Below are 57045 nucleotides of genomic sequence, written 5' to 3'. Positions count from 1 at the left end.
CATTACCAGACGGAATTTTTGATAAATTTACGATTTTACCAGTCCAGATTTATTATTGGACAACGGACTCAGCTCTCGTCGCTGAATATGCTAATTTGGCAGCCGCAACCATCGTGATTCTCTTAGTTGTCTTGTTCGCGATGAATTCAATTGCCATTGTGATTCGGAACAAATTCCAGAAAAGATATTAGGTTGAGGAGGTTATCTAGCTATGGTGTCGGTTTTAGCTGATAATGAGAAAAAAAATATTAAAATTTCTTCCAAAAGGGAGGATTCAGATACTATCGAAACAAATAAAAAAGTTGTCTATGATACGAGAGATCTTAATCTTTGGTACGGTGAAGGTCATGCCTTAAAAAACATTAATCTGCCGATTTATGAAAATGAAGTTACAGCGATTATTGGACCTTCAGGTTGCGGAAAGTCAACCTATATCAAAACTCTAAATAGAATGGTCGAATTAGTTCCCTCCGTTCGGGTTTCAGGAGAAATTTTATATAGAGAGCGGAACATTTTCGATAAAAACTTTAAAGTTGAAGATTTAAGAACTCGTGTAGGGATGGTATTTCAAAAACCTAATCCTTTTCCTAAATCGATATATGAAAATATTGCATATGGTCCGAAAATCCATGGAATCAAGAACAAAAAAGTGTTAGACGAAATTGTCGAGCAAAGTCTTCGTGGTGCGGCTATTTGGGATGAAGTTAAAGACCGGCTTCACCAAAATGCATATGGTTTATCTGGTGGACAACAACAACGTATTTGTATTGCACGTTGTCTCGCGATTGAACCGGATGTCATCTTAATGGATGAGCCAACATCAGCGCTTGATCCTATTTCTACTTTAAAAGTTGAGGAACTGGTGCAGGAATTGAAGAAGAATTTTAGTATTATTATCGTGACTCATAATATGCAGCAAGCGGCAAGGATTTCCGATAAGACTGCATTTTTCTTAAATGGAGAGGTAATTGAATACGCAAATACAAATAAGATCTTCTCAACTCCTTCAGATAAGCGAACAGAAGATTACATTACTGGACGATTCGGGTAATTACCCGTTATAATTAGCAATCAAAGACTTGACAGCTCTGTTTCTTATCAAAAAAAGGAGGAAGCAACCATGGTAGTACGGGAAAAATTTAATGAGGACTTAAAAGAATTACAAAATAAATTGCTCGAGATTGGAAATTTTGCAATAGATGCTCTTGGGAAGTCTGTAGAAGCACTTGATACCGGCAACGTAGAATTGGCTTTGAAGATTATGGAAGATGATTCAGATGCTGATTTGATGGAAGAAGAAATTAATGATTTTGCCATTCTTTTGATTGCCAAGCAGCAGCCGGTTGCAATTGATTTAAGAAGAATCATTGTCGCTATCAAAATTGCTAATGATATTGAGCGGATTGCTGATTTTGCGACGAACATTGCTAAGTCTGCGATTCGTATTGGTAATGAGCCTCTTATTAAGCCACTTGAACATATTAAACAAATGCATCAAATTACATCAGAAATGTTAAGACTTTCATTAGAGGCATTTAATGAAGAGGATGTTAATAAAGCAAAAATGGTTGCTGAAATGGACGATCAGGTGGATGATTTATACGGGCAAACAATAAAGGATCTTTTGGAAATCAATCAAAAAAATCCTGAGCATATGTCACAGGTTAACAATCTTTCATTCGTGTGCCGGTTTTTGGAAAGAGCAGCAGACCATGTCACGAACATTGGTGAGCACGTATTTTACCTTGTAAAAGGTCGCCGTTATGATTTGAATAAATAAACGAAAAGAAAGGGCCTCAAGCCTTTTCTTTTTTTTGTAAATATTCCCCGCTGTTCTTAAATAAAATGTCGGAAATCGACTATCTTTACTGGAAAGCTGTGTCGAATCAGCGTGCTTCCTCTTGTAAAAATCCTCTTGTAAACTTTTTTTATTCATACATCCCTTTCCTTATCAGAGTATGCACAATCCGACAAAAAGCGTTTATTGAGAAGGTTTAACAACAATGTTAACATTAAAATAACAGAAAATATTGATAATTAAGAGAAGCAGATCATATAGTAATAGTTTAGGAAAAGAGGAACGCTAAATGATTGAGGAAATGCTAATGGTTTCATTAGTTTCTAAAGATAAAGTAACTGTAAAATGGTCGATACCAACCAGTTCATCTGACTTTGTCCATCTTTACTTTGGACATCCCTATTCCCATTTTCGAAAAGCTCTGAGATTATATGATGTCACATATATTCAGTTTGACGGAAGTAACGCTCTTGAAATGCATGAGTTTATCCTTAAGGATAAACAAGAGCATTGGAGCATTAAAGGTCTAAAACCGAATCGCAGCTATTGTCTTGAATATGGAATAAAGCTATCAGAAACTGAATTTTTCCCATTGATCCGGTCAAAAAGTATACAAACCACCGAAGAAAGTAATGGTCACATTGAACAACAACGAATAGATAGTAAACCATCAGCACACCTCTCTTCACCAAAAGACTCCCTGCCAATATGGTCCGAGCACGTTAGTACGTACAGTTATTACGAAACGACAGTGCCAAAGGGGGCTAAAAAGTGACCCAAAAAGCCGCTAGCCAACAAAAACCCCCTGTATTTGATGAGTTGTCACTAGTTCACAGCGATGAGGTTCAAGATATTCAAAAAATGAAGTCGAAGCAGTCCATTTTAATATTAACATGGGAATTCCCTCCAAATATTATCGGTGGCCTTGCTAGACATTGTTATGGGCTTGCCAAAAGTCTTGTAAAAGAAGACTGTGAAATTCATGTTGTGACAACAAAGCTTCACAATACACCAAGCACAGAAAATGTTGAAGGAATAAATGTTTATCGGATTACTCCCTTACATGAGCAGGAGCCCAATTTCCTTACCTGGATTGGCGGCTTAAATTTAGCGATGATTGAAAAGGTGAAGCAGTTATCAATAAATAATCAGTTTTCAATCATTCATGCTCATGATTGGCTTGTCGGTACCAGTGCCCTAATGTTAAAGGAAGAATTAAAGGTTCCGCTGATCGCAACGATTCATTCTTTAGAGCATGGCCGTAATAACGGGATTTATACGGACACGCAACGATTTATTAATGAAAAAGAACGTCAGCTTATTAATGGGGCTGATCAGTTAATTGTCTGCAGTGAATACATGCGGGAAGAGCTTCATCAAGTCTTTGCTGTAAAAAAAGAGGATATTGCTGTAATAGCCAATGGGATAGATCAAGATGTCAGTGTAACAAATGAAGTAGAATCTCTTGATTATTTACCAATAAACCCGAATAAAAGATTAGTATTTTCAATCGGAAGGTTAGTAAAAGAAAAGGGATTTGAAACGATCATTGAAGCTGTTCCAGATTTACTAAAGAAAAATCCTGACCTTTACTTTATAATTGCTGGAAAAGGACCCATGCTCTCTGAATACGAGCGAATGATTGCAGATAATGGGCTTGAGAACGATGTGTTTTTAGTTGGATACGTCGGAGACGCGGAACGGAATAAGCTATTTGATCAATGTGAGTTAGCTATATTTCCGAGTCTTTATGAACCCTTTGGAATTGTATCGTTAGAATCAATGATTTTTGGTAAACCTACGATTGTTTCGAAAACCGGTGGGTTAAAAGGGATTATTAAACATATGAAGACTGGCTTATTTATGAATCCAGGTGATAAGGATAGTTTAGTAGAACAGGTCCAATTTTTATTAGATAATAAACAATTTGCCGACAAACTTGGGGGAAATGGCCGGCAGATCGTTCAGCGTTTATTTAGCTGGCAAAGAATTGGTTCCGAAACTAAAAGGGTATATGAAGAGTCGCGGTATAAGTATAAATATTTCCAGAAATAACGAAGGGCAGGGAGTAATGATGAGAACAAATATAAGAACCAATACATCGTTTCGGATAAAAAAGAAAATGATTAATCTCTCAGCAATCCAAAACCCTTTAAAAAGCAAAATTGGTTTGTGGATTGATGGGAAAATTTTTTGGGTAAAAAATGGGACTGAAAAACTCATTCAAGCTGAAGCCATTTCCATTAAAATTAACCAACGAAATATTCATTCGAAAATTAGATTTTTTGATATATTTGTTACCAACCACAGTGAAAAAATGAAGCAACTAAAGTTGATCGTCCTAAATAGCTGTGAAAAATTTGCAAAAGATGATCTTACCTTTATTTCACCAATAGAAAAGGTTATTTATCATCTCGCGAGGCGGACAATTCATTTAGTAAATGGTCAAATGAATGGGACATTACTAAATGAGTACACGGTTCAACCAGTCTGGAATATTTATACCGATAAATTCTGGGACTGCCAGAAAAAGGGAACCTTAAAATACCAGCCTTTGTCACATGGTCCGTCAAACAGTTTATTTACGATTAATATGAATATACCAGCCTCAAAAACGTGTAAGGCAAATACATGGATTATATCTGGGGAAACAAAGGAGGAATTACTTCGACTTAATCAGGTTGTTTTAAAAACACACTAGCTTTTCAGATTGAAAAGTGATATTATAGAAAAGTCGTATGAACGAACAAGCAAGTAAATGTTTGGAGGGAAATTCTAATGCGCGTGAATATTACGTTAGCTTGCACAGAGTGTGGAGATCGTAACTATATTTCAACAAAAAATAAACGCAACAATCCAGATCGTCTTGAGCTTAAAAAATATTGCCCAAGAGAAAAGCGTACAACAGCACATCGTGAAACAAAATAAGCAGTAGGGGGATTCCTGCTGCTTTTTTTGTTGTCTAATTTTTTAGCTGTGTTAAAGAACCATATAGATTTTGGGCACTCTGGTGATTGGAGTGGAAGGTGCGAGACTCCTGCGGGAGAAGGTGTCACGAGAGACCCCACAGGCGTTTTAGCGCTGAGGAGGCTCGCGGACTCCCCCGCGGAAAGCGAGCACCTGGAACGGAAATCAACAGACAAATTAACAAAGCCATTTTTTTAAGAGGGTATCTTGTAATTGATTTGAACAAGACGGAGGGGAGTATATGGATAAAAAGCAGCTTCGTCAGGAAATGAAACAGAAATTAGCATTATTGAATAAACCAAACTATGAAGAAAAGTCCTATTTAATTGCGCAAAGGCTCTACCAGGATTCCGATTGGATTACTGCAAAGACAGTAGGGATCACAGTTTCAAATCCTCCTGAAGTCGATACATATCAAATTATCCGGAAAGCATGGGAACAAGGAAAAACAGTAGTGGTACCAAAATGCGAACCAAAAACAAAACTGCTTCAGTTTAGAAAGCTTGACCGCTTTTCACAGCTAGAGTCAGTTTTTTTTGGTCTTTATGAGCCGATTGAATCTGTAACAGATGAGGTCACGGTCGACGAGATTGACCTTCTGATTGTGCCAGGGCTTGCTTTTTTGGAAAAAGGTTATCGTCTTGGTTTTGGAGGAGGATATTATGACCGCTTCTTAAAGGACTACCAAGGAAATAAACTTTCACTCGCCTTTGATTTACAATTGGTCGAACACCTCCCGATTGAAACACATGACCAGCCTGTCCCAAAAATAATTACCGATCGTCAGGTTATTGTGACTTATGATTAATATAATGATCTATGCAACGGTAATTTTCATTACGGCTATTAGCGGGTATTCTTTCCGGTTTTTAACTAAATCTGGGGCTTTAGCGGCTGCCATTATAGGTGGAGCCGTCGCGCTTGGCTTTGGATGGAAAGGATTATTTGTGTTAGGGACATTCTTTTTTACCTCAAGTATTTGGTCCAAATTCAAGCGGGATTTGAAGAAAAGGATTGAAGAAAAACATGTAAAGGGATCCCGTCGCGATTGGCAGCAAGTAATCGCCAACGGGGGCATCGCGGCGATTTTCAGCATATTCAACTTTTCTTTTGAACATGATATTTGGCTATTGGGTTTTTCAATTGCAATAGCAAGTGCGAATTCAGATACGTGGGCTTCTGAACTAGGCACGTTAAGTAAAAAACCCCCCTTACTAATTCGTACATTTAAAAGATCCGAAAAGGGGACGTCTGGCGCAATCAGCATGCTCGGGTCGACTGCCGGTTTTTTGGGTGCATTTTTGATCGCGATTATAACGAGCCTTCTATTCCGTTTAGGAAATATTTACCTTATTATCATTCTTCTGTTCGGATTTCTAGGAAATATCTTTGATACCATTTTAGGAGCTTTCCTGCAAGCATCATATAAATGTCCTATATGTTTAGCTGATACCGAAAAAAAAGTTCACTGTAACCAACCTGCTAGTTTGAATAGAGGTTTTTCGTTTATGAACAATGATGTTGTTAATTTTCTTTCCGGTTTATTGGCTGCAATTTCTGGTATCGTATATAATTTTTACCTTTTGTAACGAAATATCCATATAGAGGGCGCTTTCATCGATCAAAATAGCCTAGAAAAAGTTTGTGAAATGTTGCACAATATAAATTAGAAAGACTAAATGTTTTTTTAAAAAGATGGTTATAATGATAATGAATTCCTAACTAGGAGGTACTTCTTATGAGAGATCACGTTAACAGAGTTGTATTAATTGGAACTGGGTTTGTAGGGTCAAGTTATGCTTTTGCCATGCTGAATCAAGGTGTTAGTGAAGAATTTGTTATGATTGACTTAAATAAGGAAAAGTCTGAAGGAGACGCAATGGATTTGAATCATGGACTTCCATTTGCTCCTGCAGCAACTAAAATTTGGTTTGGAGATTATTCCGATTGTAAAGATGCAGACATTGTTGTTATTTCTGCAGGTGCCAATCAAAAACCTGGTGAAACAAGACTTGATTTGGTTGAAAAAAATACTGCCATCTTCAAAGGAATTGTCGAGCAAGTAATGGCTAGCGGATTTGACGGAATTTTTGTCGTTGCAACAAATCCTGTTGATATTTTAACGTATGTAACATGGAAATTTTCTGGGCTTCCAAAGGAAAGAGTCATCGGTTCTGGTACGATCTTGGATACAGCACGTTTCCGTTATTTACTAGGAGATTATTTTGCAGTCGACCCTCGGAACGTTCATGCTTATATAATCGGTGAACATGGGGATACAGAGCTTCCAGTTTGGAGTCATGCAGATATCGGAGGATTACCTATCTCTGCTTGGGCGAAGACGAAAAAGGATTTCCGCCAGGAGGACCTTGACGAATTATTTATTAATGTAAGGGATGCTGCGTATCAAATTATCCAGCGCAAAGGTGCTACATATTATGGAATTGCCATGGGTCTAGTAAGGCTAACAAAAGCCATTTTACAAAATGAAAATTCCGTGTTGACAGTTTCCGCTTATCTAGAAAATAAATACGGTCAGGAAGATTTATTTATTGGTGTTCCTGCTGTTGTGAATCGAAGCGGTATTCGTGAAGTCGTAGAACTAAGCTTAAGTCCAGAAGAACAAGAAAAATTCAAGCATTCTGCTGAAGTCCTAAAAAATATTATAAAATCTTCATTTCATAAATAAAAATTGACGAAGGCTGCCTTTAATGGCAGCCTTTATTAATGTTGAGGAAAATGTTCTTTGTTTCTTATTCCATGGATAATATTGAAAAATATAACTCACAATAATAAAAGGAGGGATAACCATGCGAACTTTTACATCAATTTTTATGATTGGTTTGGCTGGATTTTTGGCATTTAAGAATCGGTACCGATTAATAAATATCATTCTAGGAAAGGGTTTTATTCGTAAACTGCTTGTCGGTTCTGTGTTAAGCATTCCTGGAGTTCGGGATAAAATGATGCAAACTTTTTTCTCAAGACCAGCTCAATGGTAAAAAGGCCTATTTTCGGGCCTTTTTATTTTTTCAAGGTTGTTATTTAGGTTACAGATTGAATTTGGTTTATAATATTGTTAAATAACAAAAATTAGAGACTTTACTAAAAATCATCATAAAGCATGTTTACATAGAAAGTAGGGGAAGAGTTGAATTTCCAAGAGGATTATTTATTTTGGAGGTTGGCCGAATTATTCATATCTAAACATGATTATCGGTTAATTCAAATGAAAGGGAATGATCACGAACTCTGGCTTGAAAATACATCGAATAAACAGGGACAAATCATCAGAATACTGCGCCACAATGTTGATTGGAGCAATTGGATGCAAAGAGATATCGAAATGACCGCTGCCATTGGTGAGAATTTTAGAAGGCGGTTTATAAGAGGCGAATTAACGATACAGAATATCTACATAACTCCCTATCCCCCTGTGGATGATTATCAATTTCGGATTGAAAAACCCTTTGTTTTGCCCAATAGCAAAAAGACTCGAGTTTGCACGACAATGTTGATGCCTAATGAACTTGAGAAATCATTACAAGAGCTTAGCGCGATTTTAGGGTTCCCGATCGAAGTTACGCTTGATGGGGAGTATAATGAGCAAGATATACAAACTATTAAACAATTAACACTTGCTCACACTGTGATGATGGCAAAGAAAGAAAAAGCGATTTTTGAGAACGGGAAACCGCTGTTTACATATGTATTTTTAGTTATTCAAATCGGAATTTTGATGATAATGGAATTTATGGGCGGGAGCACCAATTCATCTACCCTTATACAGTTCGGAGCCAAGTTTAATCCTTTGATCCTTGAAGGGGAATGGTGGCGCTTTTTTACGCCTATGTTTCTTCATATCGGCTTTTTACATTTATTAATGAATTCGATAGCATTATTTTATATGGGACCCTTAGTTGAACGGATTTTTGGAAGTTTTCGTTTTGTATTGATCTATCTTTTTGCTGGATTTGCAGGGTCTGTGGCAAGCTTTGCCTTCAGCCCCAATCTGTCGGCTGGCGCCAGCGGGGCGATTTTTGGATGTTTTGGTGCTTTATTATATTTTGGGGTAATATATCCAAAATTATTTTTTCGAACAATGGGTATGAACATCCTATTTGTAATTGGCTTAAATTTAGTGTTTGGATTTTCGATGAATAACATCGACAATGCCGGTCATATTGGTGGTCTAATTGGCGGTTTTCTTGCTGCAGGAGTTTTACATTTTCCTAAGGCTAAAAAGCCGGTTTCTCAACTTATGTTTACTGTTATGAGTTCTATTCTCGTATTTATCCTTCTTCAATATGGATTTGGTGAATCAACGCGTGCCATCGATACTCATTCAAGCTTTGTATTAGCACAACTCTATGTTGAAAAAGAGGATTATGATGGTGCCTACGAGGTTCTAAAGGAGGTACAAAATCGAGGTGAGAACTCGGCTGATTTATTATTTTTAATGTCCTATGTTGAGATCCAAAAGGGACTGACTACTCAAGCTAAACAGCACCTTTTTGAAGTAATTAAAATGGATGCCAACTTTGAGGAAGCCTATTATAATTTAGCGCTCCTTTACTTAAACGAAAATAATTTAGAAAAAGCAAAAGAACATGCATCGAAAGCTTTAAAATTAGATCCGACACGGTCAGATTACAAGGATCTGGTTAAGGAAATTAATCAATATTTACTTCAAAAATCTATTCATGAAAATTCTAATTAAAAATATTGAGATGGGGTTGATTGGAGAGAGGTTTAGACCTTTTTTCCTTTCACCTCATCTTTTTTCTTTCCCCGGAAATATATTAGCCGTAAGTACCTGACTACCAAGTATGATTTCATTCGTTCTTGTCCATGCTGATTTTAGTGCGTATGGAAATATATTGTAAAATATCGGCAAGGGGTTTCGTAGAAGATGAAAAAAAATCCTGTTAAAAAAAAGATTGAGGAAAATATTGCCTTTTTACGACCGGAGCTAGGCATCGGAAAAAGCTTTGATGTGATTCAGTTAGACTTAGAATATGTGGACCGCAGGATGGCTTTATTTTTAATAGACGGGCTTGTAAAGGACGATATTCTCCATCTGTTGATGAAATTCTTGGCTAATCTTGATAAAGAAAAGCTTGAACCAAATGTACTTGAGAATTTAATGAAGACATATCTCCCGTATGTTGAAATTGAAATGGTCGATGATTTGGATAAAGTGGTGGATACGGTTTTAGCCGGCCCAACAGCATTAGCAATCGATGGTGTTGAAAAAATCATCTTGATCGATGCCCGTACCTATCCGGTAAGAGGTCCACAAGAACCGGATATCGAAAGAGTAGTTCGGGGGTCTCGGGATGGATTTGTTGAGACCATTGTATTTAATACAGCTTTAACGAGAAGAAGGGTTAGAGACAGAACATTAAGGATGGAATACCTTCAGGTAGGGCGACGCTCTAAAACGGATATTGTAGTTTGCTATATTGAAGATATCGCGGACCCGGATATAGTTAAACAAGTAAAGGATTCAATTTCAAAAATTGATACCGATGGATTGCCGATGGCTGAAAAAACGATCGAGGAATTTATCTCGGGAAGACATTATAATCCTTACCCTGTCGTCCGATATACTGAACGCCCAGATACGGCAGCAACGCATTTGTACGAAGGGCATGTTTGTATCATTGTCGATGGATCACCGAGTGTTATGATTACTCCGACTACCTTTTGGCACCATTTACAGCACGCCGAGGAATATCGAAATAAACCGATAGTGGGTGCTTATTTGCGAATTGTACGGCACTTTGCTGTTTGGGCATCCATCTTCCTATTACCCCTTTGGTATTTATTTGCCATTGATCCGGAGTTGGTTCCAAAGCAAATATCGTTTATCGGACCAAATGATCCCGGAAAGGTTCCGCTCCTGCTGCAATTCTTGTTAGCGGAAGTGGGATTGGATATTCTAAGGATGGCAGCCATACATACCCCATCATCATTAGCAACTGCTTTAGGTCTCGTGGCGGCATTAATGATTGGTCAAGTTGCTGTTGAGGTGGGTCTGTTTACAAATGAAGTCATCCTCTATTTGGCGATTGCTGCAATTGGTACATTTGCCACTCCAAGCTATGAAATGAGCCTGGCTAATAGGATTATTCGCATTGGACTGCTGATTGTTACAGCAATGTTCCATGCATATGGCTTAGTTATTGGGTTTGTCCTATTCATTATCCTATTAGCGAGAATGAATTCGTTTGGGGTCCCATATTTATGGCCATTTATTCCGTTTAATTTCCGTGCCTTTCGAGATGTATTAGTTCGATCGCCAATTCCACTCAAGAACCGTCGTCCTCGAATTTTACATCCTAAAGACCCGGATCGATAACAGTAAACAGACGTGGTGGCAGTCTTACCCGTTTTTGCTTGAGCCAATTTTCTGTTTCGATTATAATTTGAGATGAAACAGGAATGCGGGGTTGAACGATGAAAACAATTTATGATATACAACAATTTTTAAAGCAATACGGAACGATTATTTACGTAGGTGACCGCTTAGCTGATCTTGAGTTAATGGAAGATGAAATAAAGGAACTTTTCTATTCTAAACTGATTGAAAAGCAAGATCTCCAGGTGGCCTTGCAAGTGTTAAGACATGAAATTCAACTAGAAAGAGACAAGCTGGCTCGAGGTTAAAGTACCTAGCCTCGGCCTGGCTGTTCAATACACAATAAAGTTCATTTCGCCTAAGGGCGCTTTTTTTTTGCTGTGATTAAGTTGTAAAGCAGCGAGTGTTTTATCCAAAAATTGGACAAACCTTGAAACTTTTTTAGTTATAATTCGTCTTATTTAAAGGACAGCCGTATATGATAAAAGATAATACTCCGTTTGTCTCGGGAGGTATTCCTATGTATATCAAAAAATGGCCAAAAGGAGCAATGATCATCACCGCTACAATATTGCTTTGGCTGAAAACCTATATTGTTTATAAAACTAGCTTTGATATAAAAATAGAAAACTGGACACAGGAAATTATTTTATTTATTAATCCCCTTAGCTTCTTGTTAATTGTTTTCGGGATAAGCCTTTTTTTGAATGTGAAAAAGCAAAAACGCTACCTTTTAACATCAAGCTTTCTCCTCTCCGTCACATTGTTTGCAAATGTGTTATTTTATCGATTCTTCAATGATTATTTAACGATACCTGTATTGTTTCAAACGAGCAATTTAAATGATCTTGGCAGCAGTTTTCATGAATTAGTTAAGTTTAGCGATGCTTTTTATTTCACCGACTTTTTTGTGCTGCTTTTTTTATTTAAAGGAAAGGCAAATGTGTTTACTAATTTTCAGGCTAGTAAACAAGAGAGAAAGATATATTTTCTGTTAGCCTGTGCGATTGGCTTTTTTAATCTTGGGTTAGCAGAAATGGAACGTCCTCAATTACTTACAAGGACATTTGATCGGGAAATGCTTGTGAAAAATATTGGCGCTTTTAACTATCAACTTTATGATGTGTTTCTACAGTCAAAATCATCTGCACAGCGGGCAATGGCTGATGGTAGTGAACTAGTGGAAATTAATAACTATATCAATGCAAATTATCAACAACCAAATCAAGACTTGTTTGGGATTGCGAAGGGGAAAAATATTATCCTCATTTCGATGGAATCCATGCAGAACTTTGTCATCAATGAGACTGTTAATGGACAAGAAATCACACCATTTCTAAACCAATTTATTAAAGAAAGTTATTATTTTGATAACTTTTATCATCAAACAGGGCAAGGCAAAACTTCTGATTCTGAATTTATTATTGAAAATTCGCTTTATCCGTTAAGCAGAGGCGCCGTTTTTTTCACTCACTCGGGAAATAAGTATAGTGCAACACCTGAAATTCTACATAATCGTGGCTATTATACTGCGTCCATGCATGCTAATAATAAAACGTTTTGGAACAGAGATATTATGTATGATTCCTTGGGGTACGAACGATTTTATAGTTTAGAAGATTATCAAGTAAATGATACGAATTCTGTTGGGTGGGGGCTTAAGGATGTAGATTTTTTCGATCAATCGATGAGGCATTTAACCGAAATGCCCCAACCTTTTTATGTGAAAATGATTACCTTAACGAATCATTTTCCGTTTGAATTAGATGAACAATCACAGTCTATAGCTCCATATAATTCTGAAGATAAAACCGTGAATAATTATTTTTTAACCGTTCGATATACTGACGAAGCAATAAAACGGTTTGTCCAACAGCTAAAGGTGAATGGATTATACGAAAACTCGATCATCATCCTTTATGGGGATCATTATGGAATTTCTGAAAACCATAATAAGGCAATGGGAGAGTTTTTGGGAGTGGAAATAACTCCTTTTGAAAGTGCTCAATTACAAAGGGTGCCTTTGATCATCCATATCCCAGGACAAACAGGCAAAACCATTTCAACTGTTTCAGGTCAGATTGATGTTAAACCGACATTACTTCACCTGCTGGGGATTGAGACGAAAGGAAATATCGAATTTGGTACAGATTTATTTTCAAAAGAAGACAAGGACTTTACCGTATTAAGGGACGGAAGCATTATTACAAAGGATTATCTATATACAAAAGACACGTGCTATCGAAAAGATACGGGAGAACCTGCCGAAAGAATCAATTGCGAGCCTTATCTGGAAAAAGCAAAAACAGGGCTGAATTACTCTGATAAAATTATTAATGGCGATTTACTCAGATTTAACCAAGGTGCATCTCAATCCAATCTAAATCCGAAATAAATTTTTTAAAGAGTTCATAAAGTTATTATGTGACGGGAAAGGAGGATAGTCATGAAGATACAGGTTAGAACAAATGATTCTTTCGAATACTATAGTCAGCTATTTACTTTACCGTTAAATCTTATTATTGATTCTAATCCTGATTCTAATCCAAAAAAACTTGGTGCTGGAGATGAAATTAATATTCCTGGTTTTGTTTCATTACCGTATTGTGTTAAAGAAGGAGACACGATTTGGAGCGTAGCCAATTCATGCAAGATAGCACCTGATGCGATTGTAATCCTTAATCAGTCTGCTAATCCGAATGCTTTGATAAAGGGAGAAAACTTAATAATACCTAAGCGTGTTATCACCCCGCTAATAAATCGGAAAATGCACTATGATTATTCAACTATGTGCACAGACATCCTATCATTACAAAACATTTACCCTTTCATTAAAGTGAATTCGATTGGAGAATCAGTACTTGGAAATGCTATTCCGGAAATTCGGCTTGGCAGCGGTGATAAGAAAATCAATATAAATGCATCCTTCCATGCTAATGAATGGATTACCACATCTATAATAATGAGATTTTTAAATGATTACTTATTGGCTTTAACTAATTGGCATTCGATTAATGGTGTTTTCATGGCGCCATTTTATCAAAGGATCAGCTTATCTGTTGTCCCGATGGTAAATCCTGATGGGGTTGATCTCATTTTAAACGGACCTCCTGAATCAATTCGGAACGATGTTGTAAAAATAAACGGAGGAAGCACGGATTTTACCGCGTGGAAAGCAAATATCCGAGGCGTGGATTTAAATAATCAATTTTCCGCAAATTGGGAGATTGAAAAGGTGCGAAAGGAACCCAAAGCACCTGCTCCTCGCGATTATCCTGGTGAAGCTCCGCTAACAGAGCCTGAAGCCATTGCGATGGCTGCTTTAGCTCAGAACTCACAATTTGATCGTCTGGTTGCTCTTCATACCCAAGGGGAGGAGTTTTATTGGGGGTATGAAGGCTTGGAACCACCAGAGTCAGCAGCTATTGCCAACGAGTTTGAGCGGGTGAGCGGATATAAAGCGGTTCAATATGTTGATTCCCATGCTGGCTATAAAGACTGGTTTATTCAGGAATTTCGCAAACCGGGTTTTACACTCGAACTGGGAAAGGGGATTAATCCATTACCTTTTTCACAATTTAATTCTATTTATCATAAAACTTTACCGATATTAATTGCGTCTTTTTATATGTAAAATTTATTTTTACTCATTGTGAATCTTGTTTTTTGAAGGGAAAGTCTATAAAATAAAACTCATTGTAAAAACATTTAAAAAAATTAGTAAAGCCGGTGTCTCGGCTTTTTTTCCTGTTAAAATAGAAATTAGAAGAATTTGGTGAAACATTTTTAAATTTTTTACGTATTGTTATTTGAGGAATAAAAAGGGGGTGTGGGGATGGTATGGTAAGAACAAGATTTGCCTTTGCTTTATGTTTGCTTTTTATTTCAATTTTGCTCCTTACCGGTTGCACAGAGGGAAAATCGGCAAATGGACGTGAAGTAAAACAGGAGCCTGGAAATGAATCCAAACAAAATGGGCAGTCAACTACCAAAAGGAAGATTCAGAATCCAATCCCCATTTCCAATGGTGAACTTGGCAAAATTGCGGGATGGATTGATGATGAAACCATTGTTTATTATACGAACTTCGATCAAGGTTCATCTCTGTATACATATAATATCTTTTCAGGAAAATCGGAAAAAGTGTTGGAAAGTCCAGAACCAATTTTAGAAGTAATAATTAGCCCTTCACGAGAAAAACTACTAATCCATTCTTCTTCCTCAAGTGAGCAGGGGATTATGACAGTTATAAATGATGAAGGAAAAATTCTTACTCGTAAAACCATTCTTTCATCGGAATTGGCATTTGTGTGGAATTCCTTCAATGAAGATCGTATTTTAGTGACATCATTTGATGAACAATGGGATTTTACGGTCTCGATTTTACACATCCAATCTCAAGAATTTAAAGAAAGCTTGTTAACGAAACAACCATTTGCAGTTTGGTTAACCAGTGATGAATGGCTTTATTTAGATTGGGATTTAGATGATTTGGCTTTTTTCGCCCCTGTAATCAAACAAAATACGGCAGAAACCAAGGTGGAGCAAGTCCATTTAACAAATGTTTTCCAATTGTTTGCTTTTCAAGATGTATTGTTAACCTTATCTATTGACGGCGAAGACAAAAACGAAGCGGTATACAGTTTTTATTCAAATCAACTTAAACTTCTTCAAACTTTTAAGCTTCCTCAGTTAACTAGATATGCTGACTGGCTCATTCCCTTTCACGATTTTAATGATCAACATCATCAGTTTATTACCTTTCGTCCACTATCAAGTGGTTCAGCAGACACATATAAGGAAGGGTTTCAATTGGTACGTTATCACCTAGATGTCAAAAAAGAAGAGGTTATATTGGAGGACATGGAAAATAAACCGATTCAATGTTCTCCTAATGGGGACTTATGTTTATATGGATATCAATTTGAAAACATAATTGATCTTCGTTCGAAGAAAACCGTCTCAATGGTAAAAGAATAAAAATAAAACGGGCTGCCTGAAAGCAGCCCGTTTTATTCGATGTAAACCCATCCATTTGATAAAAACAATAAATTAGTGCGCAGTTGGAAACCCATGGTTTAAAAGAGTCATGACAGTAAACCAGCCGAAAACAGCAAAAGATGCTGCACCAAAAAATAGACCAAGGAAATTCTTGTTCTTTAATGCACTAAATGCCCCATAACCAGCAAAAATTGTTACTACAGCAAAAATAATGACTAAGCCCATAACATATCCCCCTTTTACAAAAGTGTTTTAAGTAACTCAAAACGAAGCTTTGAGCAACTTCCTTTGTCCCTCTTTGTATGTAATATCCAAAATATTCACATTCGTTTCTATTTTATAGTTTTTTTATTCATTTGTCGAGGTCCAAAAAACAGTTCTGATTAGATTAGAATAGAGTCATTACCCGATGTAGTAGCTCTTGTATACTATGATATCTAAGCTATGCTACTTTTACTCCTCTTAACAAATATTGTAGAATAAACTTATAGATTTTCCCATAAAAGGGGTGTAAAAACTCAGGCAAGTGGAAAATCACATATATATTGGAGGTTTTTTTATGGAATGGAAGCAAATACCTTTGGGGCCATTGCAAACGAATTGTTACTTAATAATAAAAGATGAGGAATGTTTAGTTATAGATCCAGGTGAAGAAGGGGACAAATTAATTCATATCATCACTTCGCAAAAACTTAAGCCCAAAGCGATCCTGTTAACCCATGCTCATTTCGATCATATCGGTGCAGTTGATTTGATTAGAGATCACTTTCAAATCCCTGTTTATGTTCATGAGAAGGAAGCAAAATGGCTGCTGAACCCATCCCTTAATGGATCTCAATTTTTCGGAAAATTGGTTCGGGTAAAGCCCGCAGATTATATCCTATCTGAAGAGAAGGAATTTCGGATTGGTTCATTCGATTTTCAAATTTTTGAGACACCCGGTCATTCACCAGGCAGTGTTTCATTTTATTTCAAAAGCAAAGGAATCGTGCTTGCAGGCGACGCGTTATTTAATGGAAGCATAGGTCGGACCGATTTAACAGGTGGAAATCATCAACAGCTGATCAATAGCATCCATGAAAAATTGCTGACTTTACCTGAAAAAACGATTGTCCTTTCCGGTCATGGATCGATTACGACCATTGCCCAAGAAATGGATTCCAATCCATATTTAAATGGCTTTTAATTAGGAAAAATTTTTAGATGTTACGACTCCAGTTCATTCGTGTAGTCCTTTTGAAAAAATGAAAAACCCTTCTCAAGAGAGAAGGGTTTTTCTGGGGGATGTTCTATACATTATGGGAGGGGATAAAGTTAAGCTACTTTAACCTTATTATAAAGTTAACACTATGTCAATAGTGGAAAATAAAAAAGGAGAGATTATGGAACATTTATTAAAAAATCATATCCTCAATGCACCGAACCAATATATTACCTATGCTGATTTTATTGATATGGTATTATATCACGATGAACTTGGCTACTACATGAAGGAACGCGAGAAAATTGGCAGAGAAGGTGATTTTTTTACTACAAGTAATGTATCAGATATTTATGGAAAGTTGATGGCTAAATGGTTTAGTCAAATTGTTGTCAACTATGGATTGCCTGCAAATGTTTGTGAAATTGGTGCGGGTACGGGCCGATTTGCCCAATCGTTTATAAATGAATGGAATCAAATCATGACTATTCCCTTAAATTATACAATGGTTGAGGCTAGCCCTTTTCATCGTAAGCTGCAGCAAGGAAAGCTTCAAATGGGTAATCATCTAAAACAAGTAAAAAGCCTTGATGACGTTACACCTTTTGAAGGGTTCCTTTTTTCAAATGAATTATTTGATGCACTTCCTGTACATGTAATTCAGAAACAAGGCAATGAACTTTTTGAAGTAATGGTTACTATGGAAAACAATCGACTTATTGAAAAGCCGGTTCCGCTCAACAATGAAAGAATAGTAGATTTTATGTTTATGCAAAAGCTTGAGATAAATGAGGGGCAAAGAATAGAAATACCGCTGGCAATGCTGGATTTAATCCCTTCTCTTTCAAAGGTACTTTTGAGGGGGATAGCCGTAACTGTAGATTATGGCTATACAAATGTGGAATGGATGGAGCCACAAAGAAAAGAGGGAAGTTTAAGAGGTTATTTTAAGCACCAGATGGTTAACGATATCCTGTTACATCCAGGAGATATGGATATTACAAGTCACGTTCACTTTGATGCACTGATTGAATTTGGAGAAAAGTCGGGTCTTACTTATATTGATAAATTAAGACAGGACCAATTTTTTCTTTCCATTGGGATATTAGAGGAGCTGCAAAACCATTTTGATCCAAACCCGTTTTCAGAAACAAGCAAGCGAAACAGAGCAATCAGAAGCTTAATCATGCCTTCAGGGATTAGCTCATCTTTTCACGCTATTCTTCAGCACAAAGGATTACCGACATTCGCCACCGATTGGAATGGAAGAAAATAAAAAAAGCGATGGAAAAACCCATCGCTTTTTTTATGGCTAAAACTTTAGTGCGTCGCCCCCGGTACCATCATAAAGGTTGTCCAGTATGTAAAACCTACAAAGAAAACCGTTAAATAAGCACCGAAGATATAAATATACATGCGTTCGGACAATTTCAAGTAGCTTAACAAGACGAAAAATCCAGTTTGACCGAAGAAAATTAAGGACGTGGTAAACATATCACCTAAATAAAACATGACTGCGAAAATACCTGTCCAGAATCCTAAAACTCTGTACATGCGATCCATCGGTATCCCTCCTTTAACCCCTATTGTCCATCACATCAATATTATAAATGAAATGTCGAAAAAATCAAACAAAATTTCACTATTTTGGACAAGGGGCCACTTTCAAACAAGAAAGTGAGCAGGAATTATTGAATATGGACTAAAGCTTGATAGCTGCAGGAATTACAGCCAGTTATCATATTCTCTTTTTCAACGAGTTCAATAGAGGAAAATAAAGATTCAAACATACCCTTTAAGAATTGATAATGCATGCTACATACAGCTTCTGTATGATCAGCTGCTACTTCCTTGAAAGGACAATTAAAGATTTCGAAATAGATTTTTGTCTGATCTTCATTTGCTTCAAAATCAGGATAGAAACCAGCAAGTGTAGCCGCGCTTTTAATAATGTTTAGCTTTTGGTCAAAGGATAATTCTTCACTGTTTTGATGCTGCGAAGCCATTTCTTGCTCGATTAGTTCAGCGCCAAAGCGTTTTCCTGTAGTGTAAAGGGCTTTTTTGCCTTCTTCACCTAATGAAAACATTGTTTGCATAGCAATGTTAGCCAATAATTGATAGTCACGATATGGGAAGTTAAGCTGGATGACATCATCGCTTAAACGATAGAGTCGGCTTGGTCTTCCGCCTTTACCTGTTTTCTTTGTTTCAGAGACAAGCATGTTAACATCTTCAAGTTTCGACAAATGAAGTCGAGCAACGTTTGGATGAATATTAAAGCCGTCCGCTATTTCTTGAACTGTGACCTCTTGGTGGCGTTTGGTAATGTATTGATAGATATAATAACGCGTTGGATCAGATAATACATTCGTTATTTTTAAGGTTTGCTCCATTCATGTTCACCTCAGAACTACATTAGTTTAGTAACATTATAATACAGGTATTGGAAGTTGGGAATGAGGTTTCCAAGGTTAACACTATATGTTTATAAAAAGTTCACAAGAAAATGTCGAAATGTTGAACAGATCAAAGCTGTTATATAAAAGAACGAAGCTAGTAATGATAAGGTTTTTTCCAAGATCTAGTTGAACTGTTATAATTGAGAACTGTTACCATTTCGAATGTCGAAATATGGAAAATTAATTAGAATATTTGCGTTTTTTGTCACTTTAGAAGGGGTGCTATCGTTGTGCTTTTCGGACTGGGCTAGCTGGATTCGAACCAACGCATGACGGAGTCAAAGTCCGTTGCCTTACCGCTTGGCTATAGCCCAAAACATATTTTAAAAGATGAATCGATAATATTATGAGATAAAGTTTTGATTTTATACAAAAATATTTTAAAAAACATGAAGGAATTAATCGAATAATCTCGAATCTAACATTCATCATAAAAAAAGGTGGTGAAAATTCATTTTGAGCTCGATCGAGCAATTAGCCGAAAGAGTCATTACTGACGCAGTCCGCAACAGTGCAACCGACATCCATTTCCTCCCCCGTAAAGCAGACACCCTTGTACAACTTAGAATTGGAAACAAATTGATCCCTAAATACTCCCTTCCGAAACAAGATTGTGATCGACTTATTTCCCACTTTAAATTTACTGCATCCATGGACATTGGGGAGCGAAGGCGGCCTCAAAGTGGTGCTTTTTCCTATGAGGTAGATCAACGCATAATTGGCCTCCGTTTATCAACTTTGCCCGCTAGCAACAGTGAAAGTTTAGTGATCCGCTTATTGCCACAACAGCAGCATATCCCATTCTATCAACTCTGTTTGTTCCCAGTTATGACAAGAAAATTATTTGCCCTCTTAAAGCATTCTCACGGTTTAATTATTTTCACAGGACCAACCGGTTCAGGAAAGACCACTACGCTCTATTCTCTGTTAAATGAAACCTCACATTTATTCCAAAGAAATGTCATCACATTGGAAGATCCCATCGAAAAAGAATATGACAAGGTGCTTCAGGTGCAAGTAAATGAGAAAGCTGGTGTGTCCTACACTACGGGTCTTAAAGCTATTTTAAGGCATGACCCCGACATTATTATGGTCGGTGAGATAAGAGATGCTGAAACGGCTCAAATTGCTGTCAGAGCCGCTTTAACGGGCCATTTAGTGTTGAGTACTCTCCATACTCGTAATGCGAAGGGAGCGCTATTCCGATTAAAAGAATTTGGGGTGAACTGGTTAGAAATTGAACAAACACTTGTCGCTGTAACAGCACAGAGATTAGTAGAACTAACTTGCCCATTCTGCAGCCATGAATGCTCACCATATTGCTTTTCCTCTGGAAGATGGAAACGGGCAAATGTTATGGAATTATTAAGCGGGAAAGCTTTATCGAATGTATTGAAAGAAGTGCAGGGAGAACGGCCCCAGGATTATTACCCTTATCGAACTTTGAAGGACTATATTAAAAAGGGAATTGCCTTAGGCTTTATTAAAGAAGATGAATACGAGCGTTGGGTGTTTCAAGATGAGTAAAAAATGGAGCCAAGAGCAGCAAGCACTATTTTTACAAAGGACCGGGGAATTACTTTCACGGGGCTATTCTCTAGCTGAGGCGATTGAGAGCTTGGCCTTTTATTTCCCTGACAACAAAAAAACAGCGATACAAAGCTGCATTTTACAACTAAGTGAAGGATATCCTTTGCATCAAATATTAACAAAACTTCACTTTAATAAAAGCTTGGTTGGCTATGTTTATTTCGCCGAACAGCACGGCGGTTTAGCAGAAGCGATTCAAGAGGGAAGTACGTTTATTTTAAAACGAAATCAAGATGTTAAACGAATGATCAAAATGTTTAATTATCCGGCAGTGTTAATGGTTATTACTGCGATTTTGTTTTACTTTGTACAACAAGTTTTACTTCCAAGGTTTCATTCTATTTTTGCATCGATGAATCTTAAACCGAATGTTTTTACTAGCTTTATTACCTTGTTTAGTGAGTTTGTTCCACTTTTGTTATTTAGCTTCCTAGTCATATTCCTCATTCTGTTAATGTACTACCTGATTCGATTCCGACACCTATCACCTCTAGAAAAAAGATGCCAAGTGGTTAAAATCCCGATTATTGGATCCTTAACTAAAAGCTGGTTTACTCATTATTTTTCGATCCAAATGAGCTACTTGTTATCAGGCGGTTTATCGGTTTTAGAAGCGTTAACGATGTTTGAGAATAATCTTGAGCAGCCTTTTTATGGACAGGTTTGTAATGAAGTACGGCGAAAACTATCGACAGGCGACCGCTTAGATACGATTGTTTCGACCTTTACTGTTTTTGAAAAAGAGCTTGCTCATATTATTAAGCACGGACAGGATAGTGGGAAGCTTGCTCAAGAGCTTTCCTTTTACAGTAAGCATTGTGTGGTGATGTTAGAGGGACAGATTGAGAAGAAGTTAAAAATTATTCAACCCCTTTTGTACTTACTGATCGGCTTTACCATTGTGTCAATGTATTTAGCGATACTGCTGCCAATGTTCCATATGTTAGATGGATTATAAATCGACTATTTTAAGGAGAGATAAAATATGAAAAATGAAAAGGGCTTCACATTAATAGAAATGATGATTGTTTTGTTAGTTATTTCGGTTTTGCTAATTATTACGATTCCAAATATTTCAAAACACAACGCCACCATTAATGACAAAGGCTGTAAGGCTTATGTAAAAATGGTTGAAGCTCAAGTTCAGGCTTATAAAATGGACCATAACCAATACCCTGCCGATCTCCAAGCTTTAATTGATGATGGCTATTTAAAAAGTGGACAAACCGCTTGTCCGTCATCTTCTAATATTGTGATCGGATCGAATGGTGAGGTGTCTGTTGCTCAAAGTGGCTCCTGATGGATTGGAATGAAAAGGGTTTTACTCTGACTGAAACGCTTTTGGTATTTTCAATCTTCTTAGTTATTTCTTTTGCCTCCCTCTTTTTACTAAAACCCCAATACTATTACCTGGAGAAGAGCGTGTTTTTTTCTCAGTTAAAATCCGATTTGTTTTTAGCACAGCAGTATGCCATCTCACACCAGACTACGATAACAGTAAACATCATGTCAGAGCGGAATTATTATTATTTTCGAGAAAATATAAATGGTCCAATCCTTTTGGAACGAGAGTACTCTAATGAAATTAAAATTACCGAGGGTACTTTACCACTTTATTTTCAATTTTTAGCGGATGGTAATATATCACGTTTCGGCTCCTTTTTTATCAGAATCGGAGCTGAAACGTATCGAATGACGTTTCAAATTGGAAAAGGGAGGTTCTATGTTACGAAGGAATGAGGGGTATTTTTTAGCTGAGATGCTCTTATCATTAACAGCCTGGCTTTTAGTAACTGGATTCTTATTACCAATGGTTATGGTGGTTTCTAAGCAAGCTGAACTACTTAGGTTACAAAACACGGCCCTCCATCTTTTGTATGATGAATTAGAACTGTTGGTGGATGAAGGAGACTCAATAAAGGATAAAAGTCTCTTGTTAAATGGCACAACGTACGAAATCCGCTGGAGTGAGGAGATGTCACAAAAAAAGGTGTGTGTTGAGTATAAAGATGTTGATGCAAACGTCCATAAAACATGTCAAAGTCCTGAACAGTAGAGGGTTTACACTTGCGGAAGTGCTTCTATCCTTTTCAATTTTTTGTCTAATTGTTTCTTTCTTACCTGTGATCGTCCCAATCCTTATCCATCAGCATCCTATTGAAATGAGGATTCAACGCTTAGAGTGGGAGATTTTTATAAGCCAAATCAAAAAGGAAATAAGAATGAGTCAAAATATTTCTGTTTCCAGTCAAAGATTGCAATTAGAAAGAGATGGACAATTAATCATTTATGAGAAATATGGGGCAAATTTAAGGCGAAGAGTGGATAATAAAGGACATGAAATCCTGTTACAACAAGTTCATTCTTTTCAATTTGAAAGGCTCCTTAACGGGGTATCTGTAAGTGTTACGGATCTATACGGCAATCAATATCGAGAAGCCGTGCCTGTCCTGATTAGGGATGTGGTTTATTGAATGCTTCATAATCAAAAAGGGTTTATCTATCCTCTTTCTTTTACCATTCTTTTATTAGCTTCGACCTTTTTTGCCATCTATACTCAGCAATATGTCATTGAAAAAAAACTAGCCCATGAAACAGAATCAATCTTAAAGCAGGAATACTTATTTTTATATTCTGTAAGAAAACTTGAAATTCAATTGCAGAATGGGGACCCAATTATGAACACGGGAGTATTGAATTTAACAAGGGGGAGAGTGAACTTTAGTAAAGAGGATCTCGGGACTACACTGAAAATTACTTTTACAATAACCCTTACAACTGGTGAAAAGGCAATTGGGTTTGCTTATTATAACAAATCTCTCAAAAAAATGATAAAATGGGTGGAAAAGAATTGAACAGGGGATAGAAAAGTGCGGGCAATTTATTTGATCGGTTTAATGGGCGCCGGGAAAACGACGGTTGGTAAAAAACTAGCTACGGCTCTTGGAGTGCCGGTATTGGATACGGACGAAGAAATAGTGAAACAAGAGGGGAAAAGCATCAATGAAATATTCGCTGAAGAAGGGGAGGCTTACTTCAGAGAGCTTGAAGCGAATATGGTAAAAGAGCTTCCGGCAAAGGATGCCGTAATTACGACTGGGGGCGGAATTATTTTAAAAGAAGAAAATAGGCAGTGGATGAAGGAACATGGAGTAGTAGTCTTTTTAGATGCTGACCCTGAGGCTATTTTGGAGCGGCTCCAGAACGACCAAACTAGACCATTACTGAAACAAGATAAGCAAAATACCCTCCTGGATTTATACAAACAGCGGCACCCTATTTATGAGGATTGCTGTCATGTTAAGGTGGATACGAATGGGAAAGATGTAGCTTCAATCGTAAAAGAAATCATTTCAAGTTTTTAAAGGATTAGATTTGGACATACTGTTATCGGAAGTACGAACGGAGGTATGTTCAATGAAAACCAATGATTACGTCAAATATATAACCCAAACATTTGTAAAATATATTGATCAGCCAAAGGATATTAGAAAGAAACAAAAGCACGAAAAAAAAGAGACAAAAGAACCGTTTTTATATCACTGGTTTGGGGTTATCCCCTACGCAGTAATCACGATGTTGAAACGGAGGAAATAGCAGAGGAGACTAACCGTATTGCGGCTAGTCTCCTTCGTTTGTTTATTGGTATATTCGCGCTTACGTACCTAAGAGCTGGGTTTATCCGATTACTAAATAGGAAGTTTTTCAATCGCGTTGTCAGTTAAATAAAACAAGCCGCCGTTAATAATCTCGATCTTGATTTTTGGTTCATACTGTTCTTGTAAGGCTTTTCTTTCTACTTCAAAGTTCTCATTATTTTCATCCTCTTCATAAAAGTGATGCAGGAGATCTAAGTCTTGCTTCCATCTCATTCTTGCTTCATCTGCCCACGTGTGATTTTCTTGCTCGATGCCAGTTCTTAAGTATTGTTCTATTCTTTTTATACCGCTTTTCGGCATAACAAGCGGGGATAAGGTAAAAGAATAGTCAGGGATTTTGGGAGTTAAGGAAATTTGCAGGAGCCGATCATGAAAATTTTCAATCATTCCTCCGTTAATTAGCTGGAGCCCAATCGATTTAAAAACATCACGCTTGCGATCACATTGGTAGGAGATTTTTACATTAAGCCCGAGCCAAGGGTACATCGGTGTTTGCCTACCGGGGCTTTGATTGTGATTTTCGTAGAGCCGGATATAGCCTGCTAAGCTTTTTGCAGACTTGAAAATTTGATGGAGACGGGGCGAGCCAAAATGGATCGTTTCTCCCTTAACATGATCCGGCGCCATTTGGGAATTTGTGATTAACGTTAGTATCATCGGGTTTGGAATTCCGCCCGTTTTCTCAAGATAATGCCAATAGAAGGGGCGGTTCATTAATTCTTTATCCAGCTCATTTGTTAGCTGAACAACCATGTATCCACGTTGATTGTCTAAAATTTCACAGCTGTTTGATTGAAAATAGCGTTCTAAAAAATTATGAATTTCCTGCTGCTGCACTTGTTTCACCTGCTTTCATTTCTTCGGCAAATTGAATCATCGAAGTTAAATTCTCCATCTTAATCCGCATTTCACCTTCAGATGCTGAATGGCCAAAGATATCGATCAAATGATCTTCGAAATTGCCAAACTCTAATTTCGTTAAAATGTCATCCAGCTCGCCAATTACTTTCTCAAACAGATGGATTTTCTCATATAACAGCTTTAAAATATGCTCTTCCACTGTGTTTTTTGTAGCAAGATTATAAATCATTACATCCTTTTCCTGACCGAGTCGGTGAATCCGGCCAATCCGTTGCTCCAATCGCATCGGATTCCATGGTAAATCAAAATTGATGATGTGGTTACAAAACTGCAGGTTTATCCCCTCGCCACCCGCTTCAGTGGCAATTAACACCTGAGCCTGCTTCTGAAACAGTTCCCTCATCCAATCTTTTTTGCCGCGCTTAAAACCGCCTCGGAACGGAACGGAGGTAATGCCATGCTGTTTAAGAAACCATTGCAGATACATTTGGGTTGCCCGATATTCTGTAAAAATAATTACTTTATCATTAACGGATTGGATTAATTCAAGCGCCTTATTTGCTTTTGAGTTAGTTTGAATCGCCTCCACTTTTGCCATTAATGTTTGAACTGTTTCGGCAAAATAGGGCGTTGGATTTTCTTGTTTTTCGAGCATGTTCTTTAATGTAAAATAAACTGCTTCACGACTGCTACAGGCCTCCCGCTGCAGGGTCATTAATGAAAATTGGCTTGAAGTAATCCAATTATCTTCAGAACGCAAGTTAGAGATGGAATCATATAAGTTTTTTTCCTCCGCGGTAAATTCAATCGGGATGGTCTCGACTTTTCGTTTCGTCCATTCGATCCCTGTATCAGCTCTACGGTTGCGAATCATCACTTTATTGACGAGATCTTTTAAATGCTGGTCATCGTTAATGGAACGGGCTTCCCGTTTATATTTTTCAAAAAACGCTGTTTCATTTCCTAAATGACCAGGCTTAAGTAATGAAACGAGATTAAAGATTTCTTCAATTCGATTTTGAATCGGAGTAGCTGTTAGCAATAAACAAAATTTCTTTTTTAAGCTTTGGACAAACTCATAGTTTTTTGTTTTATTGTTTTTTAGCTTATGAGCCTCATCAATAATGATTAAATCATAATTTTGTTCAAAAATAATTTCGCGATGAGGGCTTCGCTTTGCGGTATCAATTGATGATACTACGACATCAAACTGCTCCCAAACATAGCTTTTTCGTTGGGAAACAGCTGGAATAAAGAATTTTGAATTTAGCTCCATGACCCACTGAGTTACTAATGAAGCAGGAACGAGAATTAATACTTTTTTTACTAGACCCCGAATCATATATTCTTTTAAAATCAAACCTGCCTCAATGGTTTTTCCAAGTCCAACCTCATCTGCTAATATAGCTTTTCCGTTCATGTTTTCAAAGACTTGCTTGGCAACCTCAAGCTGGTGTGGGAGGGGGGTTAAATCTGGGAGATGTAAGGGTGCCTGAAGTCCTTCAAACTCAGGTATAACAGTATGCTTTTCGACATCTACCGCCAATTTGAATAGTTCCCAATTTCCCCATGGTCCGTCATTTGTCATTCTTTGCAAAAATTCATCCGTCCAGGATGAATCAAAATCGATTTGCACGGACATAATTTACAGCTCCTTTATATATTAGGTTGTGTTAAAGAACAATGTTGATTTTTTCCTCTCTGTTGATTGAAGCGAGCACCTGGAGCGCAAATCAACAGCCAAAATTTACAGAACTTTAAATTAACAAAGTAATAATATATTGCTCAACCAGGCTTATCGATGGTAGGATGGAAATAGTTAATAAGTTTTGAAATTTGCCACATTATTAAATCTGTAAAATGTTTTTTCGCATTATTTGGGTATTAGTGTATCCAAGTATGAAAAAAATATTGGTGCGAATGATAACAAGGGGAGAGACTACTTTATGTAGCGCCGAAGGAGCAAGCACTCATGCGAATCTCTCAGGCAAAAGAACTCTTGTTTGACGCAACTCTGGAGAGCGCTCCGACTTTAATGGAGCCACCAAAGGGGACAGCCGGTTACGGTAAACTTTCAGGTGCCAGGACAGAGACCCACCGTTTGAACAACGGGAGGTTTCTGTCCTTTTTTAGTTTCTGAAAAAAGGGTTTTCAAGCGTGCTAACCAAGTAATGTTGAGGGGGAAAACAATGTCTGAGTTGAAGAGAACACCTGTCTTTGAAGTTTACAAACAATATGGTGCCAAAACCATCGATTTTGGGGGCTGGGAGCTGCCTGTTCAATTTTCAGGAATCAAGGAAGAGCATGAAGCAGTTCGGACCAGGGCTGGCTTATTCGATGTCTCACATATGGGAGAAATAGAAGTTATAGGACCCGACAGTCTTTCTTTCTTACAAAAAATGATGACAAATGATGTTTCACAAATCAAAAGAGGGGCTGCTCAATACACCGCAATGTGTTATGAAAATGGGGGCACAGTCGATGATTTATTAATTTACAAACTGACTGACTATCATTACTTGCTGGTTGTCAATGCCTCAAATATTGATAAAGATTACAATTGGCTCGCAAAACATCTTGAAGGGGATGTAAAATTACAGAATCAATCGGAACAAACTGCGCAATTGGCTTTACAGGGACCTCTTTCAGAGCAAATCCTTCAAAAGCTTAGTCCAAAAATGAATTTAACCGATATTGGATTTTTTCAATTTGAAACAGGCGTTGCTTTGAATGGGATTGAAGCCTTAGTGTCCAGGACAGGATACACGGGAGAAGATGGGTTTGAAATTTACTGTTCTGCTAAGGATGTTGTGTCATTATGGCAGGATATACTTGAAGCTGGATGGGACGAAGGAATACTTCCTTGTGGCTTAGGGGCAAGGGACACGTTAAGATTTGAGGCGATGCTTCCTCTCTATGGCCAAGAGCTTTCTCCAAATATTACGCCGATCGAGGCAGGAATTGGCTTTGCAGTAAAGACTAATAAACAAGATGATTTTATCGGAAAAGCCGTACTTAAGAAACAACGTGAACAGGGAGCGGCCCGAAAGCTTATTGGTATAGAAATGATCGACCGCGGCATCCCAAGACACGGCTACCCCGTTTTCAAAGATGGCAATAAAATCGGCGAGGTCACAACCGGTACCCAATCGCCTACTCTAAAAAGAAACATCGGTCTTGCTTTGTTACATGCAGAACATACTCATATAGGTACGGAACTCGAAGTTGAAATTCGCGGGAAACGCATAAAAGCCCAAGTAGTTCAAACCCCGTTTTATAAAAGAAGTAGAAAATAAAAAATTGTTCATAATTATTAAGCTTACTTTGTTGATCTTCGCTGCAGGTGCGAGACTCCTGCGGGAGAAGGTGTCACGGGAGCACCTGGAGCGGAAATCAACAAACATAAAATAGGAAATAGTATTGGGGGAAATGCAATGAAACACCGCTATTTACCGATGACAGACAATGATAAAAAGGAAATGCTGTCTACCATCGGTGTCAACTCAGTATCTGAATTGTTTAATGATATTCCGGAGCCGGTCCGGTTTACGGGAGAATATCAAATTAAACCTGCGAAATCTGAACCTTCTTTACTAAAAGAATTATCACGACTAGCAGGAAAGAATGCTGACTTAAAGTCATATACTTCCTTTCTCGGTGCAGGTGTTTATGACCATTACATTCCAACGATTGTGGATCATGTGATTTCACGTTCCGAATTCTATACCGCCTATACACCGTATCAACCAGAGATTTCTCAAGGAGAGCTTCAAGCTATCTTTGAATTTCAAACCATGATCTGTGAGTTAACTGGAATGGATGTGGCAAACTCTTCCATGTATGATGGGGGAACTGCCTTGGCAGAAGCAGCAATGCTGTCCGCTGGACAAACAAAGAGAAAAAAAGTACTTGTTTCAAGCGCTGTCCATCCGGAAGCAAAGGATGTATTAAAAACATACGCAAAGGGACAGTACATCGAAGTGGTTGAAATCCCTTATCATGAAGGGGTAACGGATTTAGCTGCTCTAAAAGAGCTTGTCTCAGAAGAGGTAGCCGCTTTTATCGTTCAATATCCAAACTTTTTCGGGCAAATTGAACCATTAAAAGAAATTGAAGAAATCGTCCATTCTCAAAAATCGATGTTTGTCGTCTCAAGCAATCCTCTTTCGCTGGGAGCATTAACACCTCCTGGGAAATTCGGTGCCGATATTGTCGTAGGTGATGCACAGCCGTTTGGAATTCCAACAGCTTTCGGCGGGCCACATTGCGGATTTTTTGCAGTAACCAATAAATTAATGCGGAAGGTTCCGGGAAGACTTGTGGGTCAAACACTTGATGACCAAGGGCGCCGTGGCTTTGTTCTTACACTTCAAGCGCGTGAACAGCATATTCGTCGTGATAAAGCAACGTCCAATATTTGTTCAAATCAGGCTTTGAATGCATTAGCGGCATCTGTTGCAATGACAGCGCTTGGCAAACAAGGAGTAAAGGAAATGGCACTTGCCAATATCCAAAAGGCCCATTATGCGAAAAAGTCATTGTCAGAAGCAGGCTTTGAAATGGCTTTTAACGGTCCATCCTTTAATGAGTTCGTCATTAAGCTGAATAAATCGGTAAAAACAGTCAATCAAAAGTTGCTGGAACAGGGAATCATTGGCGGTTACGATCTTGGAAGGGATTATCCCGAGTTATCAGGACATATGCTGATTGCTGTAACAGAATTGCGTTCTAAAGAAGAAATTGATATTTTTGTAAGGGAATTGGGGGATATTCATGCATAAACACGATCAAGCGCTGATTTTTGAATCGAGCACTCCCGGCCGGATTGGTTACAGTCTACCGGAGATGGATGTGCCTGTAACAGATATTGCTGAACTCATTCCCGCTGATTATTTGCGAGTGGAGGAACCAGGACTTCCTGAAGTATCTGAGCTAGATATCATGCGCCATTATACTGCATTATCTAAACGAAACCACGGGCTTGATTCCGGTTTTTATCCGCTCGGTTCTTGTACGATGAAATATAATCCGAAAATAAATGAAGTTGTTGCAAGATTTAATGGTTTTGCCCATCTCCATCCACTCCAAGACGAAAGCTCGGTGCAAGGGGCTTTAGAATTAATGTATGACCTGCAGCAACACTTAAAGGAAATAACAGGGATGGATGAAGTAACATTGCAGCCAGCAGCAGGTGCACATGGAGAGTGGACTGGTTTAATGTTGATTCGAGCCTTCCATGAATCAAACGGAGATAACAAGCGAACGAAGGTAATTGTCCCAGATTCTGCACACGGCACCAATCCAGCGTCCGCAACAGTCGCGGGTTTTGAAACGATCACGGTAAAATCCAATGAGGATGGTTTGGTGGATCTTGACGATTTAAGGAGTGTCGTCGGGGAGGATACCGCTGCGTTAATGCTAACAAATCCAAACACACTTGGGTTATTTGAGGAGAATATTTTAGAAATGGCCGCCATCATTCATGAAGCCGGAGGAAAGCTTTATTATGACGGAGCCAACCTAAATGCAGTTTTATCTAAAGCACGTCCTGGTGATATGGGCTTCGATGTCGTTCATTTGAATTTGCATAAAACCTTCACCGGGCCACATGGTGGTGGGGGACCAGGTTCAGGCCCTGTTGGCGTGAAAGCGGAATTGATTCCATTTTTACCGAAACCAATTATTGATAAAAAGGGTGAAGAATACGTTCTGGATTATGACCGCCCGCAGTCAATCGGCCGAGTGAAGCCATACTATGGCAACTTTGGCATTAATGTTCGGGCATACACGTATATTCGTTCGATGGGACCAGACGGTTTGCAAGCCGTAACAGAAAATGCGGTATTGAATGCTAACTATATGATGAGAAGGCTTGCTCCATACTATGATTTACCGTTCGATAAGCACTGCAAGCATGAGTTCGTTTTAAGCGGAAGAAGACAGAAAAAACTTGGGGTGCGTACATTAGATATAGCCAAACGCCTGCTAGACTTTGGCTACCATCCGCCAACCATTTACTTCCCGTTGAACGTGGAGGAATGCATCATGATTGAACCGACTGAAACAGAATCGAAGGAAACTCTAGATGCATTTATTGATGTGATGATCCAGATTGCCAAAGAGGCAGAGGATCATCCGGAAATGGTTCAGGAGGCACCTCACACTACCGTCGTTGGAAGGCTGGATGAAGCGTTGGCCGCCCGGAAACCGGTATTGAGGTATCAAAAAAGCTAGGCATTAGTTTTTGTTGGTGCTAAAAAATAAAAGCACTTTTCTATGTTTATATAGTAGGAAAGTGCTTTTTCTTGTTATTTAATTAGTTATTTTCAGAGGTCATGATCGCTCTTGAATGTTTTTCCTCAAGCTTCTTTTCAATTCTTTCCATTTCATAAGGGTTGGCCTTAATCTCTAGGCGATTTTGAATAATAAGCTGTTGAAAGTTTTTGCGGATTTTTCTTTTCATTTTTCATCTCCCCCTTTGATTAACATTATAGCAACAGTAAAAACCTTTTGAATAACTTAAATATTACAAAAAATCGAACATTCGCGAATAATGTAACTTTTTTTGGGGGTGGAATGCGGTTTTTTTATGGTTTTTTGAAGAAACTTTGATTTTTTTGTGGAAATTCTCGATTTTTTTAATAAAAATGATTAATTTTTAGAGGGATTCTTCAATTTTTTTTGAAATTTCCCTTTTTTTTAAGGATTTTTCTATTTTTGTGTGAAATATTTGCTCGTGGCCAGGGCGTTATGCTCGTTTAAATGTGGAAATGGGACATTTCAAAAAATATATGAACCAAATTTCAAAATATATAGACCAACTTTTGAAATTTATGGACCAACTTTCAAAATATATATAGGACAAGCTTCAAATTTTATAGGACAACTTCGAAACATATGCTCATGTATTCCGTGTTATGGTCACCTATAAAGCTTTATGGAACAAGCTGAAGCCCCCATCCTGATTTTTTAGAATAAAGCTCCCAAATAAAAAGACTGATCAACGCGCGTGATCAGCCTCTGCTAAAAAATTATTTGGCTTTTACTTTACCGGACCATTTTTTGAAGCCGCCTTCAAGATGGGAAAGGTCTTTATAACCCTTTTTATATAATAATTGTGCTGCACGTCCACTCCGCATGCCACTTTGGCAATATAGGTAAACAGGTTTATCAGGGCGAATTTCCTTCATCCGCATTTTCATTTGTGATAGAGGAATGTTTCTTGCACCGAGAATGTGGCCTGCGTCAAATTCATTTGGTTCGCGAACATCAATCAATTGAGCTTTTCGATAACCAGCACGAAACTCGTCTTCTTTCAGTGTTTTTACAATTTTTCGCTGATAGAGCCACGTAATGACAGAGTAAATTAGGAAGGCTCCAAGCATAATCAGTAGGAAATATAGTGTGTCCAATGTTTCTGCTCCTTTCAAGCTATCATAAGCCATCTATAATTATAATGGGGTAGCTACCATAGAGTAAAGGAAATACCCAAAAAACTTTTGGCGAAATTTGTCCGAAGTCTTCATAGTTTGTTTTGATTAACAGATTTGATAGACTGTTATTAATCTTAATTAACAGCAAAGAAGAGGTTTTTCGCAATGGGAAAAGAGGTATGGCGTTTTATCGATTCAGGAGAGGGCTCTCCATCATTTAATATGGCTTTAGATGAGGTTCTATTAGAATGGCATAGCGAAGGGAGAATACCTCCGACGATTCGATTCTATGGCTGGAACCCAGCCACTCTTTCGATTGGGTATTTTCAGAGAGTGGCTAAAGAAATTAATATGGAATCTGTTCAGAAGCATGAGCTTGGATTTGTCCGGCGTCCTACAGGTGGCCGCGGGGTTCTCCACGAGCATGAACTCACCTATAGTGTAATCGTTTCAGAAGACCATCCTAATATGCCTAAGACGGTCACAGAAGCGTATCGAGTTATTTCCGAAGGGGTTTTAAAAGGGTTTCATAACTTGGGACTTGAAGCCTATTTCGCGGTTCCTCGGACAGATGAAGAAAAGGAGTCGCTAAAGAATCCCCGTTCCGCTGTTTGTTTTGATGCTCCGAGCTGGTATGAGCTCGTTGTGGAAGGACGGAAGGTGGCTGGAAGCGCGCAAACGAGACAAAAGGGGGTTATTCTTCAACATGGTTCGATATTACTAGACCTAGATGAAGAAAAACTTTTTAGTTTGTTTCAATATCCAAGTGAGCGTATTAAAGAACGGATGCAAAAAGCTTTTAAAAATAAAGCAGTTGCCATCAATGATATTTGCTCACGTTCCATTACACTAACAGAGGCTAAGGAGGCATTTCGTAAGGGATTTGCAGAAGGCTTGAATATTGAGCTAGAGCCATATGAGCTTACCTCAGAAGAAAAAGAGGTGGTAAATAAGTTAGCCCGGGATCGTTATGAAAGTGATGAGTGGAATTATAAGCGTTGATAAAAGCGAGAAATTCGCTTTTTTTATTTTGGAAGTTTTCACTATGATGAGGTAACTATTTTCTGATAATAGAAAGTGCAACCTTGAAATTTTGTTGAAATTTCTCTTATTATGATGAATTTCCGCTATTTTCTCTCTTATTCTCTTTTTTCTAGATTATTTTATGTTTGACAAAATAATGATTACTTGAATTCTAACACAATATATAGTGGTGTCGAAAATATTAACGATACTATATGTTGAATTCAAACTTTGATTATGATAACTTTAGAATGACTTAAAAAAACAACTAGATTTACAGATGTTTTATCAGATTGGTCATTAGGAGACGTACTAGAACAATTTTTAAATGAAGGAGATGTGATCATGTCTGTTGTGCTACCACAAAAAATGAATATGAACATTGAAAGGTTGAACGAGGATATCCGCTTGTTTCCACAGGTTCACCCGATTACCTCTGAAATGAATATTACTCATAAAGGGGTATCGAGGTTGGTTATGCTTGATCGTTATACGTTTAAGGATACAGAAAAAATTACCTTAACAACCGGAGACTTCGTCGTTCTCACCATTAAAGAAGATCCAAAATTCCCGGCACGCGGACTTGGTTTCATTCTAGATATTGATTGGGAAAACAAAACAGCTAAGGTTTTAGTAGATGAAGAGTTCCGAGGGGTACTGGATGATCCTGAGGAAGCATCCACCGGAGTCATTAAACGTTCGCTAGATGTAATTGAGAAGCCGCTTGAGGTATTCTATGAGCAAATTGCGAAGCGAAATGCAACAGGGCTTGCATCGGTTGAAAAAACGGAAGAGAAGCGGAAAGAGTGGTTCGATAAGTTCTATCAGGAGCTTGTGAATTTAAACTTCATTCCGGCCGGACGCGTTTTATACGGTGCAGGTGCTGAGACGGAAGTTACTTTCTTCAACTGCTACGTGATGCCGTTTGTTCCGGATTCCCGTGAAGGAATTTCTGAACACCGCAAGCAGGTAATGGAAATCATGAGCCGTGGTGGCGGGGTTGGAACAAATGGGTCAACTTTACGTCCACGGAATACGCTGGCTAAAGGGGTAAACGGAAAGTCATCCGGTTCGGTTTCTTGGTTGGATGATATTGCGAAGTTGACGCATTTAGTTGAGCAAGGTGGATCGCGCAGGGGTGCTCAGATGATTATGCAGGCTGATTGGCATCCTGACATCATTGAATTTATTATCTCAAAAATGCAGAATCCAAGAATTTTGCGTTTCTTGATCGAAAACACACAAGATGAAACCATTAAAAAAATAGCAAAAGATAAGTTGAAATATACTCCGCTAACTGAGCAAGAAAAAGCAATGTATCAAGGAATTGTTAACTATAAAAACATTCCTGGTTTTGGTGGTTTCGATTTGCAAATTATTGCTGACGCTGAGGAAAAGCTTCGAGAAGGTGGAACATATAGCGTTCACAACTCTGAGTTTTTAACCGGAGCGAATATCTCGGTTTGTTTAACAAAGGAATTCATGGAAGCGGTCGAAAATGATGGCGAGTATGAGCTTCGTTTCCCAGATGTTGAAAGCTACGATGCTGAAGGCATGAAAATTTACAACGAAGAGTGGCACAAAGTTGGTGACGTTCGTGAATGGGGTAAACTTGGTTACAAAGTTCGCACCTACAAGAAAATCAAAGCAAAAGAGCTTTGGAACTTAATCAATATTTGCGCAACTTACTCAGCTGAACCAGGTATTTTCTTTATCGACAATGCAAATGACATGACAAATGCCCAGGCTTATGGTCAAAAAGTTGTTGCAACGAACCCGTGTGGGGAGCAACCCCTCGCACCATATTCCGTCTGTAACCTTGCAGCGGTTAACTTAGCTGAAATGGCAGACAAAGAAACAAAAACAGTTAACTACGAAAAATTAAAGCGTACAGTTGAAGTTGGTGTACGCATGCAGGATAACGTAATCGAAGCAACACCATACTTCCTTGAAGATAACAAAAAGCAGGCACTTAGCGAACGTCGTGTTGGACTAGGTGTAATGGGCTTACACGACTTACTAATCTATTGTGAAACTGAGTATGGTTCTGAAAAAGGAAATGAGCTAGTTGACAAAGTGTTTGAAACAATTGCAACAACTGCTTACCGAACTTCAGTTGAATTGGCAAAAGAAAAAGGAAGTTTCCCATATTTAGTAGGTAACACAGAACAAGAAACCAATCGTCTTCGTGAAACATTTATTAACACAGGCTTTATGAAGAAAATGCCTGAGGATGTTCGTCAATCGATCTTAGAAAATGGAATTCGCAATTCACACTTACTGACTGTTGCTCCAACGGGTAAATTTGTTGCCCCCTGCCTTTGTAAAAATGCAGCGTAAACTTGGCTGTATGCGGGAAACACCGAGTATATCTTAGTACCTGTACTTGCCAGTACGATTAGGTAAAAATCTAAGATTGCGGTCAATCCGCAGGGAAGTCGTGGCTGACCCCTCAACGACTACATGCCGAGCAACCGAAAAATATCAATTGGTTGATGATATAGTCTGATCCATATGGCGACATATGGAGTGGGTACTAATAATCCCACCCTCTAGAAATAGAGAGTAACAATTATGAGCACTGGAACAATGGTCGGAGTATCAACTGGTCTTGAACCTTACTTCTCTTTCTCTTATTACCGAAGCGGTCGTCTAGGTAAATTTATTGAAGTAAAAGCAGACATCGTCCAAGAATATCTTGATAAACATCCTGAAGCAGATCCGAATAACTTACCAAATTGGTTTGTTACTGCAATGGAACTTGCACCTGAAGCCCATGCTGATGTGCAATGTATTATCCAGCGCTGGATTGACAGTTCTATTAGTAAAACTGTTAATGCACCAAAGGGCTACAGCGTTGAACAGGTTGAGAAGGTTTATGAGCGCTTATACAAAGGTGGCGCTAAAGGTGGTACCGTTTATGTAGACGGATCACGTGATAGCCAAGTATTAACACTTAAAGCAGAAGAAAACAGCTTTGAAGAATCAAAAGAGATGTTGAAAGAAAAAGCAAAGAATCAACACGTTGTTCTTGTTGATACAGTAATTGAACTCCGCAAAACAAATGTGACAATCGGTTCTGAGGTTGGTAACACTTGCCCTGTATGCCGTAAAGGTACTGTTGAAGAAATGGGTGGCTGCAACACATGCACAAACTGCGGCGCTCAATTAAAATGCGGTCTATAATACAAAAAAGAGGATGGAAAAAATTTTTCCCTCCTCTTTTTTTATTTTTATCAAATACTACAAACAAGTAATTACTGAAAGAAAAGAGGATAACAAAATGGAACCATTCATCCCCCAACTAGTATTTATCGAGCCACAAGCACTAGAATACCAACTAGGACAAGAACTAAAACAAAAATTCACCGACATGGGTCTGGAAATTCGGGAAACCACTTCTCATAATCAAATCCGCGGTATCCCGGGTGATAACGAATTCCAGCAATATCGAAACGCCAAATCAACCCTTGTTGTCGGCGTGCGAAGAACGCTCAAATTTGATACATCCAAGCCATCAGCAGAATACGCCATTCCCCTAGCTACTGGCTGTATGGGGCACTGCCATTATTGTTACCTGCAAACCACGCTTGGCAGCAAGCCATACATCCGTACATACGTCAATTTAGACGAGATATTTGATCAAGCCCAAAAATACATGGATGAACGTAAACCGGAAATTACTAGGTTTGAAGCTGCCTGTACATCTGATATTGTTGGACTCGACCATTTAACCCACTCACTGAAAAAAACGATTGAATTTATAGGCCAAACTGAACACGGTAGACTCCGTTTTGTTACAAAGTACCATCATGTCGATCATCTCCTCGATGCGAAGCATAACGGAAAAACTCGATTCAGGTTTAGTGTCAATTCGAGATATGTCATCAAAAACTTTGAACCTGGTACTTCCTCATTTGATGAACGATTAGAGGGGGCCAGAAAGGTTGCTGCTGCCGGTTATCCGCTCGGTTTTATCGTTGCACCTATCTATATGCACGAAGGCTGGCAGGAGGGCTACCATGAGCTTTTTGAACGACTTAGCAATGCATTACAAGGAATTCCCCTTAATAATCTAACATTTGAACTGATACAACACCGCTTCACCAAACCTGCAAAACGAGTGATTGAAAAAAGATATCCAAAAACAAAACTGGAAATGGATGAGGAAAAGCGGAAATACAAATGGGGCAGGTATGGGATTGGCAAATATGTTTATCCTACAGAGGAAGCGCAAAACCTCGAACAAACGCTTCGGCAATACATTGGTTCATTTTTCCCTGAAGCAGAAATTGAATATTTTACTTAAATAACTTGTACACCGTACTATTTTTTCATGTACCCGCTTAAAGATGTATCAAGAAGTACATCGATAGGGGTGGCTTACATGCTAATAGACGGTGTTTTTTCAGGAGGAGGTATAAAGGGCTTCGCTTTAGTGGGTGCCATTGAAGAAGTAGAAAAGCGTGGTTTCCAGTTTGCTCGGGTCGCAGGTACAAGTGCCGGTTCAATCGTTGCAGCTTTAATTGCCGCAGGATACTCAAGCAATCAGATATATGAGCTTCTTGATGAGTTAGACTTAAAGATGTTTATGGATCCCCAAAAAAGTATCATCCCCTTTACATTTGTTAAATGGCTGCTTGTATATTGGAGAATGGGTTTGTATAAGGGGAATCAATTAGAAAATTGGCTTTCGGAAAAATTAGCTCAAAAGGGGTTGAGGACATTCTCTGATCTTCCTCCCCAGACACTTCGTGTTATTGCATCTGATTTAACGAATGGTCAAATGCTTGTATTGCCAGATGATCTTCGGAAATATGGATTGTCACCCAGAGCTTTCCCCATCGCTACGGCAATTCGCATGAGCTGTAGCATACCCTATTTTTTTGAACCAGTAAAAATTAAAACATATGAAGGAACCAATATTGTTGTGGATGGAGGGGTTTTAAGCAATTTTCCAATGTGGCTATTTGATAAAGAACATGTTGAGAAAACTCGACCAGTACTAGGAATAAAACTGTCAAGTCAATCAAATGAACTTCAAAAAAATAATGTAAATAATGCATTAAATCTACTTGAGGCCTTATTTGAAACGATGATGAATGCTCATGATGCACGCTATATCTCGAGAAAACATGAAAAAAATATAATCTTCATTCCAACAGAAGGGATATCGAGTATTAATTTTGAGCTGTCGGAAGCTGAAAAGGAAGCATTAAAGAATTTAGGTCGACAAAGTGCAGAAGCCTTTTTTAAAAGGTGGAGTTATTAAAAAACGAGCAGGAAATTCTATAAATGGGCAAAAAAAAATCGAGGTCAAAAAGAGGCTCGATTTTTCTTTTTTCCTTTTTTTCCTTCGATTACGGTCAAATGGGCTGAAGTTTTTTTCTTTGGTCTGATATTTTTCTTCATTGTTGTAATCGCAGATGCGGTACGGCGAGGACTCAGACTAGTTTCTTTTTGGTTTAGACGTTTTTTTGATTTTTTGGCTGCTTTAATAAATGCACGTTGCTCTCGCTTCTCAGGGTTAGAATGGTAAAAACGCTTTACAATAAAATAAATCACCGCGCCAACAACAAGCATGACAGCTATCGTTTGAATAAAACCGGTCGGATTTTTAATATAGCTACCGGCGACTCCAATTGCTGCCAATATGATGAGCCCCAAAACAATAAATAGTGAAGTCTGATTTTTCAAGAAAGCCACCTCCCTAAGAGCATAATAAGCATAATTTACCAATTTTAAACAATGATGGTCTATACTTTATACTATTTCTTCGGAAATATCCTATTCTACAGTTCTCCTTCTGAGAGTTACACTAATTCGCTTTCCAAAGAAAGTGAGACTTGGGTTGAACTTTTCGTTGGCAACTCCAAACCGTTTTCAGAGGTATTAAATAATTTATGCTCGGAGTCGTGGATTTGAAACATTCTTTTTATAACGGAGTACGAGAATTTTTGAATGATTAGAAAATAAATTTTCCCTATCTATTTTATTCTACTAAAAAACTGATAAAACCTCTAGGATGGAAGATTTTCTTTTAATTTTTTAAACAAAACAGGACTTTGCGTCCATTCCAGAAATTCCTATGTTAAATATTATTGTTTTGAAATGGAAAAAACACTCGTGGACATAATAGAAAATGGAGGTGTTTAATATGGCAGAAGATCAAGCAAAATTAGAGCAATCCCAACGCGAAAAGCCATTATCTTATATGGCGATGGTTATCACAATAGGTTTTGTTGGAGGAATTTTATGGAGCGGGCTCGCGTACTTAGCTTATGTGTTTAATTTTACAGAAATCAGACCCAATGTGATTATTGAGCCATGGACAATTGGTGCTTGGAAGGACCAATGGCTTGGAACCGTAATATCCATTATATTAATTGGGATTATTTCGATTGGTGCTGCGGTAATTTACTACTTAGCACTCAGAAAGTTTTCCAGCATGTATGTGGGGCTTGGGTATGGATTAGTCTTGTTCTTACTTGTGTTTTTAGTGTTAAATCCCATTTTCCCTGGGATCCACCCATTTAATGAGTTAACAAGAATGACTGTCATTACATCTGTTTGTATATATATCTTATATGGAGTATTTGTAGGATATTCCATTTCATATGAGGAAAATGAAATACAGCGAAACGACAAGAGAGAGGAAGAGGTTTCATCCTAGTGTTTGTTTCAGTAGTGAGAACAAAAATAAGTATGCTAAAATGGAACCATTGGACCAAAACCGTCTAATCCAGTAAGTAAAGGGAGAGGAAAATAGTACAAGATACTTAATACATAGCCATTAATGAGACGGTTCCTGATTTGATTCATTTGTTGTTTTTTAGTTTTCATTGATATGGCAAAGGAGAGGAAGTTATTCATGGAAAAACTTCAGAAGCTACGATCTCAATTTGAACAATTAGGTATTGATGGACTTTTTATAACGAGCCCATACAATCGCCGCTATATGACAAACTTTACCGGAACTTCAGGAAGTGTCCTGATTACAGGCGAACAGGCTTTATTTATTACGGATTTTCGATATGTTGAACAAGCAGCTAAGCAATGTGAAGGATATACGATTGTCAAACATGGGTCTTCTATGCTTGAGGAGATTTCTTGCCAATCTGAAAAATTAGGAATCACCAAACTTGGTTTTGAACAAGACTTTCTATCCTATTCAACTTATAGTTCTTATAAGGATGCTGTGAAGGCGGAGTTAGTCCCGATTTCCGGGATTGTTGAAAAGTTGCGCTTGATTAAGAATGATTCAGAGATTAAGATATTAAAGGAAGCTGCGGATATTGCTGATGCCGCATTTAAGCACATATTAGATTTCATTCGCCCAGGCTTAACTGAGCTTGAGGTGGCAAATGAATTAGAGTTCTTTATGAGAAACTCGGGAGCAACATCATCTTCCTTTGATACGATTGTCGCTTCTGGATACCGTTCAGCCCTGCCACATGGAGTGGCTAGTGATAAAGTAATTGAAAAAGGTGAATTTATCACTCTTGATTATGGTGCTTATTACAAAGGATATGTATCTGATATAACTCGTACGGTTTCTGTTGGCCAACCAGATCCTAAGCTAAAAGAGATTTATGAAGTAGTACTTGAAGCGCAACTTCGAGGAGTAGATGGAATTAAGCCTGGGATGTCTGGTAAAGAAGCGGATGCTTTGACAAGGGACTATATTACAGAAAAAGGCTTTGGCGAATATTTCGGTCATTCAACTGGGCACGGAATAGGTCTTGAAGTTCATGAAGGCCCAGCCCTTTCCGTTAGATCAGACATCATATTAGAGCCCGGAATGGTCGTAACGGTTGAACCTGGGATCTATATTCCTGGGCTTGGTGGAGTCCGAATCGAAGATGACACATTAATTACAAAGGATCACAATGAGCTGTTAACCCACTCAACAAAAGAACTTATGATTCTTTAACCTAAAAAAACTAGGAGGATTTTTGCATGATTTCTGTTAACGATTTTCGTACTGGATTAACAATTGAGGTTGATGGTGGAATTTGGCGCGTAATGGACTTCCAACATGTTAAACCTGGAAAAGGAGCTGCGTTTGTACGTTCGAAGCTTCGTAACTTACGAAATGGAGCGATCCAAGAAAAAACATTCCGTGCTGGTGAAAAAGTGGCAAAAGCACAAATTGACAATCGCAGAATGCAATATTTATATGCAAGCGGCGATCAGCATGTATTCATGGATAATGAATCATACGAGCAGATTGAATTAGCAGCATCTGCACTTGAATATGAGCTGAAGTTTTTAAAAGAAAACATGGAAGTATCCATTATGATGTATCACGGAGAAACTCTAGGAGTTGAACTTCCAAATACAGTTGAACTTGAAGTGACTGAAACTGAACCTGGAATTAAAGGCGATACTGCTTCAGGTGGTACAAAACCTGCTACGCTTGAGACAGGGCTTATTGTTCAAGTGCCATTCTTTGTCAACCAAGGTGACCGCTTAATTATCAATACAACTGATAGCAGTTATGTATCTCGTGCATAATCATAAATAATCTAAATAAAGAAGCCTCCGTTGGTCATTAGCCAATGGAGGTTTTTGTTTTTTTATCAAAAAAACGTTACGGTCATGTATATTTCTTCACTAAATAGTAATAATTAAAATGTTTTAAGCATGATTAATGTTGCTAAAATAGTTTTTGTAATATTACCATAATCAACTTAGGAGGGGGACAACAGTGAATCGACTCACTTCTTTATTGTTTACAGCTATAGTATCGTTGATTCTATTAGCAGGCTGTGGTTCGGAAGAAAAGCTTGTATTAGATTCTAAACACAAAGAATTACCCGATTATGTGTTAAATACTTCTGAGAAAATTCAAGAAACGTATATTATGGCTGCAACCTATCCACAAGTATTGGCATCTGTGCCATGTTTTTGTGGATGCTACACCCAAGATGGTCATATAAGCAATCTTGATTGTTTTGTTGATAAATTAGGTCCAAACAACGCCGTTGTTGAATGGGACCCGATGAGTATATCCTGAGACATCTGTATCGATATCGCCCGGGAGGCGGTAGAAATGAATCAAAACGGTAAGAGTCTAAAGGAAATCAATAAGTATATTCTAGAAAAATATGAAGATTTTGGGGAACCAACACCAACTCCTACACCTAAATAAGGGGAATACTATGAAAAAAATCTTAATCGGCATCTATATTTTGGTTACGGTCGGAATTATTGTTGTGATTAGCAATAGTGGTTTATTGACAAAAAAAGATCATAAAGCGATTGAAGCTGGTGAAAAGATTTATAAACAACAATGTTTTGCTTGTCATGGCGATAATGGTAAAGGGCAGGGTGCTAAAGAGGGAACAGCCATTAATAATCAATACTATCTAAACACCTATTCCGATGAAGATATTTACAATCAAGTAAAATACGGAAGAGAAGGCACCGTAATGCCTGCGTATGGCTCTAATCTAAGTGAGCAAGACCTTAGCAACTTGGTCGCATATATTAGAAATTGGCAAAAGAAATCAATCGAGATGGAGACTCCCCAAAAAATAAGTGGAGACCCGGAAAATGGTCGGAAGCTCTATAATTTATATTGCGCTAGTTGTCATGGCAACGAAGGTGTTGGCAAGAAAAAAATGGGAACTGTCTTGGCTAGTCCACAATACCTCCAATATACAACCGATGAACAAATCTGGGATAGTACTGCATACGGACGTGAAGATACAAGAATGGCATCTTCCTTGAAAGGATTAGAAGGTGTAAGACAATTATCGGAATCTCAAATTTCTGACATTGTTACCTATATTCGAACTTTTTCAACAAAATAAATTGAAAGGGCTGACGCTTATGTGTCAGCCCTTTTTGTTATTTTTGTATTATTTGTTATAAAAAATTCGAAAATGGATGACGATATTTCCGCTTTAGTATATTAAGATTCCTTTGTAATCCTTTAGTCCTAATCGTCTGCTACGAAACTATTTGGAAAAAATAGTTTGCAACACGGTAATTGTGAATATTTTTTGTTTTTTATATGGCAAAAAGCCAACGATTTTGCCATTTAACAAAATGTTCACCGGTACCTCGACAATAGACGGTCATAAAAGATTATTATTTTTCTAAGAGGTTTATAGTAAAAAACAGATGTAATGCTTGCGAGGAGGAATAAAATGCTTAAAAAATTAGCTGCGGTTGTTGCCATTTGGGTATTGTTTGCAAATTTTGCACTTCCAAATGTAAAGGCGGCCGAAAGTTTTCCAGTAGACCAATTTCCTTATAAAGAAATGCAAATCCAAGTTATGCCTGAGTTTGATTACCCAGAGAAATGGCCGGAAGATCAGCCATCATTGCTAGTTGGGTATTATGGCACATTTACAAACAAAACAGGAAAAGATTTTAACGGAGAAATTGAGTTTCCGGCTCCTGTTAATGATAAAAATTTTGAAGTATATTTAGTTGCAGAATTTCCTTCTGATGACGAGCCAGAGATACAGCGACCTTTTGAAGTGAACAAAGACAAAGGTGTCGTAACCTGGAAGCCGTCTAAAGCCATCAAAAATGATAAAACCTATCGTTTTGTTATTGAATACTATACAAATCCTTTTGAAGTAACAGATTCAAAAAAGTTTACCTTTAATTATGTGAATCCAGTAGAAACAGAAAAACTAGATATTATTATGTATTCACCAGTAAAAGCGGAGGATTTTAAAATCGATCCAGCTGCAGCGAATACATCTGAAAGTGAATATGGTGAAAAGCTTTACTACTACCAATACACAAATGTTAAAAAGAATGAGCCTATTAATCTAAATGTTTCTTATGTAAAAAAAGATAATAAATCAACCTTATCGGTTTTAAGTGAACAAGCACCGCCAAACGATGAAAATCACAGTGGTGTAAGTGGTGACACAGCAACAGACCAAGTCCTTAATAACTCAGGGGACAACAGCAAAAAGACATCTGATCAACCGATTATCGGTATTGGCGGAGCTACAGTAATTGGGATTTCAATTATTATTGCCGGAGTTTTTGTATTCCTGGGATTAAAAGGTAATACACGGAACTCTAAACCATCTGGGACAAGCAATAAAAAAACACAGAAAAAAACGGTTGCTGAAAAATCAGCTCCGAAAGTAACTAAAAAAGATTCACAAGATCAAAAAAAGAAGCTTAGATCATTGTTGGTTAACGGGGAAATTGACGAAGAAACGTACGAAAGAGAAATTAAAAAACTAGGGTAAGGGGTAGAAATCATGAAAAAGAACACTGTGGTCATGATTGGTGGATTTATCATTGCTGGTGCTATTATTTTCCTTCTAATGGCAGCAACTCCTGGTTCAAGTGGAGTAGAGTTAAAGATGGATGAGCTTCTAAAAAATCAAGAAAAATATAGCGATGGTTATTTTGTAACGGTTGAAGGTTTATTAATTGAAGACTCGATTCAATGGGATGCAGACAAGATTGAATTAAAGTTTGATGTAAAAGATAATGACGGAAATATTATGCATGTTATTTATAATGGCGTTAAACCTGATAACTTTTCAGAAGGTGTAATCGCAATTCTACAAGGTGCTCCAACTGAAAAAGATACATTTGTTGCAGAATCAGTTAAAACTCGTTGTCCGTCCAAATACGAAGGTCAAGATATGAAAAATTACGACCCAGAAACTCATAAAGATAAGCTTAATAAAAAGCCTTCCAGCGAAGAATAATAGGCAAAACGAAAAGAAGGTGACAGAATGTATTTATTTGCTAACGCGACTATTTATGTAGGCTTTGCACTAGCCATTTACTCATTGCTGATTATGACTCTTGGGATCAGCACAAAAAATCAAAAGTATATTAACAGTGGCAAGGGGGGCGTTATCGCCCTTCTTGTTACATCATCGTTAGCGATGATCGTACTCCTATATTTACTTGGTTCATCTGCATTTGAGTATAAGTATGTGAGTGATTATACAAGTAGTGACCTGCCGCTCATTTACAAATTAACCGCTTTATGGGCAGGGAATTCAGGTTCATTATTACTATGGACATTCTTTTTAACGCTCTATATCGCAATGGTAACCTTTTCTCGCAAAATGAAAGGGAATCCAATGGTTCCTTATATTGCGTCAATCCTTTTAGCTAATGCTGTATTCTTCTTCTTTATTCTTGGTTTTGTGGCACAGCCGTTTGAGATTCAATCGCCAATCCCAACAGAGGGTAGAGGCTTAAATCCGATGCTGCAAAATCCGGGAATGATTATTCATCCAGTAACTCTTTATTTAGGGTATGTAGGATTGGCAGTCCCATTTGCATTTGCAATGGCCGCGCTTATTTTAAAGAATACCGATGACTTCTGGATTAAAATGACAAGAAGATGGACAATCATCGCATGGTTATTCTTAAGCTTAGGGAATATTTTCGGTGGCCAATGGGCATATGTTGAGCTTGGCTGGGGCGGATACTGGGCATGGGATCCGGTTGAAAATGCATCGTTTATGCCTTGGTTAACTGCTACAGCATTCTTGCATTCAGTGATGATTCAAGAACGAAAAAATATGCTTAAAGTTTGGAATATCAGCTTAATCGTAATCTCTTATGCGTTAACATTATTCGGTACGTTCTTAGTACGAAGCGGAGTATTAACATCCGTTCATGCCTTTGCAGATTCAAATTTAGGACTATATTTCTTACTGTTCATGGGTGTGGCAGTTATTGCAGCAATGTATATCTTAATGAGCCGCTACAATTTAATTAAACGCAGTGCTGGACAATTTAACTCCTATGTATCAAAAGAAAGCAGCTTCTTAATTAATAACCTATTATTAGTCGGTTCAGCATTTGCAGTTTTCTGGGGAACCATTTTCCCGCTTGTTTCAGAAGCTGTCCGTGGAACAAAGGTTACGGTGGGAATTCCGTTCTTTAATACCGTACAAGCACCGATTTTATTATCTATGATGTTTATAATGGCGGTATGTCCATTACTTGCATGGCAAAGATCAACTGTTAAAAACTTAAAGAAAAACTTCTTAATTCCAGCGATCATCGCAGTTGTTGGTATGATCTTGATGGTGGTTTTAGGAATTCAAAAAGCATGGGCTGTTATTGGATACGGCGTCATCATTCTCTTGTTCGTTACACACTATTTAGAATTCCATCGTGGGGTTAAAGCAAGAAGAAAAATGACTGGCGAAAATCCTTTTGTAGCTTTATATCGACTAATGACTAAAAATCGTCGACGTTATGGCGGCTATATTGTTCATATTGGTATAGCGTTTATCGCGATGGGAGTCATTGGCTCACAAAACTATGATTTAGAAACAATGAAGACAATTCCGATTGGCGAATCAATCGAAATTAAAGACTATAAAATTGTTTACGACACGCTAGATCAACGAAGTGAAGGAATCAATGATATTGTCTATGCAGATTTGACTGTATTTAAAAACGGCAAACGTCTTGGTTCATACCATGCTGAAAAGGTTTTCTATGGTAACTGGGAACAGCCATCTTCAGAAGTGGCGATTATCAGTTCACCAATGGAAGATCTATACATTGTATTGAGTGCTTGGGAAGACGATGGACGTGGAACATTTATTGTAAAAGTAAATCCGATGATGAACTGGATGTGGGCTGGCTCAATCTTGATTGTAATCGGATCAATATTTGCGGTATGGAGTGGCAGATATCAAAATATTACCCCTAAATATACCGGAGTAAAGAAAGAGGTGGCTTAACGTGAATAAAAAGTTTTCAATTGGGCTCCTCATGATTTTGTTTATTTTTCAAGGAACATTCGCGGTGTTGGCCGCTGATAAAAGTTCAATCAACTTAAAATCAAAGGAATTTAAGGCGGTAGCATCTCAGTTTATGTGTACTTGCGGCTGTGGTCAGGACCATTATGCCTGTGATATGGCAGGCTGTAAGAACACTGAATCGTTCAAAGCAGACCTTGTTGAAATGATGGAAAAAGGCATGGACAAAGATGAGATCCGCGAATACTATGTTAAAGCTCTTGGAGAAGAAATTTTAACATCTCCTGAAAAGAAAGGGTTTAGTCTAACTGCATGGGTTATGCCATTTGCAGCACTTGGTGGTGCTGGAACAGGAATCTTTTTTGTAATCCGTAAATGGGTTAAGAAAAGTGAATCAGGTGCAGAAATGGTGGCTGACCGACAAGAGAATGACGAAGTCGAAGAGGAGATTTTATCCAGTATCATCGACGAGGAACGAAAAAAGTATTTGTAGGATGTGAACAGTATGGAAATTTCTATCATTTCGATGATTTTAACTGCCGTTCTTGTACTAGTCTGCTTGTTTCTTGTTTTAGCCCCGTTTTTCAAATGGGATACTTACCTTCAGTTTCAAGCAAACGGTCAGGAAACAGTATCAGATAAGGAAGCATTGCTTACTACCTTAAATGAAATCGAATTCGAGCATAAAATGGGTAAACTATCTGAGGCTGATTATAAAAATTTAAAAAAGCAGTATGAGCAAGAAGTCGCCAAAATCATAAAATCAGATGAACTGCTGGTTAAAACAGCTGTAAATCCTGATATTATGGCAGATGTTGAACGTGAAATTGAAGCGGCATTAAAACGCAATAAAAAGGAGGGAGGAAAATGATTAAAAAAATCATTCTCTCCTTCCTAGCAATCATACTAATACCAACTTTAAGCGGATTTGCAAGTGCAGAGTCAAAGATTGGTGTTTCGATGGAGTATATCGTGATTAGCTCCAGCCAGGATGGATCTACTCAAATAGTAGACATGGTTTCTTATAAAAACCTTACAAATGAAGAGTATAAAGGTGATGGCCAATCAGAAGGTGTGCTATCAGTATCTCTGCCAGAGGGTGCATCTGGCCTAAAAATGGATGATGAAAAAATTAAAATTAAAGAGACTGAATCCGGTTTTATAACGACAGACTCCATTCCGGCAAACGGAACGTTTGAATTATCTTATAGTTATTTATTAGAGCAAGGAAAAGATATCGCTTTAAAATTTAATTATCAGGCTGATTCGTTTCAAATTTTAATCCCAGAAGGCTTTGGAAGCGTTGAAATAAAAGATGTTGAATTTAGTGATCTTGGATTATTGGATATGGGTGAACAAAAGTTCTGGGGATATTCAATCTCAAATATTAAACCAGATCAAACAATCACAGTTCAATATGATAAAGATAAGCAACCAGAAGGTGCTGGGACACAGTCTTCTGCAACTGAGAATGAAGATAATGCAAATGCGGGAAATGTAACGAGGGAAGCTCCGGACTTCCATAACCCAGGCCATATTCGTATGTGGGAACAATCTATGTTAAAAGATTTTGACCCTCATATACTCATGATTGTTTTGGGAGCTATTTTAATTGCAGGAGTAGGTTACTTTACTTATTTCAGAATTAAAAATAAAGCGAATGACAAGGCTACCGATAAGGAAGAAGAAGCATTTAAAATGCTGATGGCAAAACAAAAAGCAATTTTAGATAAAATTATAGAATTAGAAGAAAGTCTTGAACAAGGACAAATTTCAGAAAATGACTATCATGCCAAGTTGGAGGCCTATAAACAACATCTTGTTCAGGTTAAATTAAGCCTAAATCAATTTGTTGAATAACAACTGGTATGGGGAGGGCCTCTTTCGTGATACAAATAAAAAAACTAACAAAGCAGGCAGATACGAAATTAATCTTACGCGGTATTGACCTATCGATTGAAAAAGGTGAAACAGTTGCCATTTTAGGTCCAAATGGAGCTGGAAAAAGTACCTTATTAAAGGTGATTGCAACACTAATTAAGCCTAGTTCTGGAGAAGTTAAAATTAACGGGTTTGATTTAAAGAAAAACAGCCAAGACATTAAAAAGCTAATGGGGTACCTACCCCATTCTAGCTTGTTATATGAACACTATTCTCCACTTGAAAACCTTGTTTTCTTCGGGAATCTATATGGAGTTAAGGGTGTAGAAGAAAAAGCCATAAAACTAATAAAAGACGTTGGACTTTCATTTTTCTTAAAGGAGCCGGTAAAAAATTTTTCCCGGGGAATGATTCAACGAACAGCGATTGCGAGAGCCATTATTCACGATCCAGAGCTTCTTTTGTTAGACGAACCACATACTGGTTTGGATCAAGGCGCTATCTCCATTTTAAATGATGTCATTCTGTCAATGAAGGCAAAGGGTGCAACCACATTAATGGTCACCCATGATTTCAAGCAAGCTGCAGAAATTTGTGACCGTATTATTATCATTAAAAATGGACAAGTGGCCGATGATTTTAAGATTGATAAAAATCAATTAGATTTACTAACTGAAAAGTACTTACAGCATACGGAGGGAGTAGCATAACATGAATTTTTTCAAACACGCCCTCTTCATTGCACAAAAAGATTTATACTCTGAATTGAAGACAAAACAAGTATTGGCCACGATGATTATTTTTGCTGGGCTTACCATTTTAGTGTTCAGCTTTGCATTTGATCCATCTAACAATACAACAAGAGCGGTAATTCCAGGAGTTATTTGGGTCATAATCGTTTTTTCAGGAATTTTAGGATTAAATCGATCTTTTCTTTCAGAGCAAAAAAATGATACGATGCAGGGTCTACTCATTTCACCAATGGATCCCTCAAGTATTTATGTAGGAAAATTAATGGCAAATTTTACAATGATGATCATTGTGGAGCTTGTAGCTATTCCATTTTTGTTCCTTTTATTTGATTTTAAATACATCGGTAGCTTGCCATATTTTCTATTTGTACTACTAATTGGGAGCTTTGGCTTTATCAGTATAGGTACATTTTTAGCTTCGCTGGCGGCTAATTCTAAAAGCAGCGAAATGCTTTTGCCACTGCTGTTATTTCCGGTTACAAGCCCCATTTTAATAGGAGCGGTACAAGCGACCAGAATCATTTTGACAAATATCGAAAAGCTGCCTGATGCTATAGCTTGGATTCAGTTAATCGCTGCCTATGATGTCATCTTCTTTGTTCTTTGTTTCTTATTAATTGAATACGTGCTGGAGGTATAAAGATGAGTATGAATCTTGAAAAGAAGCAAAAGTCCTTACAGCCATCCCCACCAACAGTGGAAAAGGCTTCTATGCTTCAAAAAATATTAGGATGGGCATCCATCATTTCAGTCATTATTGGGCTATATTTAATTTTCTTCTATGCTCCCGAGGAAAAAATGATGGGAATGGTCCAAAAGATCTTTTTTGTTCATGTACCAATTGCTTGGATTGGTTTCGGGGCATTTTTTGTAACCTTTGTTTTTAGTATTCTTTATCTTGTGAAAAGAAAGCGCATTTACGATACGTACGCTTATGTATCAGCAGAAATTGGCGTTGTGTTTATCACACTTGTATTAATAACTGGAATGATTTGGGCAAAATCATCTTGGAATACTTGGTGGGCTTGGGAACCAAGGTTAACAACCTCTCTTATTCTATGGTTTATCTACGTTGCCTATGTAATGATTCGCCAGATGGACGGCGTATGGGAAAAGAAAGCAAGACTTGCTGCGGTGTTTGGGATTATCGGGTTTGTTGATGTTCCAATCGTATTTATGGCAATTCGTTGGTGGAATACTAAATTCCATCCAGTTGTTTTCGGTGAAGGAAAAGACCAATCTGGTGGTGGAATCGAACCGGAAATGCTTGTTGCATTGCTAACAATGATTGCTTTTACGACCATTCTATACTCATTCCTTCTTGTTCGAGGAGTTTCGTTTGAGAAGATGAAAATCAAGGTTGAGCAATACAAAGAGCAAGTTAGAGAATCGATTAAATAAGGAGGATGGAATAATGGGTTACATGATGGCTGCCTACATTATTTCAAGCGTTAGCATTTTAGGTTATGTCGCGTTGCATAGTATACGTCGAGCTAAACTGATAAAAGAAATTGAATTTTTGAAGCAATTAGATTCATAATTTGGACGAATTGGCCTGTTTTTAACAGGCCTCATCCTGGTACCTATACTTAATAAAACTTGAAGAAAGAGCCGGGGGAGAAGTGCTGATGAAAAAACCTAGTATCAAAATCCTCGTTTTAGCTGCTGTAATTGGCCTTTTTGTTTATTTTGGGATTTCTCTTGCAACAAAAGGTGAATATACAGGTGTTGGAGAGACTGCATATAATTTTGAATTAGAAGACCTTAACGGCAAGATGGTAAAGCTAGCCGACTACAAAGGTCAGGTTGCGGTAGTCAATTATTTTGCAACATGGTGTATCCCATGCGTTGATGAGGCGCCAGAGCTTGAAGCGTTTGAAAAGGAATACGGTGACAAGTACAAGCTGTTGATTATCGACCGCGGGGAAACACAGGACCGTGTTAAGAAATTCGTGAAAGAAAATAAAACAACTTCAACATACTTATTTGATTTTAACGATAAGGTATCGAAAGCATATAATGTTGTAGCTCAACCGGAAACCTTTGTGATTGATAAAGAAGGCGTGATCCGTGAGCACTACATCGGACCTATCACGAAAAGCGAACTATATGATTTAGTTGCAAAATATGAATAGGTTAAAGACACTATGCGCTGGCATGGTGTCTTTTTTTTGTTTAGGAATCATCAATGTAGCCAAGCAGGCATACATTTTAAATAATGAGAGGTACACCTAAGGGGGAAAGATTGTGGAAACGGTTCTAGCCTTTTTGCCAAAAACGATTGTTGATCATGTTCATAAACTACCTCCCATCTTAAAAGAAAGAATCGAGGAGATTCGGGTTCGAATAAATCGGCCTGTAGAAATAACCAGTGACGGAATCCCGCAGTTTTTGCCATATACAGCGACTGCGGAAGACGCTGTTCAGCTTTTAAATAAAATTAGTCATTTTTCAATTTACACACTTGAAGAAGAACTAAGGCGAGGCTATGTGACAATCGATGGCGGGCACCGAGTTGGTTTGGCGGGTAAGGTGATTCTTGAAGAAGGACAGGTCAAAGCGATACGAGATGTTGCTTCCTTCAATATTCGAATTGCCAAGGAAAAAATAGGGATTGCTGAACCGTTGATTCCATTTCTTTATAAAGAAAATTGGTTTCATACGATGATTATCGGTCCGCCCCAGACAGGAAAAACGACGTTGCTTCGTGATATTGCGAGGACCATATCAAGTGGCTATGCTCCATTGGAAATCTTGGCCGCCAAGGTGGGCATCGTCGATGAACGATCGGAAATAGCCGGCTCTGTTAATGGTATTCCTCAGCTTACTTTCGGTCCCAGACTGGATGTGCTCGATGCTTGTCCAAAGGCTGAAGGGATGATGATGATGATTCGTTCCATGAGCCCTGATGTATTAATTGTTGATGAAATTGGTCGGAAAGAAGATGCTGAATCAATTATTGAGGCAGTAAATGCCGGGATAAAATTAGTCATGACCACTCATGGCAATTCACTTGCTGAGGTTCAGAAACGGCCCTCTTTACGAAATATCCTTGATCAAGGTATCTTTCAGCGGTACATTGAATTAACTCGAAATAATGGCCCTGGCACCGTCTCAACTATAAAAAATGGTTCTGGTTCGGAGATTTTTAAAAAAGCGAGAGTGACATAAATGTTGAAAGTCATAGGCGCCGTGATCATTATTTTTGCGACAACATGGACAGGATTTGAGGCATCAAGACATTTAAGTGAGCGGCCTCGCCAGCTAAGACAGTTAAAATCTGCCCTTCAATCTTTAGAGGCAGAAATTATGTATGGCCACACTCCATTACATGAAGCGGCACGAAGATTATCATCGCAATTGGCGAAACCGTTATCATGGTTTTTTGAAAGCTTTTCATTAAAACTAACTAATTCTGAGACCACGGTTAAAGCCGCCTGGGAAGAAAGCTTAAACGAAGTATGGAAGCTAACGGCTTTAAAGCAGGGGGAGTTTCAAATTATGAAGCAGTTTGGCGAGACCCTTGGCCGACATGACCGGTATTCCCAACAAAAACAAATCATGCTTGCACTTGCGCATTTAGAAAGAGAAGAGTCCGATGCATATGATCGACAAGCAAAATACGAAAAAATGGTTAAGAGTCTAGGTTTTCTATCTGGCCTGCTTCTAATTATCTTGCTCATGTAAGTTTCATAAGGCTGACCAGGAATTCATAGTAAGTATAAGCTAGTTAATCAACTGATGGAGCTTAGGAGGAGAATTGATGGGTTTAGAGGTAGATATAATTTTCAAAATTGCCGGCGTAGGAATTGTAGTAGCCTTTTTGCACACCATTCTCGATCAGGTTGGAAAAAAGGAATATGCCCAATGGGTAACACTATTTGGTTTTATCTACATCCTGTTTATGGTTGCTTCAATCGTGGATGATTTGTTTCAAAAAATCAAGTCAGTTTTTCTATTTCAAGGATAAGGGGGGACCTGCGATTGAGATTCTCCAAATAGTAGGAATAGCATTAGTCTCCACCTTCTTAGCATTAATCATCAAGGAGCAAAAACCAAATTTTGCGTTTCTCCTCATTGTCTTTGTCGGTTGTGCAATCTTTTTATTCCTGGTTGATAAGATCTATGAAGTCGTAAATATGATTGAAAAAATTGCGATTAACGCAAAGGTGAACCTTGTCTATGTCGAAACGATACTGAAAATCATTGGAATTGCCTATATTGCAGAATTTGCCGCCCAAATTACCAAAGATGCCGGACAGGGAGCAGTTGCCTCGAAAATTGAATTGGCTGGTAAAATTTTGATTCTGGCAATGGCAATCCCAATATTGACCGTTATGATTGAAACCATCATTAAACTTATTCCTAATTAGTTGAGGCAAATCCCTTTTTAAACGAGGTGAAGCAATGAGGCAATGGCTGCTGCTTATTCCAATTATCTTCTTTCTGATTTTTAATTTTTTAACGATAAATGTACAAGCTGTTGAGAACGAGGAACCAACAACTACCGAAAAAATAGTTGACTCACAATTAAATAATCTGGAAATGGACGAATTAAAACAATATTGGGAAGATATCGTCAATCAGTACGGTGGGTTTCTACCAGAGAGCCAAAAGGGGAGTTTGTATGACTTTATTAAGGGAAGTAAAGATTTCTCCCTGAAAGAGTGGTCGGCCGGTTTTTTCAAATTTGTTTTTCATGAGCTGATAACAAATGGAAAATTGTTGGGTTCCTTAATCATGTTAACAGTTTTTAGCATGTTCCTTCAGTCTTTGCAAAATGCGTTTGAAAAAGGTGCGGTTAGTAAAGTAGCTTACGCAATCGTGTTTATGGTTTTAATGATTATTGCGTTAAATAGCTTCCATATTGCCATCAAATACACCAATGAAGCGATTGGAACAATGGTCGATTTTATCCTGGCGTTAATTCCGTTACTCCTTGCCTTAATTGCCTCCTCCGGTGGCTTAATCTCGGCAGCCTTTTTTCATCCGGTTATTTTATTTTTAATGAATATTAGCGGAGTATTAATTAAAAATGTAATCCTGCCAATGTTATTTTTATCAACATTGTTGAGTATTGTCAGCATTTTGTCAGAGCATTACAAAGTAACCCAGTTGGCGAAACTGCTGCGGAACTGGAGCATAGGACTGCTAGGTCTATTTTTAACGGTTTTTTTGGGGGTTATTTCTGTTCAAGGGGCTTCAACAGCTGTAACAGATGGAATTACGATCAGGACTGCTAAATTTTTAACTGGTAATTTCGTCCCGGTAATTGGAAGAATGTTTACCGATGCAACTGATACGGTGATAAGTGCCTCGGTTGTCCTTAAGAATACAGTTGGAATTGCTGGGGTGGCGATTCTCCTGCTGATTGCAGCCTTCCCGGCTATCAAAATATTAATCATTGCGTTTATTTATAAATTTGCAGCGGCAATCCTCCAACCACTAGGGGGAGGGCCGATTATCTCTTGTTTAGATATCATCAGTAAAAATGTCATCTATGTATTTGCTGCACTTGCGATTGTTTCGCTTATGTTTTTTTTAAGCATAACCGTGATTATCGCCGCTGGAAATTTGACAATGATGGTCAGGTAGGTGGATGTCCATGGATTACCTTAAAGAGTGGATTACCAATATCATCCTTTTTGTCCTGTTGGCAACGGTCTTTGATATGCTGTTACCTAATTCCAATATGCAAAAGTATACAAAAATGGTGACGGGTCTATTGTTAATCGCCATCATTTTAACTCCCATTTTTAAACTTATTTCCAGCGATTTTGAACAGGTTATGGCGTCGATTCCAAATTGGGACACCAAAAATGAAGAAAACATAGAAAATTTAATAGAAATTAAGAAAAAAGAAATAGAAACCTCGCAGCAAGCATATATTTTAGAAACAATGGCTGTCCAATTAGAGAAGGATGCTAAAGAGGAGTTGATGGATCAATACGGATTAAAGATTAGCAAAATAGATTTTCTTTTAAACGACGAACAACAGCGAGCTTTCCCGGAGAACTTGGAAAAGGTCATTGTAAAAGTCGAGCAGTCTAAGTTATCACCCGAAGCAGTAGAAGTTGTTGAACCAGTTGAAGTTAGTACGACAAAACCTCTTCCAACCGAGCCGGTTGATGAAAATGCAAAAATTGCTTCACTTCTTTCTCAAACATGGGATATAGCAGAACACACCATTGAGGTAGAAATGGTAGAAGGGGGGAAAACAGATCAGAATGGATAATGATAAAGGGCCGATATCTAGGTTAAAAAAACTGCTCTCAAATGATTCTTCAGGGAAAAAACCGGGGAAATATCAATATTTATTACTTGTGTTA

General features: G+C 38.0%; 66 protein-coding genes, 1 tRNA gene, 2 pseudogenes and 1 riboswitch (2 of these 70 running past the window's edge). Of the genes and pseudogenes, 59 read left to right on the top strand and 10 right to left on the bottom strand.

Annotated elements, in window-relative coordinates:
- The 17 genes from pstA to ACI48O_RS12475 all read left to right on the top strand — a co-directional run.
- Window positions 1–191, top strand: partial view of a phosphate ABC transporter permease PstA gene (gene pstA / locus ACI48O_RS12555; RefSeq protein WP_435562156.1) — the 3' portion only. It extends 694 nt beyond the left edge of the window; 191 of the gene's 885 nt are visible here — the last part of the coding sequence; its start codon lies beyond the left edge, outside the window; the stop codon is at window positions 189–191.
- A 62-nt stretch (window positions 192–253) separates the two neighbouring features.
- Window positions 254–1051 carry a phosphate ABC transporter ATP-binding protein PstB gene (pstB, locus tag ACI48O_RS12550; RefSeq protein WP_435562244.1) on the top strand — a complete coding sequence of 266 codons (798 nt, stop codon included), beginning with the start codon at window positions 254–256 and terminating at the stop codon, window positions 1049–1051.
- A 69-nt stretch (window positions 1052–1120) separates the two neighbouring features.
- Complete coding sequence (gene phoU, locus ACI48O_RS12545; protein WP_435562155.1) at window positions 1121–1780, top strand: phosphate signaling complex protein PhoU; 660 nt, start codon at window positions 1121–1123, stop codon at window positions 1778–1780.
- A gap of 307 nt (window positions 1781–2087) precedes the next feature.
- A complete protein-coding gene (locus ACI48O_RS12540; protein ID WP_435562154.1) occupies window positions 2088–2573 on the top strand; it encodes a DUF4912 domain-containing protein in 486 nt (161 codons plus the stop codon).
- Window positions 2570–3853, top strand: coding sequence for a glycosyltransferase family 4 protein (locus ACI48O_RS12535; RefSeq protein WP_435562153.1), 1284 nt, complete (start codon window positions 2570–2572; stop codon window positions 3851–3853). Before ACI48O_RS12540 ends, ACI48O_RS12535 begins: the two co-directional genes overlap by 4 nt.
- A 16-nt stretch (window positions 3854–3869) precedes the next feature.
- Window positions 3870–4499: a hypothetical protein gene (locus ACI48O_RS12530; protein WP_435562152.1), complete on the top strand. Its 630-nt coding sequence runs from the start codon at window positions 3870–3872 to the stop codon at window positions 4497–4499.
- Window positions 4500–4576: 77 nt separating this feature from the next.
- Window positions 4577–4726 carry a 50S ribosomal protein L33 gene (rpmG, locus tag ACI48O_RS12525; protein ID WP_015594975.1) on the top strand — a complete coding sequence of 50 codons (150 nt, stop codon included), beginning with the start codon at window positions 4577–4579 and terminating at the stop codon, window positions 4724–4726.
- A gap of 280 nt (window positions 4727–5006) precedes the next feature.
- Entirely contained in the window at window positions 5007–5573 is a 567-nt protein-coding gene (locus ACI48O_RS12520; protein WP_435562151.1) for a 5-formyltetrahydrofolate cyclo-ligase, read from the top strand.
- Window positions 5566–6354 (top strand): DUF92 domain-containing protein, encoded by a 789-nt coding sequence (locus ACI48O_RS12515; protein WP_435562150.1) that lies wholly within the window; start codon window positions 5566–5568, stop codon window positions 6352–6354. The genes ACI48O_RS12520 and ACI48O_RS12515 overlap by 8 nt, the downstream gene beginning before the upstream one ends.
- 149 nt (window positions 6355–6503) lie before the next feature.
- On the top strand, window positions 6504–7454 hold the full coding sequence (locus ACI48O_RS12510; protein WP_435562149.1) for an L-lactate dehydrogenase: 951 nt from the start codon (window positions 6504–6506) through the stop codon (window positions 7452–7454).
- Window positions 7455–7575: 121 nt separating this feature from the next.
- Window positions 7576–7767, top strand: coding sequence for a hypothetical protein (locus ACI48O_RS12505; protein WP_435562148.1), 192 nt, complete (start codon window positions 7576–7578; stop codon window positions 7765–7767).
- 149 nt (window positions 7768–7916) lie between these two features.
- Window positions 7917–9485 (top strand): rhomboid family intramembrane serine protease, encoded by a 1569-nt coding sequence (locus tag ACI48O_RS12500; RefSeq protein ID WP_435562147.1) that lies wholly within the window; start codon window positions 7917–7919, stop codon window positions 9483–9485.
- Between the two features lie 192 nt (window positions 9486–9677).
- Complete coding sequence (locus tag ACI48O_RS12495; RefSeq protein ID WP_435562146.1) at window positions 9678–11129, top strand: spore germination protein; 1452 nt, start codon at window positions 9678–9680, stop codon at window positions 11127–11129.
- A gap of 98 nt (window positions 11130–11227) precedes the next feature.
- A complete protein-coding gene (locus tag ACI48O_RS12490) occupies window positions 11228–11437 on the top strand; it encodes a YqgQ family protein (RefSeq protein ID WP_435562145.1) in 210 nt (69 codons plus the stop codon).
- A gap of 212 nt (window positions 11438–11649) precedes the next feature.
- Window positions 11650–13524 (top strand): LTA synthase family protein, encoded by a 1875-nt coding sequence (locus tag ACI48O_RS12485; protein WP_435562144.1) that lies wholly within the window; start codon window positions 11650–11652, stop codon window positions 13522–13524.
- Window positions 13525–13575: 51 nt separating this feature from the next.
- On the top strand, window positions 13576–14763 hold the full coding sequence (locus ACI48O_RS12480; RefSeq protein ID WP_435562143.1) for a M14 family metallopeptidase: 1188 nt from the start codon (window positions 13576–13578) through the stop codon (window positions 14761–14763).
- 206 nt (window positions 14764–14969) lie between these two features.
- Window positions 14970–16109: a YqgU-like beta propeller domain-containing protein gene (locus ACI48O_RS12475; protein ID WP_435562142.1), complete on the top strand. Its 1140-nt coding sequence runs from the start codon at window positions 14970–14972 to the stop codon at window positions 16107–16109.
- 72 nt (window positions 16110–16181) lie between these two features.
- Here ACI48O_RS12475 and ACI48O_RS12470 read toward each other — a convergent pair whose 3' ends face one another.
- On the bottom strand, window positions 16182–16355 hold the full coding sequence (locus tag ACI48O_RS12470; protein WP_435562141.1) for a DUF2759 domain-containing protein: 174 nt from the start codon (window positions 16353–16355) through the stop codon (window positions 16182–16184).
- Between the two features lie 334 nt (window positions 16356–16689).
- Between ACI48O_RS12470 and ACI48O_RS12465 the strand changes: the two genes are divergently transcribed.
- Together ACI48O_RS12465 and ACI48O_RS12460 are read left to right on the top strand one after the other, a co-directional pair.
- Window positions 16690–17316: an MBL fold metallo-hydrolase gene (locus ACI48O_RS12465; RefSeq protein ID WP_435562140.1), complete on the top strand. Its 627-nt coding sequence runs from the start codon at window positions 16690–16692 to the stop codon at window positions 17314–17316.
- A 196-nt stretch (window positions 17317–17512) separates the two neighbouring features.
- A complete protein-coding gene (locus ACI48O_RS12460; RefSeq protein WP_435562139.1) occupies window positions 17513–18607 on the top strand; it encodes a class I SAM-dependent methyltransferase in 1095 nt (364 codons plus the stop codon).
- Between the two features lie 44 nt (window positions 18608–18651).
- Here ACI48O_RS12460 and ACI48O_RS12455 read toward each other — a convergent pair whose 3' ends face one another.
- The 3 genes from ACI48O_RS12455 to ACI48O_RS12445 all read right to left on the bottom strand — a co-directional run bounded on the left by ACI48O_RS12455 (window position 18652) and on the right by ACI48O_RS12445 (window position 20104).
- Complete coding sequence (locus tag ACI48O_RS12455) at window positions 18652–18894, bottom strand: DUF2626 domain-containing protein (RefSeq protein ID WP_435562138.1); 243 nt, start codon at window positions 18892–18894, stop codon at window positions 18652–18654.
- A 125-nt stretch (window positions 18895–19019) separates the two neighbouring features.
- Complete coding sequence (locus ACI48O_RS12450) at window positions 19020–19724, bottom strand: helix-turn-helix transcriptional regulator (protein ID WP_435562137.1); 705 nt, start codon at window positions 19722–19724, stop codon at window positions 19020–19022.
- 308 nt (window positions 19725–20032) lie between these two features.
- A tRNA-Gln gene (locus ACI48O_RS12445) sits at window positions 20033–20104 on the bottom strand.
- 142 nt (window positions 20105–20246) lie between these two features.
- On the opposite strand from ACI48O_RS12445, the gene comGA reads away from it, so the two are divergent.
- Genes comGA through ACI48O_RS12400 form a run of 9 tightly spaced genes read left to right on the top strand, consistent with a single transcriptional unit; the run spans window position 20247 to window position 24977 of the window.
- The gene (gene comGA, locus ACI48O_RS12440) at window positions 20247–21317 is read left to right on the top strand and encodes a competence type IV pilus ATPase ComGA (RefSeq protein WP_435562136.1); all 1071 of its coding nucleotides are present in this window, start codon (window positions 20247–20249) and stop codon (window positions 21315–21317) included.
- Window positions 21310–22338, top strand: coding sequence for a competence type IV pilus assembly protein ComGB (gene comGB / locus ACI48O_RS12435; RefSeq protein WP_435562135.1), 1029 nt, complete (start codon window positions 21310–21312; stop codon window positions 22336–22338). Before comGA ends, comGB begins: the two co-directional genes overlap by 8 nt.
- 27 nt (window positions 22339–22365) lie before the next feature.
- Window positions 22366–22680, top strand: a complete 315-nt coding sequence (comGC, locus tag ACI48O_RS12430) for a competence type IV pilus major pilin ComGC (protein WP_435562134.1) — start codon at window positions 22366–22368, stop codon at window positions 22678–22680.
- On the top strand, window positions 22680–23120 hold the full coding sequence (gene comGD, locus ACI48O_RS12425; protein ID WP_435562133.1) for a competence type IV pilus minor pilin ComGD: 441 nt from the start codon (window positions 22680–22682) through the stop codon (window positions 23118–23120). The genes comGC and comGD overlap by 1 nt, the downstream gene beginning before the upstream one ends.
- On the top strand, window positions 23104–23436 hold the full coding sequence (locus ACI48O_RS12420; protein ID WP_435562132.1) for a hypothetical protein: 333 nt from the start codon (window positions 23104–23106) through the stop codon (window positions 23434–23436). Before comGD ends, ACI48O_RS12420 begins: the two co-directional genes overlap by 17 nt.
- Window positions 23321–23854 carry a competence type IV pilus minor pilin ComGF gene (comGF, locus tag ACI48O_RS12415; RefSeq protein ID WP_435562131.1) on the top strand — a complete coding sequence of 178 codons (534 nt, stop codon included), beginning with the start codon at window positions 23321–23323 and terminating at the stop codon, window positions 23852–23854. The genes ACI48O_RS12420 and comGF overlap by 116 nt, the downstream gene beginning before the upstream one ends.
- The gene (gene comGG / locus ACI48O_RS12410; protein ID WP_435562130.1) at window positions 23855–24235 is read left to right on the top strand and encodes a competence type IV pilus minor pilin ComGG; all 381 of its coding nucleotides are present in this window, start codon (window positions 23855–23857) and stop codon (window positions 24233–24235) included.
- A 15-nt stretch (window positions 24236–24250) separates the two neighbouring features.
- Complete coding sequence (locus ACI48O_RS12405) at window positions 24251–24745, top strand: shikimate kinase (protein ID WP_435562129.1); 495 nt, start codon at window positions 24251–24253, stop codon at window positions 24743–24745.
- A gap of 52 nt (window positions 24746–24797) precedes the next feature.
- On the top strand, window positions 24798–24977 hold the full coding sequence (locus ACI48O_RS12400) for a YqzE family protein (RefSeq protein ID WP_435562128.1): 180 nt from the start codon (window positions 24798–24800) through the stop codon (window positions 24975–24977).
- Between the two features lie 92 nt (window positions 24978–25069).
- Here the strand turns inward: ACI48O_RS12400 and ACI48O_RS12395 are convergent, their stop codons facing one another.
- Entirely contained in the window at window positions 25070–25876 is an 807-nt protein-coding gene (locus tag ACI48O_RS12395; protein WP_435562127.1) for a YqhG family protein, read from the bottom strand.
- On the bottom strand, window positions 25854–27542 hold the full coding sequence (locus ACI48O_RS12390) for a DEAD/DEAH box helicase (protein WP_435562126.1): 1689 nt from the start codon (window positions 27540–27542) through the stop codon (window positions 25854–25856). The genes ACI48O_RS12395 and ACI48O_RS12390 overlap by 23 nt, the downstream gene beginning before the upstream one ends.
- Window positions 27543–27820: 278 nt before the next feature.
- Window positions 27821–27909: riboswitch (glycine riboswitch) on the top strand.
- A gap of 180 nt (window positions 27910–28089) precedes the next feature.
- Here ACI48O_RS12390 and gcvT point away from each other — a divergent pair.
- From gcvT to gcvPB, 3 genes are all read left to right on the top strand, one after another.
- Entirely contained in the window at window positions 28090–29196 is a 1107-nt protein-coding gene (gene gcvT / locus ACI48O_RS12385; RefSeq protein WP_435562125.1) for a glycine cleavage system aminomethyltransferase GcvT, read from the top strand.
- Between the two features lie 138 nt (window positions 29197–29334).
- Window positions 29335–30681: an aminomethyl-transferring glycine dehydrogenase subunit GcvPA gene (gene gcvPA / locus ACI48O_RS12380; RefSeq protein WP_435562124.1), complete on the top strand. Its 1347-nt coding sequence runs from the start codon at window positions 29335–29337 to the stop codon at window positions 30679–30681.
- Window positions 30674–32134 (top strand): aminomethyl-transferring glycine dehydrogenase subunit GcvPB, encoded by a 1461-nt coding sequence (gcvPB, locus tag ACI48O_RS12375; protein WP_435562123.1) that lies wholly within the window; start codon window positions 30674–30676, stop codon window positions 32132–32134. Before gcvPA ends, gcvPB begins: the two co-directional genes overlap by 8 nt.
- An 82-nt stretch (window positions 32135–32216) precedes the next feature.
- Here the strand turns inward: gcvPB and ACI48O_RS12370 are convergent, their stop codons facing one another.
- Together ACI48O_RS12370 and ACI48O_RS12365 are read right to left on the bottom strand one after the other, a co-directional pair.
- The gene (locus tag ACI48O_RS12370; RefSeq protein WP_435562122.1) at window positions 32217–32363 is read right to left on the bottom strand and encodes an FbpB family small basic protein; all 147 of its coding nucleotides are present in this window, start codon (window positions 32361–32363) and stop codon (window positions 32217–32219) included.
- Window positions 32364–32931: 568 nt separating this feature from the next.
- Window positions 32932–33312, bottom strand: a complete 381-nt coding sequence (locus tag ACI48O_RS12365) for a rhodanese-like domain-containing protein (RefSeq protein ID WP_435562121.1) — start codon at window positions 33310–33312, stop codon at window positions 32932–32934.
- A gap of 186 nt (window positions 33313–33498) precedes the next feature.
- On the opposite strand from ACI48O_RS12365, the gene ACI48O_RS12360 reads away from it, so the two are divergent.
- From ACI48O_RS12360 to ACI48O_RS12340, 5 genes and pseudogenes are all read left to right on the top strand, one after another.
- A complete protein-coding gene (locus ACI48O_RS12360) occupies window positions 33499–34335 on the top strand; it encodes a lipoate--protein ligase family protein (RefSeq protein ID WP_435562120.1) in 837 nt (278 codons plus the stop codon).
- 366 nt (window positions 34336–34701) lie between these two features.
- Window positions 34702–36657: pseudogene (locus ACI48O_RS12355) on the top strand (vitamin B12-dependent ribonucleotide reductase); the annotation flags it as partial.
- Window positions 36658–36933: 276 nt separating this feature from the next.
- Window positions 36934–37542, top strand: a pseudogene (locus ACI48O_RS12350) (vitamin B12-dependent ribonucleotide reductase); the annotation flags it as partial.
- 97 nt (window positions 37543–37639) lie between these two features.
- Window positions 37640–38665: a spore photoproduct lyase gene (splB, locus tag ACI48O_RS12345; protein ID WP_435562119.1), complete on the top strand. Its 1026-nt coding sequence runs from the start codon at window positions 37640–37642 to the stop codon at window positions 38663–38665.
- Between the two features lie 78 nt (window positions 38666–38743).
- Window positions 38744–39628: a patatin-like phospholipase family protein gene (locus ACI48O_RS12340; RefSeq protein ID WP_435562118.1), complete on the top strand. Its 885-nt coding sequence runs from the start codon at window positions 38744–38746 to the stop codon at window positions 39626–39628.
- 44 nt (window positions 39629–39672) lie between these two features.
- Here ACI48O_RS12340 and ACI48O_RS12335 read toward each other — a convergent pair whose 3' ends face one another.
- A complete protein-coding gene (locus tag ACI48O_RS12335) occupies window positions 39673–40062 on the bottom strand; it encodes an SA1362 family protein (RefSeq protein WP_435562117.1) in 390 nt (129 codons plus the stop codon).
- A 107-nt stretch (window positions 40063–40169) separates the two neighbouring features.
- Window positions 40170–40319: a hypothetical protein gene (locus ACI48O_RS12330; protein ID WP_435562243.1), complete on the bottom strand. Its 150-nt coding sequence runs from the start codon at window positions 40317–40319 to the stop codon at window positions 40170–40172.
- Window positions 40320–40513: 194 nt separating this feature from the next.
- On the opposite strand from ACI48O_RS12330, the gene ACI48O_RS12325 reads away from it, so the two are divergent.
- The 23 genes from ACI48O_RS12325 to spoIIIAG all read left to right on the top strand — a co-directional run.
- Entirely contained in the window at window positions 40514–41029 is a 516-nt protein-coding gene (locus tag ACI48O_RS12325) for a YqhR family membrane protein (protein WP_435562116.1), read from the top strand.
- Between the two features lie 198 nt (window positions 41030–41227).
- A complete protein-coding gene (locus ACI48O_RS12320; protein ID WP_435562115.1) occupies window positions 41228–42289 on the top strand; it encodes a M24 family metallopeptidase in 1062 nt (353 codons plus the stop codon).
- 26 nt (window positions 42290–42315) lie between these two features.
- Window positions 42316–42873: an elongation factor P gene (efp, locus tag ACI48O_RS12315; RefSeq protein WP_435562114.1), complete on the top strand. Its 558-nt coding sequence runs from the start codon at window positions 42316–42318 to the stop codon at window positions 42871–42873.
- Window positions 42874–43066: 193 nt separating this feature from the next.
- Window positions 43067–43510: a PCYCGC motif-containing (lipo)protein gene (locus tag ACI48O_RS12310; RefSeq protein WP_435562113.1), complete on the top strand. Its 444-nt coding sequence runs from the start codon at window positions 43067–43069 to the stop codon at window positions 43508–43510.
- A 10-nt stretch (window positions 43511–43520) separates the two neighbouring features.
- Window positions 43521–44174 carry a c-type cytochrome gene (locus ACI48O_RS12305; RefSeq protein ID WP_435562112.1) on the top strand — a complete coding sequence of 218 codons (654 nt, stop codon included), beginning with the start codon at window positions 43521–43523 and terminating at the stop codon, window positions 44172–44174.
- Between the two features lie 339 nt (window positions 44175–44513).
- On the top strand, window positions 44514–45584 hold the full coding sequence (locus ACI48O_RS12300; protein ID WP_435562111.1) for a hypothetical protein: 1071 nt from the start codon (window positions 44514–44516) through the stop codon (window positions 45582–45584).
- 12 nt (window positions 45585–45596) lie between these two features.
- On the top strand, window positions 45597–46055 hold the full coding sequence (locus ACI48O_RS12295; protein WP_435562110.1) for a cytochrome c maturation protein CcmE: 459 nt from the start codon (window positions 45597–45599) through the stop codon (window positions 46053–46055).
- Window positions 46056–46082: 27 nt separating this feature from the next.
- Window positions 46083–48065: a heme lyase CcmF/NrfE family subunit gene (locus ACI48O_RS12290; protein ID WP_435562109.1), complete on the top strand. Its 1983-nt coding sequence runs from the start codon at window positions 46083–46085 to the stop codon at window positions 48063–48065.
- A gap of 1 nt (window position 48066) precedes the next feature.
- Window positions 48067–48576, top strand: coding sequence for a cytochrome c-type biogenesis protein (locus ACI48O_RS12285; protein ID WP_435562108.1), 510 nt, complete (start codon window positions 48067–48069; stop codon window positions 48574–48576).
- A 12-nt stretch (window positions 48577–48588) separates the two neighbouring features.
- Entirely contained in the window at window positions 48589–48954 is a 366-nt protein-coding gene (locus ACI48O_RS12280; protein WP_435562107.1) for a hypothetical protein, read from the top strand.
- Complete coding sequence (locus tag ACI48O_RS12275; RefSeq protein WP_435562106.1) at window positions 48951–49943, top strand: hypothetical protein; 993 nt, start codon at window positions 48951–48953, stop codon at window positions 49941–49943. Before ACI48O_RS12280 ends, ACI48O_RS12275 begins: the two co-directional genes overlap by 4 nt.
- 26 nt (window positions 49944–49969) lie before the next feature.
- Window positions 49970–50674 (top strand): ABC transporter ATP-binding protein, encoded by a 705-nt coding sequence (locus ACI48O_RS12270; protein ID WP_435562105.1) that lies wholly within the window; start codon window positions 49970–49972, stop codon window positions 50672–50674.
- Window position 50675: 1 nt separating this feature from the next.
- Complete coding sequence (locus ACI48O_RS12265) at window positions 50676–51356, top strand: heme exporter protein CcmB (RefSeq protein ID WP_435562104.1); 681 nt, start codon at window positions 50676–50678, stop codon at window positions 51354–51356.
- Window positions 51357–51358: 2 nt separating this feature from the next.
- Entirely contained in the window at window positions 51359–52117 is a 759-nt protein-coding gene (locus ACI48O_RS12260; RefSeq protein ID WP_435562103.1) for a cytochrome c biogenesis protein, read from the top strand.
- Window positions 52118–52130: 13 nt separating this feature from the next.
- Complete coding sequence (locus ACI48O_RS12255; protein WP_435562102.1) at window positions 52131–52256, top strand: CcmD family protein; 126 nt, start codon at window positions 52131–52133, stop codon at window positions 52254–52256.
- Window positions 52257–52344: 88 nt separating this feature from the next.
- Window positions 52345–52851, top strand: a complete 507-nt coding sequence (locus tag ACI48O_RS12250; RefSeq protein WP_435562101.1) for a TlpA family protein disulfide reductase — start codon at window positions 52345–52347, stop codon at window positions 52849–52851.
- Window positions 52852–52963: 112 nt separating this feature from the next.
- Window positions 52964–53887, top strand: coding sequence for a stage III sporulation protein AA (gene spoIIIAA, locus ACI48O_RS12245; RefSeq protein WP_435562100.1), 924 nt, complete (start codon window positions 52964–52966; stop codon window positions 53885–53887).
- Complete coding sequence (gene spoIIIAB / locus ACI48O_RS12240) at window positions 53888–54403, top strand: stage III sporulation protein SpoIIIAB (RefSeq protein ID WP_435562099.1); 516 nt, start codon at window positions 53888–53890, stop codon at window positions 54401–54403.
- 76 nt (window positions 54404–54479) lie between these two features.
- Complete coding sequence (gene spoIIIAC, locus ACI48O_RS12235) at window positions 54480–54686, top strand: stage III sporulation protein AC (protein ID WP_009794945.1); 207 nt, start codon at window positions 54480–54482, stop codon at window positions 54684–54686.
- Complete coding sequence (gene spoIIIAD / locus ACI48O_RS12230) at window positions 54640–55089, top strand: stage III sporulation protein AD (protein ID WP_435562098.1); 450 nt, start codon at window positions 54640–54642, stop codon at window positions 55087–55089. The genes spoIIIAC and spoIIIAD overlap by 47 nt, the downstream gene beginning before the upstream one ends.
- 34 nt (window positions 55090–55123) lie before the next feature.
- Window positions 55124–56311: a stage III sporulation protein AE gene (gene spoIIIAE, locus ACI48O_RS12225; RefSeq protein WP_435562097.1), complete on the top strand. Its 1188-nt coding sequence runs from the start codon at window positions 55124–55126 to the stop codon at window positions 56309–56311.
- 10 nt (window positions 56312–56321) lie between these two features.
- Window positions 56322–56951, top strand: coding sequence for a stage III sporulation protein AF (spoIIIAF, locus tag ACI48O_RS12220; RefSeq protein ID WP_435562096.1), 630 nt, complete (start codon window positions 56322–56324; stop codon window positions 56949–56951).
- Window positions 56944–57045, top strand: partial view of a stage III sporulation protein AG gene (gene spoIIIAG, locus ACI48O_RS12215; protein ID WP_435562095.1) — the start only. 555 nt of this gene lie beyond the right edge of the window; only the first 102 of its 657 coding nucleotides appear in the window; it begins with the start codon at window positions 56944–56946; its stop codon lies off the right edge, out of view. Before spoIIIAF ends, spoIIIAG begins: the two co-directional genes overlap by 8 nt.

The sequence above is a fragment of the Neobacillus terrisolis genome (genome assembly GCF_051233475.1).
Taxonomy (GTDB): Bacteria; Bacillota; Bacilli; order Bacillales; family Cytobacillaceae; genus Bacillus_BU.
The sequence above is the reverse complement of the archived record's forward strand: the minus strand, read 5'-3'. Positions and strand labels throughout refer to the sequence as shown.

What these genes read in the sequence shown, in the direction of transcription:
- ACI48O_RS12290 (WP_435562109.1), top strand. Translation starts at nt 46,083, where the DNA reads ATGTATTTATTTGCTAACGCGACTATTTATGTAGGCTTTGCACTAGCC.
- ACI48O_RS12475 (WP_435562142.1), top strand. Translation starts at nt 14,970, where the DNA reads ATGGTAAGAACAAGATTTGCCTTTGCTTTATGTTTGCTTTTTATTTCA.
- gcvT (WP_435562125.1), top strand. Translation starts at nt 28,090, where the DNA reads ATGTCTGAGTTGAAGAGAACACCTGTCTTTGAAGTTTACAAACAATAT.
- ACI48O_RS12275 (WP_435562106.1), top strand. Translation starts at nt 48,951, where the DNA reads ATGATTAAAAAAATCATTCTCTCCTTCCTAGCAATCATACTAATACCA.
- ACI48O_RS12300 (WP_435562111.1), top strand. Translation starts at nt 44,514, where the DNA reads ATGCTTAAAAAATTAGCTGCGGTTGTTGCCATTTGGGTATTGTTTGCA.
- ACI48O_RS12400 (WP_435562128.1), top strand. Translation starts at nt 24,798, where the DNA reads ATGAAAACCAATGATTACGTCAAATATATAACCCAAACATTTGTAAAA.
- ACI48O_RS12530 (WP_435562152.1), top strand. Translation starts at nt 3,870, where the DNA reads ATGATGAGAACAAATATAAGAACCAATACATCGTTTCGGATAAAAAAG.
- ACI48O_RS12465 (WP_435562140.1), top strand. Translation starts at nt 16,690, where the DNA reads ATGGAATGGAAGCAAATACCTTTGGGGCCATTGCAAACGAATTGTTAC.
- ACI48O_RS12515 (WP_435562150.1), top strand. Translation starts at nt 5,566, where the DNA reads ATGATTAATATAATGATCTATGCAACGGTAATTTTCATTACGGCTATT.
- comGF (WP_435562131.1), top strand. Translation starts at nt 23,321, where the DNA reads ATGGCACAACGTACGAAATCCGCTGGAGTGAGGAGATGTCACAAAAAA.
- ACI48O_RS12480 (WP_435562143.1), top strand. Translation starts at nt 13,576, where the DNA reads ATGAAGATACAGGTTAGAACAAATGATTCTTTCGAATACTATAGTCAG.
- ACI48O_RS12540 (WP_435562154.1), top strand. Translation starts at nt 2,088, where the DNA reads ATGATTGAGGAAATGCTAATGGTTTCATTAGTTTCTAAAGATAAAGTA.
- efp (WP_435562114.1), top strand. Translation starts at nt 42,316, where the DNA reads ATGATTTCTGTTAACGATTTTCGTACTGGATTAACAATTGAGGTTGAT.
- comGC (WP_435562134.1), top strand. Translation starts at nt 22,366, where the DNA reads ATGAAAAATGAAAAGGGCTTCACATTAATAGAAATGATGATTGTTTTG.
- ACI48O_RS12325 (WP_435562116.1), top strand. Translation starts at nt 40,514, where the DNA reads ATGGCAGAAGATCAAGCAAAATTAGAGCAATCCCAACGCGAAAAGCCA.
- splB (WP_435562119.1), top strand. Translation starts at nt 37,640, where the DNA reads ATGGAACCATTCATCCCCCAACTAGTATTTATCGAGCCACAAGCACTA.
- comGD (WP_435562133.1), top strand. Translation starts at nt 22,680, where the DNA reads ATGGATTGGAATGAAAAGGGTTTTACTCTGACTGAAACGCTTTTGGTA.
- ACI48O_RS12510 (WP_435562149.1), top strand. Translation starts at nt 6,504, where the DNA reads ATGAGAGATCACGTTAACAGAGTTGTATTAATTGGAACTGGGTTTGTA.
- ACI48O_RS12360 (WP_435562120.1), top strand. Translation starts at nt 33,499, where the DNA reads ATGGGAAAAGAGGTATGGCGTTTTATCGATTCAGGAGAGGGCTCTCCA.
- ACI48O_RS12260 (WP_435562103.1), top strand. Translation starts at nt 51,359, where the DNA reads ATGAGTATGAATCTTGAAAAGAAGCAAAAGTCCTTACAGCCATCCCCA.
- spoIIIAB (WP_435562099.1), top strand. Translation starts at nt 53,888, where the DNA reads ATGTTGAAAGTCATAGGCGCCGTGATCATTATTTTTGCGACAACATGG.
- spoIIIAC (WP_009794945.1), top strand. Translation starts at nt 54,480, where the DNA reads ATGGGTTTAGAGGTAGATATAATTTTCAAAATTGCCGGCGTAGGAATT.
- ACI48O_RS12370 (WP_435562122.1), bottom strand. Translation starts at nt 32,363, where the DNA reads ATGAAAAGAAAAATCCGCAAAAACTTTCAACAGCTTATTATTCAAAAT.
- ACI48O_RS12485 (WP_435562144.1), top strand. Translation starts at nt 11,650, where the DNA reads ATGTATATCAAAAAATGGCCAAAAGGAGCAATGATCATCACCGCTACA.
- ACI48O_RS12505 (WP_435562148.1), top strand. Translation starts at nt 7,576, where the DNA reads ATGCGAACTTTTACATCAATTTTTATGATTGGTTTGGCTGGATTTTTG.
- ACI48O_RS12490 (WP_435562145.1), top strand. Translation starts at nt 11,228, where the DNA reads ATGAAAACAATTTATGATATACAACAATTTTTAAAGCAATACGGAACG.
- ACI48O_RS12295 (WP_435562110.1), top strand. Translation starts at nt 45,597, where the DNA reads ATGAAAAAGAACACTGTGGTCATGATTGGTGGATTTATCATTGCTGGT.
- phoU (WP_435562155.1), top strand. Translation starts at nt 1,121, where the DNA reads ATGGTAGTACGGGAAAAATTTAATGAGGACTTAAAAGAATTACAAAAT.
- spoIIIAD (WP_435562098.1), top strand. Translation starts at nt 54,640, where the DNA reads ATGATTTGTTTCAAAAAATCAAGTCAGTTTTTCTATTTCAAGGATAAG.
- ACI48O_RS12340 (WP_435562118.1), top strand. Translation starts at nt 38,744, where the DNA reads ATGCTAATAGACGGTGTTTTTTCAGGAGGAGGTATAAAGGGCTTCGCT.
- ACI48O_RS12265 (WP_435562104.1), top strand. Translation starts at nt 50,676, where the DNA reads ATGAATTTTTTCAAACACGCCCTCTTCATTGCACAAAAAGATTTATAC.
- rpmG (WP_015594975.1), top strand. Translation starts at nt 4,577, where the DNA reads ATGCGCGTGAATATTACGTTAGCTTGCACAGAGTGTGGAGATCGTAAC.
- ACI48O_RS12320 (WP_435562115.1), top strand. Translation starts at nt 41,228, where the DNA reads ATGGAAAAACTTCAGAAGCTACGATCTCAATTTGAACAATTAGGTATT.
- gcvPB (WP_435562123.1), top strand. Translation starts at nt 30,674, where the DNA reads ATGCATAAACACGATCAAGCGCTGATTTTTGAATCGAGCACTCCCGGC.
- ACI48O_RS12420 (WP_435562132.1), top strand. Translation starts at nt 23,104, where the DNA reads ATGTTACGAAGGAATGAGGGGTATTTTTTAGCTGAGATGCTCTTATCA.
- ACI48O_RS12495 (WP_435562146.1), top strand. Translation starts at nt 9,678, where the DNA reads ATGAAAAAAAATCCTGTTAAAAAAAAGATTGAGGAAAATATTGCCTTT.
- ACI48O_RS12520 (WP_435562151.1), top strand. Translation starts at nt 5,007, where the DNA reads ATGGATAAAAAGCAGCTTCGTCAGGAAATGAAACAGAAATTAGCATTA.
- comGB (WP_435562135.1), top strand. Translation starts at nt 21,310, where the DNA reads ATGAGTAAAAAATGGAGCCAAGAGCAGCAAGCACTATTTTTACAAAGG.
- ACI48O_RS12305 (WP_435562112.1), top strand. Translation starts at nt 43,521, where the DNA reads ATGAAAAAAATCTTAATCGGCATCTATATTTTGGTTACGGTCGGAATT.
- ACI48O_RS12460 (WP_435562139.1), top strand. Translation starts at nt 17,513, where the DNA reads ATGGAACATTTATTAAAAAATCATATCCTCAATGCACCGAACCAATAT.
- gcvPA (WP_435562124.1), top strand. Translation starts at nt 29,335, where the DNA reads ATGAAACACCGCTATTTACCGATGACAGACAATGATAAAAAGGAAATG.
- ACI48O_RS12250 (WP_435562101.1), top strand. Translation starts at nt 52,345, where the DNA reads ATGAAAAAACCTAGTATCAAAATCCTCGTTTTAGCTGCTGTAATTGGC.
- comGG (WP_435562130.1), top strand. Translation starts at nt 23,855, where the DNA reads ATGCTTCATAATCAAAAAGGGTTTATCTATCCTCTTTCTTTTACCATT.
- ACI48O_RS12280 (WP_435562107.1), top strand. Translation starts at nt 48,589, where the DNA reads ATGGAAATTTCTATCATTTCGATGATTTTAACTGCCGTTCTTGTACTA.
- ACI48O_RS12390 (WP_435562126.1), bottom strand. Translation starts at nt 27,542, where the DNA reads ATGTCCGTGCAAATCGATTTTGATTCATCCTGGACGGATGAATTTTTG.
- ACI48O_RS12255 (WP_435562102.1), top strand. Translation starts at nt 52,131, where the DNA reads ATGGGTTACATGATGGCTGCCTACATTATTTCAAGCGTTAGCATTTTA.
- ACI48O_RS12470 (WP_435562141.1), bottom strand. Translation starts at nt 16,355, where the DNA reads ATGGGCTTAGTCATTATTTTTGCTGTAGTAACAATTTTTGCTGGTTAT.
- spoIIIAE (WP_435562097.1), top strand. Translation starts at nt 55,124, where the DNA reads ATGAGGCAATGGCTGCTGCTTATTCCAATTATCTTCTTTCTGATTTTT.
- spoIIIAF (WP_435562096.1), top strand. Translation starts at nt 56,322, where the DNA reads ATGGATTACCTTAAAGAGTGGATTACCAATATCATCCTTTTTGTCCTG.
- ACI48O_RS12450 (WP_435562137.1), bottom strand. Translation starts at nt 19,724, where the DNA reads ATGGAGCAAACCTTAAAAATAACGAATGTATTATCTGATCCAACGCGT.
- ACI48O_RS12455 (WP_435562138.1), bottom strand. Translation starts at nt 18,894, where the DNA reads ATGGATCGCATGTACAGAGTTTTAGGATTCTGGACAGGTATTTTCGCA.